General features: G+C 51.1%; 54 protein-coding genes and 1 pseudogene (2 of these 55 cut by a window edge). 25 read left to right on the plus strand and 30 right to left on the minus strand.

Annotated features, from left to right (window positions below):
- The 5 genes from K0J45_RS09285 to K0J45_RS09305 form a co-directional block, all read left to right on the plus strand.
- A protein-coding gene (locus K0J45_RS09285) for a type I restriction endonuclease subunit R (RefSeq protein WP_220045061.1) crosses the window boundary here: on the plus strand, positions 1-1,928 show its 3' portion. The gene continues 2,059 nt to the left of window position 1, outside the view; the window shows 1,928 of its 3,987 coding nt (coding positions 2,060-3,987); the start codon falls outside the window, past its left edge; it ends in the stop codon at positions 1,926-1,928.
- The gene (locus tag K0J45_RS09290; protein ID WP_220045062.1) at positions 1,928-2,608 is read left to right on the plus strand and encodes a M48 family metallopeptidase; all 681 of its coding nucleotides are present in this window, start codon (positions 1,928-1,930) and stop codon (positions 2,606-2,608) included. The genes K0J45_RS09285 and K0J45_RS09290 overlap by 1 nt, the downstream gene beginning before the upstream one ends.
- Positions 2,609-2,629: 21 nt before the next feature.
- Positions 2,630-3,979 (plus strand): phospholipase D-like domain-containing protein, encoded by a 1,350-nt coding sequence (locus K0J45_RS09295; protein WP_220045063.1) that lies wholly within the window; start codon positions 2,630-2,632, stop codon positions 3,977-3,979.
- Between the two features lie 71 nt (positions 3,980-4,050).
- The gene (locus tag K0J45_RS09300; RefSeq protein ID WP_220045064.1) at positions 4,051-4,941 is read left to right on the plus strand and encodes a hypothetical protein; all 891 of its coding nucleotides are present in this window, start codon (positions 4,051-4,053) and stop codon (positions 4,939-4,941) included.
- Positions 4,942-4,999: 58 nt separating this feature from the next.
- Positions 5,000-6,412: a hypothetical protein gene (locus K0J45_RS09305; protein WP_220045065.1), complete on the plus strand. Its 1,413-nt coding sequence runs from the start codon at positions 5,000-5,002 to the stop codon at positions 6,410-6,412.
- A gap of 43 nt (positions 6,413-6,455) precedes the next feature.
- Here K0J45_RS09305 and K0J45_RS19765 read toward each other — a convergent pair whose 3' ends face one another.
- Positions 6,456-6,578: a hypothetical protein gene (locus tag K0J45_RS19765; RefSeq protein WP_258406804.1), complete on the minus strand. Its 123-nt coding sequence runs from the start codon at positions 6,576-6,578 to the stop codon at positions 6,456-6,458.
- Position 6,579: 1 nt separating this feature from the next.
- Positions 6,580-6,735, minus strand: coding sequence for a hypothetical protein (locus K0J45_RS09310; protein ID WP_220045066.1), 156 nt, complete (start codon positions 6,733-6,735; stop codon positions 6,580-6,582).
- Between the two features lie 749 nt (positions 6,736-7,484).
- On the opposite strand from K0J45_RS09310, the gene K0J45_RS09315 reads away from it, so the two are divergent.
- A complete protein-coding gene (locus K0J45_RS09315; protein WP_220045067.1) occupies positions 7,485-7,868 on the plus strand; it encodes a hypothetical protein in 384 nt (127 codons plus the stop codon).
- Between the two features lie 240 nt (positions 7,869-8,108).
- Here the strand turns inward: K0J45_RS09315 and K0J45_RS09320 are convergent, their stop codons facing one another.
- Positions 8,109-8,387 (minus strand): hypothetical protein, encoded by a 279-nt coding sequence (locus K0J45_RS09320; protein WP_220045068.1) that lies wholly within the window; start codon positions 8,385-8,387, stop codon positions 8,109-8,111.
- A gap of 558 nt (positions 8,388-8,945) precedes the next feature.
- Here K0J45_RS09320 and K0J45_RS09325 point away from each other — a divergent pair.
- The 4 genes and pseudogenes from K0J45_RS09325 to rplY all read left to right on the plus strand — a co-directional run bounded on the left by K0J45_RS09325 (position 8,946) and on the right by rplY (position 12,101).
- A pseudogene (locus K0J45_RS09325) lies at positions 8,946-9,511 on the plus strand (prepilin-type N-terminal cleavage/methylation domain-containing protein).
- A 129-nt stretch (positions 9,512-9,640) separates the two neighbouring features.
- On the plus strand, positions 9,641-11,017 hold the full coding sequence (locus K0J45_RS09330; protein WP_220045069.1) for a L,D-transpeptidase family protein: 1,377 nt from the start codon (positions 9,641-9,643) through the stop codon (positions 11,015-11,017).
- A gap of 111 nt (positions 11,018-11,128) precedes the next feature.
- The gene (gene mepK / locus K0J45_RS09335; RefSeq protein ID WP_220045070.1) at positions 11,129-11,677 is read left to right on the plus strand and encodes a peptidoglycan L,D-endopeptidase MepK; all 549 of its coding nucleotides are present in this window, start codon (positions 11,129-11,131) and stop codon (positions 11,675-11,677) included.
- A 136-nt stretch (positions 11,678-11,813) separates the two neighbouring features.
- Positions 11,814-12,101: a 50S ribosomal protein L25 gene (gene rplY / locus K0J45_RS09340; RefSeq protein ID WP_011865628.1), complete on the plus strand. Its 288-nt coding sequence runs from the start codon at positions 11,814-11,816 to the stop codon at positions 12,099-12,101.
- 97 nt (positions 12,102-12,198) lie between these two features.
- Here the strand turns inward: rplY and K0J45_RS09345 are convergent, their stop codons facing one another.
- The 4 genes from K0J45_RS09345 to sodB all read right to left on the minus strand — a co-directional run bounded on the left by K0J45_RS09345 (position 12,199) and on the right by sodB (position 18,030).
- Positions 12,199-13,731, minus strand: a complete 1,533-nt coding sequence (locus tag K0J45_RS09345; protein WP_220045071.1) for a SpoVR family protein — start codon at positions 13,729-13,731, stop codon at positions 12,199-12,201.
- An 8-nt stretch (positions 13,732-13,739) separates the two neighbouring features.
- Entirely contained in the window at positions 13,740-15,008 is a 1,269-nt protein-coding gene (locus tag K0J45_RS09350) for a YeaH/YhbH family protein (RefSeq protein ID WP_144199091.1), read from the minus strand.
- Positions 15,009-15,055: 47 nt separating this feature from the next.
- Positions 15,056-16,990: a PrkA family serine protein kinase gene (locus tag K0J45_RS09355; protein WP_011865631.1), complete on the minus strand. Its 1,935-nt coding sequence runs from the start codon at positions 16,988-16,990 to the stop codon at positions 15,056-15,058.
- A 455-nt stretch (positions 16,991-17,445) separates the two neighbouring features.
- Positions 17,446-18,030, minus strand: a complete 585-nt coding sequence (sodB, locus tag K0J45_RS09360) for a superoxide dismutase [Fe] (protein ID WP_011865632.1) — start codon at positions 18,028-18,030, stop codon at positions 17,446-17,448.
- A 231-nt stretch (positions 18,031-18,261) separates the two neighbouring features.
- Between sodB and K0J45_RS09365 the strand changes: the two genes are divergently transcribed.
- Positions 18,262-18,612: a Grx4 family monothiol glutaredoxin gene (locus K0J45_RS09365; protein WP_011865633.1), complete on the plus strand. Its 351-nt coding sequence runs from the start codon at positions 18,262-18,264 to the stop codon at positions 18,610-18,612.
- A gap of 119 nt (positions 18,613-18,731) precedes the next feature.
- Here K0J45_RS09365 and K0J45_RS09370 read toward each other — a convergent pair whose 3' ends face one another.
- Positions 18,732-19,967, minus strand: a complete 1,236-nt coding sequence (locus K0J45_RS09370) for a uracil-xanthine permease family protein (protein WP_011865634.1) — start codon at positions 19,965-19,967, stop codon at positions 18,732-18,734.
- A gap of 197 nt (positions 19,968-20,164) precedes the next feature.
- Between K0J45_RS09370 and K0J45_RS09375 the strand changes: the two genes are divergently transcribed.
- Both K0J45_RS09375 and hda read left to right on the plus strand, forming a co-directional pair.
- Positions 20,165-21,295 carry a DUF2066 domain-containing protein gene (locus tag K0J45_RS09375; protein WP_220045072.1) on the plus strand — a complete coding sequence of 377 codons (1,131 nt, stop codon included), beginning with the start codon at positions 20,165-20,167 and terminating at the stop codon, positions 21,293-21,295.
- A 90-nt stretch (positions 21,296-21,385) separates the two neighbouring features.
- The gene (hda, locus tag K0J45_RS09380) at positions 21,386-22,096 is read left to right on the plus strand and encodes a DnaA inactivator Hda (RefSeq protein ID WP_220045073.1); all 711 of its coding nucleotides are present in this window, start codon (positions 21,386-21,388) and stop codon (positions 22,094-22,096) included.
- A 142-nt stretch (positions 22,097-22,238) separates the two neighbouring features.
- On the opposite strand, the gene K0J45_RS09385 is transcribed toward hda, so the two are convergent.
- From K0J45_RS09385 to bepA, 3 genes are all read right to left on the minus strand, one after another.
- Positions 22,239-22,610, minus strand: a complete 372-nt coding sequence (locus K0J45_RS09385) for a DUF2069 domain-containing protein (protein WP_220045074.1) — start codon at positions 22,608-22,610, stop codon at positions 22,239-22,241.
- A 14-nt stretch (positions 22,611-22,624) separates the two neighbouring features.
- Positions 22,625-22,972 (minus strand): arsenate reductase (glutaredoxin), encoded by a 348-nt coding sequence (gene arsC, locus K0J45_RS09390; protein ID WP_041406615.1) that lies wholly within the window; start codon positions 22,970-22,972, stop codon positions 22,625-22,627.
- 86 nt (positions 22,973-23,058) lie between these two features.
- Positions 23,059-24,516: a beta-barrel assembly-enhancing protease gene (bepA, locus tag K0J45_RS09395; protein ID WP_491572537.1), complete on the minus strand. Its 1,458-nt coding sequence runs from the start codon at positions 24,514-24,516 to the stop codon at positions 23,059-23,061.
- Between the two features lie 169 nt (positions 24,517-24,685).
- On the opposite strand from bepA, the gene K0J45_RS09400 reads away from it, so the two are divergent.
- Both K0J45_RS09400 and K0J45_RS09405 read left to right on the plus strand, forming a co-directional pair.
- Positions 24,686-24,907 carry a sulfurtransferase TusA family protein gene (locus K0J45_RS09400; RefSeq protein WP_220045075.1) on the plus strand — a complete coding sequence of 74 codons (222 nt, stop codon included), beginning with the start codon at positions 24,686-24,688 and terminating at the stop codon, positions 24,905-24,907.
- 169 nt (positions 24,908-25,076) lie between these two features.
- Positions 25,077-26,150, plus strand: a complete 1,074-nt coding sequence (locus tag K0J45_RS09405) for an AI-2E family transporter (RefSeq protein ID WP_220045076.1) — start codon at positions 25,077-25,079, stop codon at positions 26,148-26,150.
- Between the two features lie 99 nt (positions 26,151-26,249).
- On the opposite strand, the gene K0J45_RS09410 is transcribed toward K0J45_RS09405, so the two are convergent.
- Entirely contained in the window at positions 26,250-27,137 is an 888-nt protein-coding gene (locus tag K0J45_RS09410) for a LysR family transcriptional regulator ArgP (RefSeq protein ID WP_220045077.1), read from the minus strand.
- Positions 27,138-27,274: 137 nt separating this feature from the next.
- On the opposite strand from K0J45_RS09410, the gene K0J45_RS09415 reads away from it, so the two are divergent.
- A complete protein-coding gene (locus tag K0J45_RS09415; RefSeq protein WP_220045078.1) occupies positions 27,275-27,898 on the plus strand; it encodes a LysE/ArgO family amino acid transporter in 624 nt (207 codons plus the stop codon).
- 117 nt (positions 27,899-28,015) lie between these two features.
- Here the strand turns inward: K0J45_RS09415 and bcp are convergent, their stop codons facing one another.
- Both bcp and K0J45_RS09425 read right to left on the minus strand, forming a co-directional pair.
- A complete protein-coding gene (gene bcp, locus K0J45_RS09420; RefSeq protein ID WP_011865644.1) occupies positions 28,016-28,486 on the minus strand; it encodes a thioredoxin-dependent thiol peroxidase in 471 nt (156 codons plus the stop codon).
- Positions 28,483-29,037, minus strand: coding sequence for a glycine cleavage system transcriptional repressor (locus K0J45_RS09425; protein WP_011865645.1), 555 nt, complete (start codon positions 29,035-29,037; stop codon positions 28,483-28,485). The genes bcp and K0J45_RS09425 overlap by 4 nt, the downstream gene beginning before the upstream one ends.
- Positions 29,038-29,280: 243 nt before the next feature.
- Here K0J45_RS09425 and dapA point away from each other — a divergent pair, with 243 nt between their 5' ends.
- From dapA to K0J45_RS09460, 7 genes are all read left to right on the plus strand, one after another.
- A complete protein-coding gene (gene dapA, locus K0J45_RS09430; protein WP_220045079.1) occupies positions 29,281-30,165 on the plus strand; it encodes a 4-hydroxy-tetrahydrodipicolinate synthase in 885 nt (294 codons plus the stop codon).
- A gap of 4 nt (positions 30,166-30,169) precedes the next feature.
- A complete protein-coding gene (gene bamC, locus K0J45_RS09435; protein WP_220045080.1) occupies positions 30,170-31,291 on the plus strand; it encodes an NlpB/DapX family lipoprotein in 1,122 nt (373 codons plus the stop codon).
- Between the two features lie 290 nt (positions 31,292-31,581).
- The gene (locus tag K0J45_RS09440; RefSeq protein ID WP_220045081.1) at positions 31,582-33,954 is read left to right on the plus strand and encodes an EAL domain-containing protein; all 2,373 of its coding nucleotides are present in this window, start codon (positions 31,582-31,584) and stop codon (positions 33,952-33,954) included.
- A 163-nt stretch (positions 33,955-34,117) separates the two neighbouring features.
- Positions 34,118-35,203, plus strand: a complete 1,086-nt coding sequence (locus K0J45_RS09445; RefSeq protein ID WP_220045082.1) for an efflux RND transporter periplasmic adaptor subunit — start codon at positions 34,118-34,120, stop codon at positions 35,201-35,203.
- On the plus strand, positions 35,200-38,328 hold the full coding sequence (locus tag K0J45_RS09450) for an efflux RND transporter permease subunit (protein WP_220045083.1): 3,129 nt from the start codon (positions 35,200-35,202) through the stop codon (positions 38,326-38,328). Before K0J45_RS09445 ends, K0J45_RS09450 begins: the two co-directional genes overlap by 4 nt.
- Positions 38,329-38,576: 248 nt before the next feature.
- The gene (locus K0J45_RS09455; protein ID WP_011865651.1) at positions 38,577-38,894 is read left to right on the plus strand and encodes a hypothetical protein; all 318 of its coding nucleotides are present in this window, start codon (positions 38,577-38,579) and stop codon (positions 38,892-38,894) included.
- Positions 38,895-39,335: 441 nt separating this feature from the next.
- A complete protein-coding gene (locus K0J45_RS09460) occupies positions 39,336-40,706 on the plus strand; it encodes a hypothetical protein (protein WP_220045084.1) in 1,371 nt (456 codons plus the stop codon).
- Between the two features lie 104 nt (positions 40,707-40,810).
- Here the strand turns inward: K0J45_RS09460 and K0J45_RS09465 are convergent, their stop codons facing one another.
- The 14 genes from K0J45_RS09465 to K0J45_RS09530 all read right to left on the minus strand — a co-directional run bounded on the left by K0J45_RS09465 (position 40,811) and on the right by K0J45_RS09530 (position 53,501).
- The gene (locus tag K0J45_RS09465) at positions 40,811-41,062 is read right to left on the minus strand and encodes a DUF2897 family protein (RefSeq protein WP_220045085.1); all 252 of its coding nucleotides are present in this window, start codon (positions 41,060-41,062) and stop codon (positions 40,811-40,813) included.
- 30 nt (positions 41,063-41,092) lie between these two features.
- Entirely contained in the window at positions 41,093-41,830 is a 738-nt protein-coding gene (gene kdsB, locus K0J45_RS09470) for an 8-amino-3,8-dideoxy-manno-octulosonate cytidylyltransferase KdsB (protein WP_220045086.1), read from the minus strand.
- Between the two features lie 84 nt (positions 41,831-41,914).
- Positions 41,915-42,985 carry a 3-deoxy-alpha-D-manno-octulosonate 8-oxidase KdnB gene (kdnB, locus tag K0J45_RS09475; protein ID WP_011865655.1) on the minus strand — a complete coding sequence of 357 codons (1,071 nt, stop codon included), beginning with the start codon at positions 42,983-42,985 and terminating at the stop codon, positions 41,915-41,917.
- Positions 42,986-43,074: 89 nt separating this feature from the next.
- Positions 43,075-44,262: an 8-amino-3,8-dideoxy-alpha-D-manno-octulosonate transaminase KdnA gene (gene kdnA, locus K0J45_RS09480; protein ID WP_220045087.1), complete on the minus strand. Its 1,188-nt coding sequence runs from the start codon at positions 44,260-44,262 to the stop codon at positions 43,075-43,077.
- Between the two features lie 254 nt (positions 44,263-44,516).
- Entirely contained in the window at positions 44,517-45,128 is a 612-nt protein-coding gene (gene can / locus K0J45_RS09485) for a carbonate dehydratase (RefSeq protein ID WP_011865657.1), read from the minus strand.
- 139 nt (positions 45,129-45,267) lie between these two features.
- Entirely contained in the window at positions 45,268-46,101 is an 834-nt protein-coding gene (locus K0J45_RS09490; protein WP_220045088.1) for an alpha/beta fold hydrolase, read from the minus strand.
- A 6-nt stretch (positions 46,102-46,107) separates the two neighbouring features.
- Positions 46,108-46,872, minus strand: a complete 765-nt coding sequence (locus K0J45_RS09495; protein WP_220045089.1) for a M15 family metallopeptidase — start codon at positions 46,870-46,872, stop codon at positions 46,108-46,110.
- Entirely contained in the window at positions 46,866-47,996 is a 1,131-nt protein-coding gene (dapE, locus tag K0J45_RS09500; protein ID WP_220045090.1) for a succinyl-diaminopimelate desuccinylase, read from the minus strand. Before dapE ends, K0J45_RS09495 begins: the two co-directional genes overlap by 7 nt.
- Positions 47,993-48,337 carry an ArsC family reductase gene (locus tag K0J45_RS09505; RefSeq protein WP_220045091.1) on the minus strand — a complete coding sequence of 115 codons (345 nt, stop codon included), beginning with the start codon at positions 48,335-48,337 and terminating at the stop codon, positions 47,993-47,995. The genes dapE and K0J45_RS09505 overlap by 4 nt, the downstream gene beginning before the upstream one ends.
- Before the next feature lie 287 nt (positions 48,338-48,624).
- Positions 48,625-49,134: a PTS glucose transporter subunit IIA gene (gene crr / locus K0J45_RS09510; RefSeq protein WP_011865662.1), complete on the minus strand. Its 510-nt coding sequence runs from the start codon at positions 49,132-49,134 to the stop codon at positions 48,625-48,627.
- 66 nt (positions 49,135-49,200) lie between these two features.
- Positions 49,201-50,907, minus strand: a complete 1,707-nt coding sequence (gene ptsP, locus K0J45_RS09515; protein WP_220045092.1) for a phosphoenolpyruvate--protein phosphotransferase — start codon at positions 50,905-50,907, stop codon at positions 49,201-49,203.
- Positions 50,908-50,918: 11 nt separating this feature from the next.
- A complete protein-coding gene (locus K0J45_RS09520) occupies positions 50,919-51,176 on the minus strand; it encodes an HPr family phosphocarrier protein (RefSeq protein ID WP_011865664.1) in 258 nt (85 codons plus the stop codon).
- Positions 51,177-51,207: 31 nt separating this feature from the next.
- The gene (locus tag K0J45_RS09525) at positions 51,208-51,600 is read right to left on the minus strand and encodes an ACT domain-containing protein (RefSeq protein WP_011865665.1); all 393 of its coding nucleotides are present in this window, start codon (positions 51,598-51,600) and stop codon (positions 51,208-51,210) included.
- Between the two features lie 263 nt (positions 51,601-51,863).
- Entirely contained in the window at positions 51,864-53,501 is a 1,638-nt protein-coding gene (locus K0J45_RS09530; protein WP_220045093.1) for a methyl-accepting chemotaxis protein, read from the minus strand.
- Positions 53,502-53,893: 392 nt separating this feature from the next.
- Here K0J45_RS09530 and K0J45_RS09535 point away from each other — a divergent pair, with 392 nt between their 5' ends.
- Together K0J45_RS09535 and K0J45_RS09540 are read left to right on the plus strand one after the other, a co-directional pair.
- Positions 53,894-54,586, plus strand: a complete 693-nt coding sequence (locus K0J45_RS09535) for a DUF3334 family protein (protein ID WP_011865667.1) — start codon at positions 53,894-53,896, stop codon at positions 54,584-54,586.
- 64 nt (positions 54,587-54,650) lie between these two features.
- Positions 54,651-55,679, plus strand: coding sequence for a LacI family DNA-binding transcriptional regulator (locus K0J45_RS09540; protein WP_011865668.1), 1,029 nt, complete (start codon positions 54,651-54,653; stop codon positions 55,677-55,679).
- Here the strand turns inward: K0J45_RS09540 and K0J45_RS09545 are convergent.
- Both K0J45_RS09545 and fusA read right to left on the minus strand, forming a co-directional pair.
- Positions 55,676-56,290 carry a 3'-5' exonuclease gene (locus tag K0J45_RS09545; protein WP_220045094.1) on the minus strand — a complete coding sequence of 205 codons (615 nt, stop codon included), beginning with the start codon at positions 56,288-56,290 and terminating at the stop codon, positions 55,676-55,678. The genes K0J45_RS09540 and K0J45_RS09545 overlap by 4 nt on opposite strands.
- A gap of 95 nt (positions 56,291-56,385) precedes the next feature.
- Positions 56,386-57,671, minus strand: the 3' portion of a protein-coding gene (gene fusA / locus K0J45_RS09550; RefSeq protein ID WP_011865670.1) for an elongation factor G. Its footprint extends 799 nt past the window's final position; the window shows 1,286 of its 2,085 coding nt (coding positions 800-2,085); its start codon lies off the right edge, out of view; it ends in the stop codon at positions 56,386-56,388.

Raw genomic sequence — 57,671 nt, forward strand, 5'->3', positions numbered from 1 at the left:
AGCTAAAAGCCGTTGAGAGCTTCAAGAAGAAGTTTGATCACAGCAAGCCCAATACTGGCGTTGCTTTCTTGATTGTCTGCGATATGCTGTTAACGGGCTTCGATGCGCCAATTGAACAGGTGATGTACCTCGATAAAAAGCTGCGAGAGCATAACTTGCTGCAAACCATCGCCCGTGTGAACCGCACTGCGAAAGAAAAGCAGCGTGGGTATATCGTCGATTATATTGGTCTGGCTCATCACCTGAGAGATGCGCTGTCCATGTACTCGCAGGATGACCAAGAGGACATTCTGGAAAGCTTGCAAAATATTGATAGCGAAGTGCCAGTTTTGGAAAGTCGGTATCGCCGATTGCTTCAGTTGTTTACCGAACTCAAGGTTCACAACATCGAAGCGTTTGTGAACCAGAAGCTTAGTGTCGATGAGCACTATCAAGTTCAACTTCAAGCGATCGCAGTTCTAGAAGACCCTCGCCAGCGTGACAGTTTTAACGTGTTCTTGAAGAAGTTCCTTCAAAGCATGGACATCATCATGCCCAACTCCTTGGCGGACCCTTATAAAACGCCAATGTACCAGTTTGTGCATATTCAAGCCAAAGCACGCCAGCGTTACCAAGATGACAGCATGAGCTTCCAAGGCGTTGGCGCAAAAATTCGCCACCTTGTGAACGAGCATCTGATCAGTTTGGGCATTAACCCTAAAATTAAACCGATTGATCTGTTCAGTGATGCGTTCATGACGCACATGGGTAAAGAGCCGGATTTACAAGCGCAAGCGAGTGAGATGGAACACGCCATTCGTAAGCACTGCAAAGTCAATGCGGATGATGACCCAGTCTTCCACAAAAAAATGAGTGAGAAGCTGGATGAAATCATCAAAAAGCACTCCGGCAACTGGGAAAAGATGATCTTAGAGCTGAGTGCTTTACGAGATGAAATCGATGCGGGACGCGGCCCGAATGCTCAAATCGCCGATCCATTCTTTGATCTGATTGTCAGCATTGCATTCCCAAATGGCGAGCCTGTTAAGCCTATGGATAAGGTCAAAGCCTGTGTCGACGCCATTATGGACGAGCTGGGTGAGAATATTGGCAGCTTAGACTTCTGGGAACGCGATGATTTGATTTCGGAGCTAGAAGGGAAAGTTGAAATGCGCTTCTTACTAAGTGGCGTCCCTCAATTGAGTGAGCTAAGTGAGCAACTGACAACTGAAGTAGTGGCATTAGCGCGCAGGAGGGAATTGTTAATTCTGTCTGAACAGGCGTTGAATGAGCGTATCGATGAAATTATCGAAAAGCTTCGTGCTATTGACCCTGAAGCGTTACAAAAACAAATCAGCAAGCAACCAGACCTCTCATTGTTGAAATATGACTTGGATGGTGTTGATCTATTCCTGGCCCAAGAGCTGGAGCAATATGAGAGCTTCTACGAACTAGCGTTGATTAAGGTAGCAACCGATATTCACTATGTTGAAGACGCAGAACACCATTCATTGCTGCCGTATGAAGTCAGGAAGCAGTTTTTACTTAATGCTGAAGATGTTCGAGAAGCTCTTGCCGATATAATTCTATCAATTCAATCAGAGCTAACTTTCCCTGATTTTGGACATAAGCCTATAGTAGCCTTAAAAGAGACAGCAAAAGGCAGTTTGTTTATAACTGTTGTCGTGGGGTTAATGACCAATTTTATCTACGATGTCATTAAAACGACTGCCTTGAAGGGACGACAACCGATAAAAGACATAGTTTCAAAAGGTGGTCGAGTTAAAAGTGAGTTACCTGCATTGGTTGAACGAAATCGAGCAGAGCGCGGGCTTAATGAATCAAATTATCGGATTTCTTATACCGAAGAAAGAAACTTAGTTGATGATGCACTAAAACAACTGCGTGACCGCAATTTACCCAACCCAGATAAGAATAAACATCACTAATGCGATACAAAGATATCAAATACAGCTTGAAACAAAGCAAGCGAAAGACCACCAGCATTCTTATCGAACGGGATGGGAATGTCACTGTGCTTGCGCCTGAAAGTTACGATATTGAAAAAGTAGAGAGCATTATTGAGGAAAAACGCAGTTGGATTTATCGTAACCTTGCAGAGTGGGAAGATCTTAACCGCACTAAAGTCGAACGTGAGTTCGTGAGCGGTGAGGGATTCCCCTACCTGGGCTGCAATTATCGCTTAAAGCTGGTGGACGAGCAGAAAGAAGACTTGATCCTGAAAAATGGTTACTTCCTCATGCGCCGTGATAAAGCGGAATACGGTAGCGAGCTATTCAAACACTTCTATCGCACCAAGGGGTTATCTCGTATTAGTAAACGGGTAGAGCATTTCGCCCCAAAGCTAGGGGTGGATTACCGCGCAATCAGAGTCATGGAGCTCCAGCACCACTGGGCCTCCTGCTCACCAAAAGGCGACCTCAACTTTCATTGGCGTTGCCTGATGGCACCGCTCGCAGTTCTGGATTACATCGTGGTGCATGAATTAGCTCATCGTATTGAGCGTAATCATAGTGCTGCTTTTTGGAATCTTGTCGATAAAATTATGCCGGACTACCAGAAGCAGGTTTCTTGGCTGAAGCTTAATGGAGCTGGATTGGATCTCTAGCGAACAGGGATGGTGGTAATCATGAAGTTAATTGCCAATGGTTTAAACAAGAATTTTTTTAGGTCATTACTCCCTCCTTCTGGAGCAGAGCTCGATGGTGTAGTTGCTGCAATTGCCTATGGTGATGACAGGACTGAACTGTTGGAGCATTGTGTGAGTAATAAGTTTCGATTAGACATTTGGATGCGTTACGACCATAAAGTACCGGTTTCTCCAATTTTCTTGTCTAAGCTGTTGAAAAATACGAGAAATAATGTTTTTTGCAAACTGATACCAGATAGGTTGCATAGTAAAGTAATCTGGTGGAAAGGCCATGGGGCCTATATAGGGTCAGCAAATCTCACCGACAGAGCATGGAATAGTAACATTGAAGCTGGAGTGTTTTTTACCGAAGCAGACCTAATTGGAAGCGGAATGTATGAGCAGCTTATAGAGTTTTTCGATAATTTGGAGGCTTTGGATGCTTGTGTTGACTTAACTGAAGAGATTGTAAAAGAGCAGAGTCTTCTCTTCGAAATTAAAACGCGAAAGATGGCTGAAGAGAGAAAACTGGAGAGAAAACGAAAAGTACCTGTTTGGGAGGGGGTTAGCTTTGTTGATGATAAAAGTGTCAAAGACAGGAAAAAAGATAATTTTAAAAAAGAATGGGATTACGCCCTGTCTTCAATTAGAAATATAGCTTCACAAATCAATGATTTTAGACCTGTTTGGATAGAGTCAAGTACCCCTGAATTTTGGCAGGCAGATCAATTTTTGCACGCCTACTATTACAATCAAGTAAGGCAAAGTAATAACACGTACCCTTACGAAGAATACTATCAAAAAAATCATAAAGATCCTCAATCTGCACTCATGTCAATGTTGGCTTGGTGGAAAAGGCTACCGGAACCGCCTTCTGAAGAAGACCACACCCTGCTGGTTCGAGCCCCTCTTATCAAACGATGTTTACAGCGTGATACGATTCGTACACTTAAAAGAGATGATTTACAAGGGCTCGTAAGTTCAACTCATGCGACAATGGACCACTTGATTAAAATGAGTACGGCAACACTTGGTAAACCAGGGCAAAAATCATTATCACGAGATGAGCGACTGCCATTGTTTACGGATTGGTTGTTTAATAGCCGTAATAATAAGGGGCAATCAATTTTTGAACTTTTGGATTTTGTTATATACGGCGGAAGAATAGAGGATATGTGGGAGCGAATATATCTTGCTGGAAAACACGATGATTATAGGTTCGAGCATTATGGAATTAATTCTATTGCGGAAGTTGTTGGTTGGGCTAAACCAGAAATTACCCCACCAAGAAATGGGCGAACAAATAAAGCTTTAAGGGCTTTGGGATACTCAGTTCGTGTAACTATATAGAATAGTGTTTTTATCTAAGAATGAACGTAAATTTATAAGATTTTTTCGTCTGATTCAACAAGGGAACGAGAATGATATTTAGTGAAGTTATAGCGTTTATTCAATTGGCTAAACTGCCATTCGATTGGATAAAAAAGCAGCTTGCAACTGTTCCAGAGACACCCGCCAGTCGCTTTATTGCCTTGTTTAATGCCCACGGCGTAAAACCAAGCCAAATCCCCGATTTCTTTGGCCATGGCCTCAGTATTGGCGATTGCCAATCCGCCGAATCGCTCACTAAGGTACTAACCAGTGGTCATATTGAAAAAGCTACTAAGCTATTTAGCGTCAACAAAGACTGGTTAGACTGTGCGAGTGAGCAGGTATATGAGCCTCAGAGTTTCTATAAGAACCCCCAAGGTTTTGAATCCTATATTGATAGCCTATGTGCAAACAGCAGCATGCCAGTTAGGGCAGAGCTATATCTGCCTACCCGCAGTAAGCCATTCTACCCAGATCATACTGGACTCTTGATGATCTCTGTACCCATTGGCGAGGTAAACCAGCGCACTATTTACCGTTTCGAACTGGTACTTTACGAGGGGGCATTCTACTGGCGAACTCGGGGGTATCTCGCGGTAAATTTAGCCTACATGCTACGAAAATATTCGGTTGTTTTTGGCTGCTACGTGCCGCCAAAATTACTCGAACCAATCGCGCAGGGGCTTCGTCTGCCGGTTTACGAATACGCCTCTCAGCGGGCTTCCGCGATTAGAGTTCAGGGTCGTTGCTCAATTGAAGAACTTGTCAGTTGTCCGGCAGCATTTCTGCAAGATGTTGATCCAGAGCGAGAGAATTTTGGTCATCGTGCCGCTTTGGAGCTATGGCTTAGCATGGCTGATAAGATGGCTATTTGGGATAAGGCTCAACACTCAGGTATTGTAGCTACCTTTGAGGATGAATTGACACGATTTTATCATTAGTTCGAAATAGCCAAGGAAGTTGACATTATAAAAATATCATAGCAACACAGGGAGTTAAATGTCTGTGATTCGGTATACGAACGATACAAAGAAACCATGCCAAACCAAGGCTAAAATTGATGCATCTGCTGATGCTATGATGGAATTCGGCGAGACTAGCTTCGATATTCTTAGCATGCTTGAGGCTCATATTCAGAAACCTCGAGAAAAAACTCAAAAGTTTAGTTTGGGCAAGCCTAAGACTCACAATTTCTTCTTACCATCATTCTACCAATGTAGTGAATGCATAATGGGCATGCCGTTTAACAAACTGATCGAGTTTATGGAAGAACAACAAGGCAGAAAGCTAAGAATAAGCCGTAATAGTCGTTCTGCTATGTTCAATAAAGGGGTTGGTAATCCAACAGCCAAGAAGTTTATCGAATGGCTTAAGCCTGTAATAGCAAAATTTTCTCGAGAGATTGATTTAAGAACAACAGAAATATTCAAGAGAGGTGCAGTTGATACTTCAACATCTGGCGATTGGCTGTGTTTGATGGCAGGTATAAGAACAAGTGAATCATTTCATGACCCATATGTTATTTCTGAGTATTATCCACTTTTTGTATTTTTGGAAGAAAGGTGTGATATCAATATTGAAATGATTAAGGTTATTAAAGGAAGGGTTGATTCTGGAGCAATATGTTCAGAAAGTTCAGCTGAGGTGTTTTCTGCAATGAGAACCTATTGGCAGAATTGTACCGAAATACCAGATTCAGCATTTGAAAATTATCAGCGCTCACTATTTTTGTATGAGGATGGAAGATTTGATGATGAATGCAAACTATCGCTTTTTAAATCGTACTTTCACCTCCACTTCGATTTCTTTTTTAATCTTTTTTCAAGCTATGAGGTTGGCTGTGTTATAACGTACACTCCGAATAGAGATGAACTTAAAACCAAAAATGGCATTTTGTGTCGGTCAATAACGCGTTTTGTTAAAAAATCTAAACTGGAAAAGTACAATCTTACCTGCTTTGGCGAATTACTCGAAGAGATTCGTGATGTGATTTCTAAAATCAATAAAGAGCACCATTGTAAAGAGCTTAGCAAGAGAGAAATGTCAATGAGCCTTCCTATGGCTCTAGATCAAACTAACCCATCAGAAGAGTCTGATGCTGACAGGTACTATAAAAAATTTAAATCTTGGCAAAGTGGAAGAGAATTCCCAACTATGCCTTCAGTGGAGAGATTTTTAGATAATCTTACAAAAGAATTTGGGCAGGCGATTAATACCCAAATAACGCTCTTATGCATGATGGCTATCTGGCTTGATAAGGAAATTAGAAAATGGTGCGAGGCTCTATCAAAATCTAAAGATATAGACACCGTAGAGCCTATAATGGATGGACTCCTTGCCGCCATCGGGCGTTACGAAGTCTACTATCACCATCATTTACAAAAGCACATCAACAGAAAAGCCGGAGTATGATACCCAGGCTATCGTTCTCAATCTACGTCAACCGGGTGAATTTTCATTCGTCTTCCAGGCGCTCCTGCCAATCATCTGGACGTTCATCCTCGCCCCGGCTTTGCCAGTAAGCGTCGTGTTCGGGGTTTAGCTGGCAGCTGCGGTTATCATCATCGTGCTTAGACATGTTACTTACCTCCTTTACTGTTGGAGTTTTTTGCTGCTCCGCTTTGTGCCCTCGCGGCAAAGCTTCCTTTGGGGACAGAACCACTGTTCTGTTTCGCGGTAGAGCTTTGAATGCGAGCAGCGGCTTCAGGGGTCATTGGGGTTTTGGTTTTAGACATCTTCTATCTCCTTTTTTGGATATATTGGCAGGAGGTCCTGCCGATGACGCCTATAGTGCCAAGTAATGATTTGTTTGGGGTGGGGGGGAAGACGCCCAAAATTTAGGAAAGGATTTTTTTGGTGCTGTTCCGGGAGTTCAGCGATCATGCAGGACTGCTTACCCTACGTCGATACCCGATGTCTATTAGTACAAAAAACAATCATTCGAGTGGTCTTTTAAAAAAATTTTTGGTTGAGTGCTAACCGTATATTTTAGGTACTAAAATACAAAGCCGAACATTAATGTCTGTGTATCTATTTGATTTTGCTTAGAATAGTAATCCACAGTAAATTGAGATGCTCATTTTAATTAATTTGATATTTTTATAGCGCTAAGAATAATATGTGCTCAATCAATACCTTGCGTTTAAATAGAAAGGATTTTTCTGGAGGTAAATGTATATTTTGTTTTAGATAAACATACAATAAAATACTATTTTATAGAAATAACATTGTTTTTTTGGGGGGCGTCTACGTACAGCTTATTCTATTGTTACTTGTTCCTTAACCCATACATCACCTCTGAGCTGTTGACACTCTCTTTAATTTGTATATATTTTCAATCGTTCTCAGCTGACAGGCGCAAATAGAAGCAATGTTCTTAAGCTAGGCTGTGATAAAATTACTGTCGACAGACATTCATTTTATATTTGCAAAAGTTGCTGGGAGGTTTTAATCAAATTTATAAAACTTCTGGAGAGGCAAAACCATGAGATTAAGTTCAATTAAAGTAGTGCCAGTATTTTACGAAAAACAGTTAATAGATTTAACAAAGAATGATCCTGTTGTTGGTGAAATGATGAGTCTGATTATGTTGCAAAAGAATAATAGAACAAGACATTCTTCGGTTGATTTAGCAAATGAGATAAATCGACGAGGTTTTGTTATGGTTAATGCTGAGGAGATTGCGAAGAAGTTTAGAATTCTTAGGGTTTATGGCTGCGGTATAGTTGAACATAGAAACAACAGAAAAGATGATGCTTACATGTATTGGATTGGTCAGAGTAGAACAATTGCAAAGATTGCATTTAGAGTTTTAAAGTACAGAGATGTTGAGTTTGAGGTTAGAGGTGGACGTTTACGCAGTCACTAATAAGTAATTGTTCGCATTAAGGTCACGTAATAACTTAAGATGTAATTGTAAGCTTTGGTTTTTACTTATGGGTTACCTCTATTAATAACAATCCTGTTTATTTCACTATTTTCATGGAGTGTTGAAAACTATATTACGCCGTTATTTATAATTTTAAGGCTTGGTTTGTGTATGCAGACTTAATTAAACATCAGCTACAAAAAACGCTGAAACGCGATAGTATCGTGTTTCAGTCAATAATTACGGCCCCGTAATTCTAGCAGTAGATTCGCTCAAGTTCTCAATAGACTCTTGCATAAACGAATTAAACAAGTAGGCGGAATTTAGGGTTTCTTCGGCAAGTTTTGATAGTTTTTTATCGATAAAAAAGCTGTGCACTCTTCCAACGAATCGTGCGAGTAATATACCAACTGCAAAAGTCGCCAAGCCAGCGATGAAACCATTCATAAATCCTAAAACGATCGCCATCACGAATCCGATGGTCAGGGTGATAAAGACGGGTTGTGCCTCTGAAGCCATACTTTTTGCTAGCTAGGCATGGTCAAAAAGGCAAAATCGTCTTGTATTGACGTTAATGTAACCCACGCGCCTGCGATAATCATGATTTGTGCCTTTAAACAATATTAGCTCATGTCCTTCAGGTGCCCAAACTAACTACCGTTGACTTTTCTGGGTTAAAAGCGCAGCTAACGGCAAAAATCTTTCCGAACATGGTTTTTAATATTCTTGAATAACAACAGGTTAACGAGTAAAAAAACTATAGTTCATGTTCGGAAAATTTTTGTAAACCTATGATATATAATAATTATTCGAGGGATTTAAAATCCCTCGCTGGTAACAGCGTGCCGGTTCAAGTCCGGCCTCGGGTACCATCAATTGATGACAAAAAGGCCTCAACGCAAGTTGGGGCCTTTTTGTTTGTTCACTAAAAATCTCTATTTAATTATTAAAAATCATGTGCCTATCGCATTTTGCACTTTTGCCTGCTGGGGTTTTGCTAAAGGCGTAATACAATTAATGGAAGAGTCGTTTTACTGCATTGTTTTAATGCATTGCTTATTAAGGTCTTGAATTCAGATGCGTAGAGTAAGCGGATTTACCCTGATTGAGTTAGTGGTGGTGATTGTCGTGTTGTCGATACTGGCCGTGGTTGCCTTGCCAAGGTTTATCTCTGTGGGTCAGGATGCCCACGACAGCGCGGCGAAGGGAGCGTTTGCCGCCTTTACCTCGGGTGTGTCCCTCTATCACAGCTGCTGGGCGGCGTCAGGGGCGAGTGGTCATGTGGTGGATCTCGCCTGTTTTGGTGACGGTACTATCGATTCGACCACCACAGGCTACCCGCTGGGGCAGACAACCCAGATAAGTGGAAACAATGGTACCCAGTTACAAGGGGAGTTTGTCGTCAACTTTGGGAAGGCTTGTTAGATAATAACGACTACCAGCTGGCGCCACATGATAATGCGTCGTTTGGTGGCAGTAACGATATCATCTACTGGTACTCTGGTGGGGAGATCAGTAGTAGCAACACCTATTGTTACTTTAACTATATTCGCGATAATCGCGCAAAAGGCAGTGAAAACTGGCAATTGAGATACTATCCGGGCACGGGCAAAACCTTAATTACACGTTCGACCCTGAGCTAACTCGCGTCCTAGCCTTCTTTCTTAACATGCCTGGTTTGTTTGGACCGGGCATTAGCTTATAAAAAATCCGTCTTTAGTCGCCTAGGTTGGCCTGTCAACTATGAGCCATAATTATCCAAGGAGGTTTTTATGGCTTTGAGACGCATTTTCATATTGCTTCTGCTGTGTTGGTCATGCTTAGGTGTTGCCGATGAGCGTCTCGCTGCGGCAAATCAGGCGTTGCTCGATCAGGTGGAAGTGATCCACCTTGCCAGTGCCTCCAGCGAGTTTGAGCGCTATCGTGAGCAGCTCAGTGTGGAAAGAGCGCTCTCTCCAGCAAGGCTCTATACCATAGCCCAGGCCGCCGCTCAGTTTTGGCAGCGCCAAGGCATAGCGACCGGCGAGTTTCCTTCAGCGCCTGACGATCCCTATACCAGTGTGATCGCCAGCGAGCCCCAGGTAGCCGATTATCTGATGCTGAGTAATCGCGTGCGCTATCTTCTTTGGTTGGCGCGCCATGAGTCCTGGTTGCCACTAGAGCCCCAAGGCTGGCTAAAGCCCGGCGACAGTCATAGAATCATTCCCGAAATAAGAGTGCGCCTGCAGGCCTTGGGAGATTATCCCCAAGGGGATACCAGTGGCCTCTATTTCGATGAGACGTTAAAAGCGGCCATGATCAAATTCCAGACCCGCCATGGCCTTAAGCCAGATGCCATCATAGGTCCCGCTACCCTTAGTTGGCTTAATCGCACTCCCAGAGAGCGTGCTCAGCTCTTGGCGGTCAACTTTATCCGCCGGGCCGAGTATCTGGCTGACATAGGGGAGCGCTATCTGCTTATTAATATCCCCGCCTATGAGATGTGGCTGGTGGATGATAATCAGGTGGCGCTCAAGTCTAAGGTGATCGTCGGTAAGCCTTATCGCCAGACGCCTATCATCAGCGGCGAGATAAAGAATTTGGTGCTCAATCCCAGCTGGCGGGTGCCGCGCCGCTTGTTGACTCATGATCTCCTGCCCAAGGTGAGAGAGGATGGCAGCTACATCAGCAGTCGCAATTTCGAGGTGTTTGACTATCAGGGAGAGCAGGTCATCAAGAGTGACGATGAATGGCGCGACATCGCCAAGGGTAAGTTTCCCTATCGGCTGGTGCAAAAGCCTGGGGTTGGAAATACCCTGGGGCGCTATAAGTTCTTCTTTCCTAACGAATACAGCGTCTATCTACACGATACCTCAGATAAGGCACTGTTTCAGCGCAGCGACAGGGCGCTCTCATCGGGTTGTATTCGGATCGAGAAGGTTGAACAGTTAGCCAACTGGATGGCTTCCCATCTGGTGCGTGACAAGCAGACCTGGGTACGCATGCAAATCGAGCGTGATAAGACCCAGTGGTTTGCCTTCGATGCGGGCCTGCCTATCCATCTGGTGTATTGGACCTCCTGGCTGGATGGCGACAATGTTGCCCAGTTTAGAGATGACATATACAAAAAGAATCAAAATATTAGTCTGAGTTTGCACGCCGCTAAATAGCCGCTAGCCCAGTGTTTGCCTGGCCTCTGGCAGAAAGTAACACTTGATCTCCCCCTAAATTAAGGTTAATTTGTCCGCTGTTTTGATTAAAAAGTAAACGGTGGTGTTGATGTGACGATAGTTTGTCCTGCGCGTAGGCAGTTGTTATTAGGCCTAGGTGGTGTCGCAATGTTTTCTATGGTGCCGTCTAAAGCGCGAGCGAGTCGCTCGACACAAGGAGTAAGATCCCTAGGGTTTTACAATAGGCATACAGGAGAACGGGGGCAGGGAAGCTATTGGATCGATGGTGATTATCAAACAAATACTTTGAATGATTTTAATCACCTGTTGCGGGATCATCGTCAAAACGAGACGGCGCCCATGGATAAGCGTCTATTCGATCTGCTTTTTTCGCTGAAGCAGACGCTACAGGTTGACGAAGATTTTCATGTGATCTCAGGATATCGCTCGCCTAAGACCAATCAGATGCTAGCCAGTCGCAGCTCTGGGGTGGCGAAGAAGAGTTATCATATGAAGGGGATGGCGATGGATATCGCGCTGCCTGACGTCAATCTTAAAGATCTGCGTGATGCGGCGATCTCCCTAAAACTCGGCGGTGTTGGTTATTACCCAAGCTCAGGCTTTGTGCACGTCGATACCGGCCCTATCCGTACCTGGTAAGCTAAATGCCGGCTTTGACTCACTTAAGGTTTGTTAAAGCCGGATCACTGTGCTAGTATTCGCTCGCTTTAAATGAGGTCATCGTTGGTCGAAAGCGATGGCCACCTATATTACTATTGATTTAAGTGAGTAAATTATGTCTTACACAATTACCGCACAAACCCGCACTGAAATTGGGAAAGGTTCGAGCCGCCGCCTACGTCATGCTGGTAAAGTTCCTGCAGTTATCTATGGTGCGGGCAAAGAAGCCGTTTCTATCGAATTCGAACACCGTTCAATCATCAACATCCAAACTAACGATGATTTCTACAACAGCGACATCACTATCGTTCTAGACGGTAAAGAAGTTAAAGTTCGTGTTCAAGCTATGCAACGTCACGCGTTCAAGCCTATGATCGAGCACGTGGATTTCAAATTCGCTTAATAGCGGAGCTGAAATGAGAAAAGCGCCTTAGTGGCGCTTTTTTTATGCCTCTATTTCCTGTATCCCTATTTACCCATTCCCTTCTTTTCCTATCCCTCTATGGCGCAGTATCAGATTCCGAGAGTTTTTCCGGGCAGCTGGCAATCACTATAGGCTCGCCTTGATCGTTAATCTCTTCCAAGGTGACATTGAAGCCCCAGAGCCTGTGCAGGTGTTTGACCACCTGCTGGCAGCTCTTATCCAATGGAATGCGATTGATGGGGATGTAGCGCAGCGTCAACGAGCGATCGCCTGAGATGGCAACGCTTTGGACTTGAATGTTTGGTTCAAGGTTAGACAGATTGTACTGCTGGGACAGTGTCTGACGGATCTCCTGGTAACCCAGGTCGTCATGGATCGCTGAAATGCTGAGATAGTTTTTCTTGTCATCGTCCAAGATACTGAAAAACTTGAACTGGCGAATGATGTTAGGCGACATATATTGGCTGATAAAGCTCTCGTCTTTAAAGTTTTCCATGGCGAAGTGCAGGGTATCGAGCCAGTTGCTGCCGGCGATATCGGGAAACCAACGTTTATCCTCTTCGGTGGGCGACTCGCAGATGCGGCGAATGTCGACAAACATGTTAAAGCCCAGCGCATAGGGGTTGATGCCTGAGTAGTAGGGGCTGTTATAGCTCGGCTGGGCGATCACATTGGTGTGGTTTTTCAAGAACTCTATCATGAAGCGGTCGGAGACCAGCCCCTCGTCGTAGAGGTGGTTGAGAATAGTGTAGTGCCAAAAGGTGGCCCAGCCTTCGTTCATCACCTGGGTCTGCCTCTGTGGGTAGAAATATTGCCCCATCTTACGCACGATCCGCACGATTTCTCGCTGCCAGGGCTCGAGTAGGGGGGCATTCTTCTCGATGAAGTAGAGAATATTCTCCTGAGGCTCGGCGGGAAAATTGGGGGCGCTCTGTTGCTTTTGGGTGTCCGGCGTCAGGGGGATAGTGCGCCAAAGATCGTTCACCTGGCTCTGCAGGTAGGCCTCACGCTCTTTCTGGCGTACCTTTTCCTCTTTGAGTGAGATCTCGCTGGGGCGCTTGTAGCGATCGACGCCGTAGTTCATCAGGGCGTGGCAAGAGTCTAACACTAACTCTACCTGCTCCTCACCATAGCGCTCTTCACACTCTCTGACATAGTTTTTGGCAAACACCAGATAATCGATTATCGAGCTGGCGTCGGTCCAGGTCTTGAACAGATAGTTGCTCTTAAAAAAGCTGTTGTGGCCGAAACAGGCGTGCGCCATCACCAGCGCCTGCATGGTAATAGTATTCTCCTCCATCAGGTAGGCGATACAAGGATCGGAATTGATCACTATCTCGTAGGCCAGCCCCATCTGGCCACGCTTATAGCCTTGCTCTGTTTCAATAAACTTCTTACCAAAGGACCAATGGGTATAGCCTATGGGCATGCCTATCCCTGCATAGGCATCCATCATCTGCTCGGCGGTGATCACCTCAATCTGATTCTTATAGGTATCCAGACGGTAGTGATCTGCCACCCGCTCTATCTCGGTGAGATAAGATTCCAACAGCTCGAAGGTCCAGTCCGGGCCGTCATCTAATACAGTGCGCTTCTTTTTTGAACTCATAAGGCCCCCTAAACAGCTTGTTTCTTAAACAGTTCTCTAAATACAGGGTAGATGTCCTCGGCCTGTTTAATGTGCTGAACTGCAATATTATCGTGAGTCTTCTGTAGTCCTTCGTATTCACGCCACAGGGTCTGATGGGCGCGGTTGGTGATCTCGATATAGCTAAAGTAACGCACCACAGGTAGCAACTTACGCTCGAGGATCTGGCGGCAGGTGGGGGAGTCATCGGCCCAGTTGTCGCCATCCGATGCTTGGGCTGCATAAATGTTCCACTCGCTCTCTGGATAGCGCTCACGCTGGATCTCATGCATCAGCTTGAGCGCACTAGAGACTATGGTGCCGCCGGTTTCCTGGGAGTAGAAAAACTCGTGCTCATCTACCTCTTTGGCCTGGGTGTGGTGCCGTATGTAGACCACCTCGAGATTCTTATAGGTGCGGGTGAGAAACAGATAGAGCAGGATATAGAAGCGTTTTGCCATATCTTTGGTGGCCTGATCCATAGAACCTGACACATCCATGAGGCAGAACATCACTGCCTGGCTCGAGGGCACCTCACGCTTGGCGAAGTTGTTGTACCTGAGATCGAAGGTATCGATAAAGGGCACCTTGGCAATCTTGGCCTCAAGCTCTGCTATCTGCTCCTTCAGGGCGATGATCTTCTCCGCCTCCGAACCGGGTGTCTGCTCAAGGGCCTCCAGCTCTGCTTTTAGCTCTTTCAGCAGCGCCTTCTTCGAGGAGGACATGGCGATCCGCCGTGCCAAGGATGAGCGCAGCGAGCGAATGATGTTGATATTGGCCGGCACGCCATCATTGGTAAAGCCAGCGCGATAGGTTTGATACTCCACCAGTTTGTTGAGGCGATTGCGCTGCAGGTTAGGGAGTTCGAGATCTTCAAACAACAGTTCCAAATATTCATCTTTGGAGATCTGAAAGACGAAATCGTCCTGGCCCTCGCCTGAGTTAGACGCATCCCCCTGACCGCTGCCTTGTCCACCGCCTTGGGGCGGACGCTCAACCTTATCCCCGCGAGAGAATTGATCATTACCCGGATGCACCCGCTCGCGCATGCCCCCTTGACCCTGATGAAAGGTGGGCTCGCTGATATCCCGGGTCGGGATACTGATCTTTTCGCCTTTATCTATGTCGGTCACGCTGCGCCGGGTCACGGCGTCACTGACGGCCTTCTTGATCTGTTGCTTATAGCGATTGATAAAACGTTGACGATTGACTGTACTCTTTCCCTTAGTATTCAATCTTCTATCGATAAAATTAGCCATGCGCACCTCCCAAGACTAGCGGGGAGCAAGCTCCCCGTGTACGGGTATCAAGATGATTTACGAACCCGTAAATACCACTCAGACAGGAGTCTGACCTGTTTCTTGGTGTAGCCTTTCTCCATCATGCGATTGACGAAATCGTCGTGCTTACGCTGATCGTCTGTCGAGGTCTTGGTATTGAATGAGATAACCGGCAGCAGATCTTCCGTGTTGGAGAACATCTTCTTCTCGATGACGGTACGCAACTTCTCATAGCTGGTCCATAGCGGGTTAGAGCCTTCGTTGTTGGCCCTGGCACGCAGTACGAAGTTGACGATCTCGTTGCGGAAGTCTTTCGGGTTACTGATCCCCGCAGGCTTCTCTATCTTCTCGAGCTCGGCGTTGAGGGCGGCGCGATCGAACAGCTGCCCTGTCTCTGGGTCCCGGTACTCCTGATCCTGGATCCAGAAGTCGGCATAGGTCACATAACGGTCGAAGATGTTCTGGCCATATTCCGAATAGGATTCCAGATAGGCGGTCTGGATCTCTTTACCGATGAACTCGATATATTTAGGGGTGAGGTAGCCTTTTAGAAACTCCATATAGCGCTCTGCCGTCTCTGCGGGGAACTGTTCCTGCTCGATTTGGCGCTCCAGCACATAGAAGAGGTGCACAGGGTTTGCGGCTATCTCGCTGTGATCGAAGTTAAACACCTTAGAGAGGATCTTAAAGGCGAAGCGGGTAGAGAGCCCCTGCATCCCTTCATCCACACCGGCATAGTCGCGATACTCCTGATAAGACTTGGCTTTAGGATCGGTATCTTTGAGGCTCTCGCCATCATAGACACGCATCTTAGAGTAGATGGAAGAGTTTTCCGGCGCCTTGATGCGCGACAGCACGCTAAATTGGGCCAGTGTCTCAAGGGTATAAGGCGCACATGGCGCCTGAGCCAGCTCTGAGTTGGTGAGCAGTTTCTCGTAGATCTGGATCTCTTCTGACACCCTGAGACAATAAGGCACCTTGACTATGTAAACCCTATCTAAGAAGGCCTCGTTGGTCTTGTTGTTTCTAAAGCTGGTCCACTCCGACTCGTTGGAGTGCGCCAGAATGATGCCGTTGAAGGGCAGGGCCGATAGGCCTTCTGTGCCGTTGTAGTTACCCTCCTGGGTGGCGGTCAGCAAGGGGTGCAGCACCTTGATTGGCGCCTTAAACATCTCGACGAACTCCATCAGGCCTTGGTTGGCACGGCACAAGGCGCCCGAGTAGGAGTAGGCATCGGCATCATGCTGGGCGTAGTGCTCCAGCTGACGGATATCCACCTTACCGACGAGCGATGAGATATCCTGATTGTTCTCATCGCCTGGCTCTGTCTTAGCTATCCCAATCTGATCCAGGATGGCGGGGAAGACCTTGACCACCTTGAACTGTGAGATATCGCCGCCAAACTCATGTAGGCGCTTCACCGCCCATGGCGACATTATGGTCTTGAGGTAGCGCTCGGGAATGTTGTATTCGTTTTTAAGTAACTCTCCATCCTCCTCCGGATTGAATAGACAGAAGGGATGGTCATTGACTGGGCTGCGTTGGCCATTGGCGCTCAGCACATAGATGGGCACTCTCTGCATCAATGACTTGAGCTTCTCGGCCAGGGAGGACTTACCGCCCCCCACAGGGCCTAGTAGGTAAAGGATCTGTTTCGATTCTTCCAACCCTTGGGCCGAATGTTTGAGGTAGGCGACGATCTGCTCGATAGAGTCTTCCATGCCGTAAAAATCTTTAAAGGCGGGATAGCGAGAGATTAGCCTGTTGGAGAAGATGCGGCTCAGAATTGGATCCTTAGAGGTGTCTATGACCTCAGGCTTGCCGATAGCCGTAAGCAGTCGCTCGGCCGCCGATGCATAGGCGATCCTGTCTTCTTTACAGATAGCCAAAAACTCTTGCAGTGAATACTCTTCGTCTAATTTTTTTTCATAGCGCTGTTGATAATGCTCGAAAATGCCCATGTTCCACCCCCTGAAAAGCCAACGATATGTCTTAAGGGACAACTGAAAATCAGTGACCTACTACTAATAATAGTCTCTAAACGAGATCTGGGTATCAAAAAAGACAATAAAAACAATGACAAACAGTTGCAAATGCAATTGTTGCAACTGTAGTGGCTTGTCTAGGCTAGTTTGCTTCGGGCGCCTTGGGGTTGCTTAGCTATCGAGGAAAGGAGGGTAAGCAAGGGCATGATCCATCGAATTTGAGAGATTATTTTCAATAGATGTCGAGTGTGTATTTGAGTGAGTTCTTGAGCGGGGGATGTGCGAGCGGAATCGGCTACTTAGCAATGAACTTAACTCATTCAAGTTGCTCGAAACGTGTTGCTAGCCTGAGTTAGCGTAGGGGGATAAGGTTTTTGCCCGGCAATAAAAAAGGAGCCGCGTGGCTCCTTTTCAAATCCGGTTGAATTAGATTAAGCAGCGAAGTTGCTGTTAACGAATTCCCAATTAACCAGGTTCCAGAACGCCGCCATGTAGTCAGGACGTACGTTACGGTAATCGATGTAGTAAGCGTGCTCCCAAACGTCAACAGTCAGAAGTGGTGTAACACCTTCGTCAGTCAGTGGGGTAGCAGCGTTGCTAGTGTTAACGATGGCCAGGCTACCGTCAGCTTTCTTCACTAACCAAGTCCAAGCGCTACCGAAGTTGTTAACGGCTGCGTCGGTGAACTGTGCCTTGAATGCATCGAAAGAACCGAAGGCTGCGTCGATAGCTGCGGCGATGTCGCCAGTTGCCGCGCCGCCAGCGTTAGGTGCTAGACAGTTCCAGTAGAAAGTGTGGTTCCAGATTTGAGCTGCGTTGTTGAAGATGCCGCCAGTAGAAGTCTTAACGATCTCTTCTAGGCTCTTTTCGGCAAGTTCAGTACCTTCAACAAGACCATTTAGTTTCACTACATAGGTGTTGTGATGCTTACCATAGTGATACTCGATGGTTTCCTGGGAAATATGGGGCTCGAGTGCGTTCTTCGCATAAGGCAGTGCTGGTAATTCAAAAGCCATGTTTTTTCTCCATTGACATTCAATTGTCTTTTTAGGTTTGCTCACAGAGGCACATTCTACCTGATAAAGTTGTGATGTGAATCATTGTTTGTTTGATTTTTTAGATTAATTCAATCGATAACCTAACTCAGTGAATAACCCTGAAAAAAGTAGGTTTTCGTTATCTGTGAACCTAGCGTACAATAGGCTAAATTTGTTGACGTAGCTTTGCTGCAAAATTTAGGAAAGAAGATGGACACAAACGAAACTGTAGAAAAAATCAAACAGCAAATCGCTGAAAATCCTATCATCGTTTACATGAAAGGGTCTCCTAAGCTTCCTAGCTGTGGATTTTCTTCGCAAGTGGCGCAGATCATGATTAACTGCGGTGCTCAATTTGCCTATGTTGATATTTTGCAGCATCCCGATATCCGTGCCGAGCTGCCTAAATACGCGAACTGGCCAACCTTCCCACAGCTTTGGGTTGAAGGCGAGCTGATTGGTGGTTGTGACATCCTGACCGAGATGTATCAGAAGGGTGAGCTACAGACTCTGATCGCCGATACCGCTGCCAAATATGCTGATCAAGAGGGTGAGGCTTAATCTTAATTGAGCCAAGCTGAAGGTTAATCCTTCCTATCCGATAAGAAAAAGCCCTTCAAATGAAGGGCTTTTTTGTGTCTAAAATCCATGCATCAAGCATGCTGACTGTCCAGAGTTCCTTAGGCGACTTCCTGCTCCTGACGGGCGTGGGTCTCGGGCAGCAGTAGGTTCATGGTGATGGCCACAATACCGCAAAGGCTGATCCCCGTGAGGCTGAAAGAGCCGATACCAAATGCCATGCCGCCGATACCAAAGACCAGAGTCACGCCAACGATGCAGAGGTTTCTTGGCTCGCTGAGATCCACGTGATTCTTGATCAGTGAGTTCAGGCCGACGGCGGCGATTGAGCCGAACAGCAAACACATGATGCCGCCCATCACAGGTACGGGGATGGTCTGCATAAGCGCGCCGAGCTTGCCGATAAAGGCCAGCAGAATGGCGGTGATGGCGGTCCAGGTCATGATGGCTGGGTTGAAGGCTTTGGTTAGCGTCACAGCACCAGTTACCTCAGAGTAGGTGGTGTTTGGTGGGCCGCCGAGCGCCGATGCTGCTATGGTCGCGATACCGTCACCGCTCAGGGTACGGTGTAGGCCAGGCTTCTTCATATAGTCTTTACCTGTGACGTTTGAGATCGCTAGTATGTCGCCGATATGCTCGACAGCCGGGGCGATGGCCACGGGGATCATGAAGGCGATGGCGTGCCAGTTAAATTCAGGTGCGACAAAGTTTGGCATGGCCAACCAGCTTGCCTGGGCGACCGGGGCAAAGTCGACAACACCGAAGAAGAGGCTGAGACCATAACCCACTATGATGCCAGCCAAGATTGGCATTAGCTTAACGATTCCCTTGGCAAAGATCGCCACCGCTATGGTGGTCAGTAGCGAGGCAAGGGAGATAATCAAGGCGTGCTCCGGGTCGACCAGAACCAGTCCGCCATCGCCGCTCTTACCGAGCGCCATGTTGACGGCAACCGGCGCCAGACCCAGACCGATCACGATAATCACAGGGCCAACAACTACCGGTGGCAGCAGTCTCTTGATGAAGGCGTCACCTCTGAATTTCACTAGGGTGGCCAGCACCAGATACACGCATCCTGCTGCCATCAGGCCGCCCATGGTCGCGGGGATCCCCCAGGTTTGTACACCGTAGAGGATGGGAGCGATGAAGGCGAAGGAGGAGGCGAGGAAGATGGGGACTTGGCGTTTGGTCACCAGCTGAAAGAGCAAGGTGCCAATGCCGGCGGTAAAGAGGGCGACGTTGGTATCGAGCCCGGTTAACAGCGGCATCAATACTAAGGCGCCAAAGGCGACAAACAGCATTTGCGCGCCCTGTAGGGGGATTGCTAAACGTTTCATTGTTATTCTCTTTTTATGGCTAAACCGCACAATGTTAACGTCTTGCTAGCATATTTGCACTTAACTTGATCACATTCTCCGGCTTGCCTCGTTAAAGCCATAGAAAAAAGCGAAGTTGACGGTGTTTGCAGACAGGCATGGTCAAGGCTTATGTGTTACACTGCCGCCATTGTATTCGTGAATAGATATAGATACGGATGTTTAAGAGTCTTTTTTCTGTGGTGCTTGCCGGTACGTTTTGCGCCGCGAGTCTGAATGTTGCCGCCGTCGAGGTGACCGAGCTGGACAGGAGTGCGATTAAGATCGCCGATCGCAGCCAGCAGGTAAAGAATCAGGCGCTAAGCAAGGCGATGCAAGAGGTAGTATTGAAAAATACCGGCGATCGCGCCGCCCTCAGCGCGCCTTTGGTGGCCCAAGCCATTGCCGAACCAACCGCTTATATTCGTCAGTTTGGCTACCAGGAGCAGGGCGGCGAGCAGTTCCTGCAGGCTTCATTCGACCACAGCAAGATCATCAGCCTACTGCGTCAGGCTCAGCTACCGGTTTGGGGCAAGCAGCGCCCACTAACACTCTTGTGGCTAGCTCAGGAGAACGAGGGTAAGCGTGAGCTACTCAACGACTCCTCTGTGCTGGAGAGTCGCAGCCTGATCGCCAAGATGTCGCAGACGCGCGGCGTGCCCATGCTACTGCCTATGATGGATCTCGATGATTCCATGGTCATAAGCGTCACCGACGTGCGCGGCATGTTTGCAGATACCGTGGCTAAGGCAAGTCAGCGCTATGGCAGTGACTACTTTGCCATGGTGTCACTGGATAATCAGCCAGATGGCCAGGTGAGCTATCAGTTGTCCCTCTTCCCGGCAAATAGCGAACAGCCACTGTTTAACCCCTTGACCACTCAATCGGCCCAGGTTGCCGATATGGACGCGGCGGTAACGGCGATCTTTGAGGCGATCAGTCAATACTATGTGGAGCGCTACGCCATTGCCGATAGCGGCGAGGCTAACAGTACTCAGCTGACTTTTGTCGAGATCACCGACCGTCAGCAACTGCTGGATATTGAGAAATACCTGCATCAGCTCAGTGCGGTTAAGTCTGTGTCCCTGACTAAGCTGCAGGGGATCACCGCCGAGTTTTCCTTGCAACTCTTTGGCAGCGAAGAAGATCTATATCGTTTGATTAGCCTGGAGCCAAAGATCCGCAGCCTGGAGCAGTCAAATAGCCCGGATCAGCTCAACCTGCAGTTGGGATTGGGCGTCGATGAGAGGGTGGATCCGTTATCATCGTCACAGACTCCGCGCCACGAGTATATTTGGCAAGGACGTTAAGGTAAGCTGGGCGTCTAATGGTAATATGCTGAGTACTAAATTAGGCCGCCCAGGTAATACAGTCACAAGATAAGATCGAGATCCCTATACGTGTCACCCCATTCACCGGTACAACTTTCTTTACCCGTCTATCTGCCCGATGATGAGACCTTTAACAGTTATTATCCTGCGGCCGGTAACGACGAGCTAATCCAGAGCCTGCAGGCATCTGCCGAAGGGCGGGCCAACAAGGCCGTGTATCTCTGGGGGCCGGTCAAGGCTGGGCGTACCCATCTGATGCACGCCACCTGTGCCAGGGCCAATGAGCTCAATCGTAGCAGCTTCTATCTACCGCTTGGCATACACGCCAGCATCTCTACCGAACTGTTAGAGGGGCTGGAACAGTTAGATCTCGTCTGTATCGATGATATCGATGCCATTGCGGGGCATCCTCTGTGGGAAGAGGCGCTGTTCGATCTCTATAACCGGGTGGCGGAGCATAAACGCTGCGCCCTGGTGGTGAGCGCCAGCGCAACGGCCAGCGACGCGGGATTTGCCCTGCCGGATCTGGTGTCTCGTATGCAGTGGGGGCTGACCTATCAGCTACAACCTATGGCCGATGAGGAGAAGCTGGCGGCGCTACAACGCCGGGCGGCGATGCGCGGTTTACAGCTGCCGGAAGATGTGGGACGCTTCCTGCTCAATCGTCTGGCGCGGGATCTGCGTACCCTGTTCGATGTGCTCGATCGCCTGGACAAGGCATCACTGGTCCATCAGCGTAAGCTCACCATTCCCTTCGTAAAAGAAATGCTGCGCCTGTAGCGTCCGTCTTAATCGCGCAGGTCTCCTAGCACTTTTTACGGTCAGCATTATAGCTATCAGGATATAAAGTCGTTAACGACTCACCACAAAAAAGGCACCTTATCGGTGCCTTTTTACGTTAGATGCCTGTTTATTTAGCCATCTATTTCTTGCGCTTCTTCAGTCCCAGGCCCAATTCTCGACCGCGAATGCGCGCGTAGAAGGGCAAGGTCACCATCAAGAGGCTCAGCAGGGCCACCTCGCAGATGGCGAAGACCTGTGCCGTCTCGGTGACATAGAGCAGGGTCAGGCCATGCAACATATAGAGGCAGATGATGAAACTTGCCCAGGCATAGGTGTAGGGCTGACCGGTTAAGATCCCCTTAAGCGGCGCCAGCAGGGGTAAGATCCACAGCAGGCTGAAGATCAGCGAGTATTGTCCGGTCAATCCCTGGTTGCCAAACCAGGCGGTCATCAACAGCAGCAGCGCCACATAGGCGGCGCGGCTAATTTGAAACAGTGTCTTTGAGCTCATTTCGACTCTCAGCCTTACAGAATGGCCAGTACGTTTTCTGGGGGGCGACCAATTGCAGCCTTACCGTTTGCCAGCACGATAGGACGCTCGATCAGCTTAGGGGTATCTACCATGGCCTGGATAAGTGCCTCATCATCGGTGACGTCGGCTAGGTTCAACGCCTTGTATTCCTCTTCCTTGGTGCGCATCAGCTCACGTGGCGCTAGGCCAAGCTTATCTAAGATGCTGCGGATCTCCACCTTGGTTAGTGGTGTCTTGAGGTATTCGATCACTTGGATATCGCAGGCTTTCTCTTCCAGCAGCGCCAGGGTCTGGCGGCTTTTAGAGCAACGAGGGTTATGAATTATGCTTACTTGCGTCATGGCAGTTCTATCCATATCTAGAAATTTGCCGCCATTCTACTGCAAAAGGTGAGCCGAGTCACAGGGTCCCGGTTCACCTTATGGTGTTAAAGCAGTTCGAGTTGTTTCTTCGACTGTTTGAACTGACGGATCCTGGCCTCTATCTTAGCCAGCTGCAGCGGATTTTTCTCCGACAGACGGTAAGCAAAGTTGAGCTGATCTATGGCGCCATCATAGTCGGCCGCCAGCGCCATGGTTTCCGCCTTGGCAAAATGCTCCATGGCGCGGTTGCCTGTCTGCTTGTAGGCATCGCTCAGCAGCTGTAGTGGCAATTGATTCTGCTTATCGAGGAAGATCATATCTTCCAGCAGGGGAATGGCCTGTTTGGCCTTACCATTTTCGATAAGCGCGTTGGCCAGGTTGATGTTGATCACCTGAGAGGTAGGCTTGAGTTTGCGCTCACGGGTCAGTAGATCGATCGCCTGTTGATGCTCATGGCGCTCCAGCAGGAGATCTGTCTTAGTGTCGATATAGAAGAGGTTATTGGGATCTTTGGCGAGCAGCTTGTCTATGATGACCTCAGACTCCTTGGCCTTCTCGGCGCGCAGTAGGGCAAGCGCTTTACCGTACAGGGCCGCCTCTTCAAATTGGTAGCTGTTCTTTCTTATCTGGTCGTTAAATAGCGCCAGCGCCGCCTCTTCGCTATAGCTAGAGAAGCGCACCTGAATACGCGCCTTGGCTAGCTGAAAATCCAGATTATCGGCCACATACCTGTGGGGATATTGCGCCGCCCGGTTTCTTGCCTCGGCAATTCGCGATTCGGGCAAGGGGTGCGTCAGCAACATCTGCGGCGGCTTAGTGGTAAAACGATAGCGTGTGGCCAGCTTAGAGAAGAAGTCCGCCGCGCCGTTCGGATCGAAGCCGGCGTCGACCAAGATCTGCATGCCGATACGATCCGCCTCTTTCTCGTGCAGGCGGGTGTAGTTGATCTGCGCCTGAGTCGCTAGGGCCTGGGTGGTCGCCATGGCGGCCATGCCCACCTGAGGCACGGCAATGGTGAGCAAGATAGCGCCGAGCAGCCCTGCAATTGTTGCCGGAGAGCTCTTTTGCTGGGCCTCGAGAGAACGCGCCAGATGCCGCTGGGTCACGTGGGTGATCTCGTGGCCTAATACCGAGGCCAGCTGGCTCTCGTTATCGGCGTTGAGGAACAAGCCGGTATGAACCCCCACATGGCCGCCGAAGAAGGCGAAGGCGTTGATCTCATCGTTTCTAAGCAGGAAGAAATAGAAGGGGGTCTTTACCCCAGTCGCGTGGGCCACTAGGCGGTTACCCAGTTCGGTCAGATATTGATTGAGTACGGGATCGTTAAGCATGGGCGCCGATGAGCGGATCACCCGCATATAGGCGTCGCCGTAGCTGTTTTCTTTCTCCAGGCTGAAGGTGTTCACCGCCGCGGTGCCAAGATCCGGCAGATCGTTGTTGGCAAAGCCTATGGGGGCAATAGAGAACAGGGCCATCGATAAGGCGCCGGCAACCAGGGATTTTGCTTTGTTAACTTTACTCAAACTTATCCTTAGCGTTTATAGATAACTGGGTCTGCTTTGTTGGAACCAAATCGGGCCAATTAGTTCAGTTTGTCAGGCCCATGAGGCGAGCGCGTCGCCATCATTGTTCGCTTGTGGTTTCACTGGAGACTTAGGATAATAGCCCGAGTTTGCCTTTAGCAAGATCATTATGACTTTTATTGACTTAACCCACTACCGATGTCCCCTGGCCTTAGTTAAGCTAAAGATTGCGCTCAAGCAGTTGCCCTGTGGTGACGTGCTGCGGGTACAGCTTAAAGACAGTGGTTCGCGCCAGGATGTGCCCAGGTTTCTTGAGAAGGCCAACTGGCAATATGTTGAAATACAAAACGATGCAGAGATCTTGGTGTTGTCGATAACCCGAGGCGACTAAAATTTTGCCCTGGGGGAGTTTTAGATATCGACTCTAACGCGTCTTTAGATAGAAATGAGTCTTTAGCTTCAGAGGCGCCGATTAATTATTTTTCATGATGCTCGATGTTGCAGACCTAAACGCTTAATTTACAGAGCGGCGGGTCTTGGTTTCTAAATAGGAAGAGTAGATGTTTTCAATCATTACCAATTGGTATAAAGAGAGATTTAGTGATCCCCAGGCGGTGACCCTGATGCTGATATTGCTCGGCATTGCCCTGATCATCTATTTCGCCGGCGGGCTCCTGGCGCCCTTGCTGGTCGCCCTGGTGCTGGCATTTTTGCTCGAATGGCCGGTGGCGCAGATGGTCAAGATAGGTATTAACCGCACCACGGGGGCCTCACTGGTGCTTGTGCTGTTTGTTGGCGTGATGCTGCTGATCACCTTCGGTCTGGTGCCCAGCATCTGGCGTCAGGGGGTGGCTCTGGTGACGGATCTGCCTACCATGTTGGATAAAGGTTTCATCACTCTCAAGGGCTTGGTCGAGCAGTATCCGCAGTTTTTAAGTGTCGAACAGCTCGACGCCTCGGTGGGCGAGCTCAAGAAACTGCTGGATACCCAACACATACTGGATCTGGGTAAACAGTTGATCGGCTACTCGGCATCACTTTTGGTGCTCATGGTCTACGCCATCTTAGTGCCGCTGCTGGTGTTCTTCTTCCTCAAGGATAAAGATGAGCTGGTTCGCGGCAGCAAGCGTTTCATCCCCGCCAATCGTGACTTGGCCCGTAAGGTATGGCTGGAGATGAATCAGCAGATCTTTAACTACATTCGGGGCAAGGTGATCGAGATAGTCATCATAGGCGCCGCAAGTTATATCTTCTTCGCCATCATGGATCTGCGTTACGCCGCGCTGCTCGGGGTATTGACCGGCTTCTCCGTGTTGATCCCCTATGTGGGCGCGACCCTGGTGACCCTGCCGATCGCCCTGGTGGCCTTCTTCCAGTGGGGCATAAGCCCGGAATTCGGCTATCTGATGTTAGGCTACGGTATCATTCAGGCATTGGATGGTAACCTGCTGGTGCCAATCCTGTTCTCAGATGCGGTGGATCTTCACCCCGTATTTATTATCGCGGCCGTGTTGGTCTTCGGCGGACTCTGGGGTGTCTGGGGCGTCTTCTTTGCCATTCCGCTCGCTTCCTTGGTGAAGGCGGTGGTGAATGCCTGGCCTAAAGCCGATAAGCCTGAGCAGGAAAAGCCTTAGACTTAAGCCGAGCAGGGCACCGTCTGATCTGTGTTTAAACGTTAAAGGAGCCGCTAGGCTCCTTTTTTGTGGCAAGTATACATAGAAAGTGTTTGTGGCTTATCTCAACGCCTGTTTGGCCGTCGCGGCCAGCGCGCGGTAGACAAGTGTGGTCTGCTTGGCCTTGATGTTCCAGTGTTGCCAATAGAGGGGCACCTTCATGGTGCAATCAGGGGCGATCAGTTGTAACGCGCCGCTTTTCAGCAATGGCTCGGCCTGAAGATGGCCCACAAGGCCGTAACCCATGCCCAGCAATATCGCCTCCAGAAAGCTCTCGGAGGAGGGGATCTGATGCTCCCGCCATTGCTCAGGCTCAATGCCAAAATGCTCGCCTAAAAACTTCTCATGTAGCTTATCTTTGGTTGAGAACACCACGGCCGGCGCCTGACGCAGACGGCTAGGCGTTACACCATCGGCAAAATATTCCTGAATAAAGTCCTGGGTGGCGACGCAAAGGTACTCCATCAGGCCAAGGTACTCGCTGGAGCAGCCCGCCAGCGGCGCCTCTGTGGTGGTCACGCAGCCTACAGCCTCGCCGCTTTTCAGCAGATGGTGAGTGTAAGACTCATCGTCGACAATCAGCTCCAGCAGCCAGCGGTGGCGCTTAAACAGCTCGGCGAGGGCGGGCAGAAACCAGGTGGCCAGGCTGTCGGCATTGACGGCTATCTTCACCACTGTGGGCAGTGAAGGATCGTCGGCGTCGATCTCGGCGCTGAGTTCGCTCTCCAGTAGGCTTACCTGGGCGTAGTGCCTGAGCAGACGCTTGCCCATGGGGGTCGCCTGTACCGGATTACTGCGGATTACCAGGGTCTGGCCGACTCTCTCCTCTAACGTCTTGATGCGCTGGGACACGGCTGATTGGGTGATAAACAGTGCCTTGGCTGCACGCTCGAAGCCGCCTTCGGCGATCACCATGCTCAAGGCTTTCAGGTGGGCGTAATCCAGCATCCTATTCTCCAGGCTCCTACTTTTTATGGTTATAAGCTCAGCTAATGATACATTAAATATATTAGTTGGGTTTATTTTTAGAAGCTCGCTATGCTTGCGACCTCTCTTTCTAGTCGTGGTTATTTTGGAGTTTTCTCGTGCAAGCATTCATTCAGGGGATAGGTGTTGGTGGCAGCCTGATCATCGCCGTTGGGGCGCAAAACGCCTTCGTATTAAAGCAAGGCTTAAAGCGCGCCCATTCCTTACCTATCGCTGCCCTGTGTTCTTTTATCGATGCCGTGATGATCACCGCAGGTGTCGCGGGCCTCGGCCATCTGATTTTGGCATTCCCGCTAATCAAGGATATCGCCAGCCTTGGGGGGGCAGCCTTCTTGCTTGTCTACGGTGCTCAGGCACTACGCGCCTCATTTAACGCCCAAGGGCTGGATACTGAGTCAACCCAGGGGGCGGACACCCTGCGAGCGGCGCTGCTCACCACCCTGGGGATTAGCCTGCTTAACCCCCATCTGTATCTGGATACCGTTGTCTTGCTCGGTAGCATCAGCACTCAGTTCGAGCAGCAAGACAGGCATATGTTTGGCGCCGGCGCCGTGCTCGCATCATTCGTGTGGTTCTTCGCCTTGAGCCTGGGCGCCAGGTACTTAAGTCCGCTGTTTAAAAAACCAAAGGCCTGGTGCTACTTAGACAGATTCATCTTCGTGACTATGTGGAGTATCGCGGCGGCGCTGCTTTGGCCCTATGTTAAGGCCATGATGGGCTAATTGGCTGTTAAGCTGATTGGTTGGTGGATTAATTGGTTGTTGAGCTAGTAGTTGACGAATCTTTAGATAATAAAAAAGCCGGTTTTGCCGGCTTTTTTTGTCAAATGGGAACTAGTGTTAGCTGTTTTCCTGAATATATTTCAAGACAACTTCATGGTGATCTTTGGTTTTGAACTTGTTGAAGATATGTTCGATGTTGCCGCTTTCATCAATGAGGAAAGAGGTGCGTACTACGCCCATGTTTTCACGGCCCATGAATTTCTTGAGTTGCCAAACACCATAAGCTTCGCAAACCGCATGCTCTTCGTCCGCGAGCAAGGTGAAGTTCAACTCCTGTTTGTTTGTGAAGTTTGTAAGCTTCTTCGGTGTATCAGGGCTAATTCCAATAATCACAACGTTCAGTTCATCAAGCTCTGATTTAGTGTCCCTTAGCCCACATGCTTGGACAGTACAACCTGGTGTAGAGGCTCTTGGGTAAAAGTAAACGAGAACTTTCTTGCCTTTAAAATCGGCCAGGGAAACTGATTCATCATTTTGGTTTTGTAGGGTAAAGTCGGGGGCCTTATCGCCCTGGGTTAAGGTTTTCATAGATCATCCTTAGGTTGTGTTTCGATACCCTGCATACGTTCGATATGGCAGCTTAGGTTCATCTCTTCGGCGAGTGCGGCGATATTTTGTTCGAGTTTTTCGATATCGACCTTCTCAGGCACGTTGATGGTAAGGAAGACATTCTGCACCGGCTCGCCGTCTGGGGTTTCCTCGGCGTGGGAGCGTACAGCGGCGAGATCCAGTGAACGATCGGCCAGGAACTGGGTGATTCGCTTCATGGTGCCGCGTTGGTCTTTGCCGTTGAAGGTTACTTCTAGGCGTGACACATAGTTTGGCGGCGTGTGCTGGGAGCAGCGTTTCATTACCGTTAGCAGGCCAAGCTCGACACTCAGAGCAGGGAGGCTGGCTTCCATCTTAGTGATCGATGCCCAGGCGCCTGAAATCATCATGATCAAGGTAAACTCACCACCAAAGAGCGCCATACGGCTATCGACGATATCGCAATCGCATTCGCTTGCGAGTCTGGCAAATTTACTGACGATACCAGGACGATCAGAACCCAGTGCGGTAACGACCAGATGATTGGACATGAAATTCCCCCATTGATTGGTAACTCGTTGTACAAATAAGCGTCGATTGAATAATGTCGGCGTTTTTTAGGTGGCTTATGCTATCACAAGTTATCAGTTTTGAGATCCCTGTCGTGATAAAGAGTCAAACATTTGACCTAGGGGGAGCGGTGTTATCATTCTCTGTGATCTAGGGATACTTATGCTTGTTTTTACCTGTGAGCATCAGTACCATAGCCAGTCCTGAATCCTTGGGGAAATCACATGATAAACGGAAGCATCGTAGCCTTAATCACACCCATGAATCGTGATGGCTCAGTCGATTATGCAAGTCTCGAGAAGTTGGTTGAGTACCATATTGAACAGGGTACTGACGCCATCGTTGCCGTCGGCACGACTGGCGAGTCAGCCACTTTACCTCTTTCAGAACATATTGAAGTGGTTGCCCACACGGTAAAATTTGCCGCCGGACGCGTCCCAGTGATAGGTGGAAATGGTGCAAACGCCACCGCCGAAGCGATCGAGCTGACCAAGGCGCAGGCCAACCTAGGTGTGGCCGCCATGTTAGGTGTGACGCCTTACTACAACAAACCGACACCTAAGGGCTTGGTTGCCCATTACAGCGCCGTCGCGGCCGCAACCGATATCCCACAAATTCTCTACAACGTGCCCGGCCGTACTTCGGTGGACATGTTGCCCGAAACCGTTGCCCAGTTGGTCGACGTGCCAAACATCATAGGCGTGAAGGAAGCGACTGGCGATCTTAGCCGCGTGGCTAAGCTGCGCGAGCTGTGTGGCGATGACTTCATGCTATACAGCGGTGATGACGCCACGGCTCGTGAGTTCCTGACTCTCGGTGGCAATGGCGTGATCTCTGTGGCCAACAACATAGTGCCTAAGCAGTTCAAGCTGATGTGCGATACGGCCCTTAAGGGCGATCTCGAGGGTGCCCTGAAGGCCGAGGCGCCAATGAAAGATCTGTTCAGCGCGCTATTTTGCGAGGCCAATCCGATTCCTGTGAAATGGGCGGCGCATCGTATGGGGCTGATCAGCCAAAGACATATTCGCTTGCCATTAACGGAACTTTCCGAGCAATATCATGGTCTGTTGCTAGAAGCGATGAAGAATGCCGGAATAGAGGTTCAATAATTAGATGCTAAAGCAAGTCACCCCAATCCTACTGGTTGCCGCCGTTACGGCCTGCAGCACGCCTATCGACAGACGCCAGGCTAACGGCGATGACGAATACGCCAATGTGACGTCTCAGCCCAAACTGGTGATCCCAGCTGGATTGAATCAGCCGAAATACAATACCGAATTCGATATTCCTGAGGTCGGCAATAAGGTCGATAAGACCTTGGTTGGCAAGAAACTCGACATTCGTCCACCGCTTCAGGTACTGCCGATGGCAGAAGGTACCCATGTGGAGGAGTCAAGCGACAGCATCAAGATCGTGGTCGAGTCTATCGATAACGATATCGATCTGCGCAGCGAACTGTTCAGCATCTTGGATGAATATTTTAGTCAGCACGAGATCAAGATCCTCAAAGAGGATAGAGATACAGGTGTGATCGAAACTGATTGGATTGAAAATCAGGAAGTTATCGATTCATCTCTGTGGGGTTCCGATGAAGTATATTCGGTGCGTCAACGCTATCGTTTCAGCGTCAACGTGCGTCCTCACGGCCGTAGCGGTAACCTTGCTATCGAATTGATTGATCACGAAGAGAGCTTCGATGGTAAGGCCCAGGATATCCTGCTTACCGGTGAAGACAAGCGGCGCTATACGGTGGATATGCTCAACAACACCATCGCTTACATGAGCGTCAAGCGTGCCAAGGCGATTAAGGCCAAGCGCCTGCGTGAGAGCCTGGGTATCGATGTGGATCTGGTTAAGGCGCCTGCAGTTGCCGAAAACGAGACGCCAGAGCAGAGCTTCTGGTTGGCGGACGCCAGCTACAGCCGCACCTGGGACCGTCTGCGTATCGTACTGCCTGAGCTGGGCTTTGAGATCGTCGATATGGATAGCAACAAGGGACTCTACTATATCAATGTGAGCGACGATTCTGGCTTCTGGAGTTCATTGTGGAGCGATAAGAAGCTGCCGATGGAAGAGGGCTCGTATCGCCTGCAGATTGAGCAAGACAAGGGTGACACGTCTAAGACTCGCATCTACCTAAAAGATAAGGAAGATAGCCCTGTGACCAATGAAGTGGTCGAGGCCGTCTACGATGGCATGGCCGAGCTGATGAGCGAAGACCGCAAGGTTAGATAAGCTCAACGCAGTCAGAGAAATGCTTAGATGAAGAAAGAGGCCACAAGGCCTCTTTTTTTTGTGTACTTATAGCTTCATCAGGCCTGAGTATGGATTCCCGTCAGGCCGCACCTCTTCCTCGCTTCTCTATCCTTTAACCACTTGTTTAAAGCAAAGGTGCCAGCCTCAGATTTTCCTTGTTTAGTGTGGCAACTTTAGTGTGGCAGTAGATGGCGAGTGGGCCTTCTATGCCATATAGTTAGTGAGATTGTCGGTCATTAGTTTGATGGAGTATATCTGCCGAGGTTGAGATGCCAGCTAAGGTGCCACTGCAGGATGTAGACGCAAAATATCTTAAGATCATCAGTGAGTTTGCCATCGACATGCTCTCTCTGAGCGGCGTGGATGAGATCCTCTGGCATCTGGCGCAGAATGTGGTCTCCCAGCTGGGGTTCGACGATGTGGTCGTCTATCTGCTGGATCCCGCCCGGGGCGTCTTGATGCAGAAGGCCAGCTTCGGCGACAAGAATCCTAGCGGCCATGAGATCCTCGCGCCCATAGAGCTCAAGCTGGGGGAAGGGGTGGTCGGTACCGTGGCCAAGACCAAACTGCCCCTGAACGTTACCGACACCCGGCTGTTCCCCAACTATATCGTCGATGATGCCCCAAGGCTCTCCGAGCTCGCCGTGCCCATGTTGATGGAGGGGGAGGTGATCGGAGTGATAGATACCGAACATCCAAAGAAGAATTTCTACACGCCCCAGCATGAGCGAATTTTGTTTGCGCTGGCCTCTATCGCGGCGTTGAAGATCCACAGGGCCAATAATCTGGTGACGCTGCAAAAGCGTGTGGCCGAGCTGGAATATGCCAGCAAGATCCAAGATACCCTGTTTGCTATCGCCGAGATCATCTTCGAGACCGACTCCATCAAGGCCTTTTACCAGAAGCTGCACACCTGTATCGCCCGCCTGCTCAAGGCTGACAACTTCTATGTGGCGCTGCTCAGCGATGATGGCCAAACCCTGCACTTTCCCTACCACGTAGATCAGTACGATCAGCTTGCAGAAGACGCCGAGTTGCCCCTGTTACCGACCCGTCTTGGGATCACAGGTTATGCGCTGCTTAAGAATCGGCCTCTGTTGGCCCATGAAGAGCAGATTAAGGCGCTGGTAAACCGGGGGGAGATAGTCATCAATGGCGCCATGCCGACGGCCTGGCTCGGGGTGCCCTTTGGCGAGGAGGCGTTTCGCGGCATCGTCGTGGTGCAGAGTTATCATGGTGACTATCGTTATAGCGAAGCCGATCAGCAGCTGCTGGTGTTTACTGCCAAGCATATACGTAACGCCATCAGCCGCATGAAGCTCAAGGCCAATCTCACCGAGATGGCCCTCTATGATGGCTTAACTGGGCTGCCTAATCGCACCCTGTTCATCGACCGCCTCAATCAGGCCATCGCCAAACTGAACGACACTTGTGGCGACGCTGCATCTACTGCTGGCGTTGGGCTGGTGCTGCTGGATATCGACCATTTTAAGGCGGTTAACGATATCTATGGCCACCATCTGGGGGATGAGCTGCTCAAGGTGTTTGCCGATCGCATCCATGCCGCGATAGCGAGCCAGGATACCTTCTGCCGACTCGGGGGGGATCAATTTGGTCTGCTGTTGGTGGATATCAACTCAGAGGCGCAGTGCCTGGAGCGGGTAGAGGCGCTGCGAGAGCAGATGCAAGCCGTGCTGGATCTCGGCGGTATCTCGCTTACCTTGTCGGTAAGCATGGGGCTGGTGACCTGTTTCTCACCCGGGATGTCGGCGACGGATCTGCTGCGTCGGGGGGATCAGACTCTACTTAGGGCCAAGCTGATGGGACGGCACAGGCTTTGTGTGTTTACAAGTGGCGAGCAGGCGGAGCTTCAGGAGACGCAGATATGTCAGGCGTTTCAGCAGGCCGCAGATCAAGGTGAGCTCTATTTCAGTTTTCAACCCCAATACCGGCTAAAGGATGGCAAACTCCTTGGGGCTGAGGCGCTGCTACGTTGGCAGCATCCAAGACTAGGAACCATCTCACCACGGCGACTGCTGGCGCCGCTGCGCCGACAAGGCGCCCTCGAGCTGGTAGATGCCGTGGTCGCTAAGCTTATCCTGGCCCATCTCAAGCGTTATCACGGCGCCTACCCCGAGGGATTTCGCCTCAGCGTGAACATCGCCAGTGACGGCAGTGCGCTGTTTGATGCGCTAGAGAGAATGGCTGGGGAGGGCATTGAGCTGGCATCTTATCTGGGCATAGAGATCCCTGAATCCAGCCTAGGCGCCTCGTTTGAGGCGGTCGTTAGCTGTATCGCACGGGCAAAATCCCTCGGCGTGCTGGTGAGCCTGGATGATGTAGGTGCCAGCCATGCCAGTTTTAAATATCTGCAGGAGTTCAGGTTCAATCGCCTCAAGATAGCCCAAGGGCTCATTAGTCCCATGGAGATGGCCTATGACAACCAGGTTATTTTGGAAACCATCATCAATCTCGCCAGTACGCTGAATATAGAGACCCTGGCGCAGGGGATTGAAACCCGCGAGCAGTATCAGACGATGCAGGCCCTGGGATGCGACTATGGTCAGGGGGAGTTTATGAATCCCTCCGTCAGCGAGGAAAAGCTACTGCTTATGCTGACAGAGTCCCATCTCTATAGATGATCTCGCGTATCATTTAGTGATTGATACCATACTCTTTTGTCGCTCACGCCGGGCGCAAATGTAAATGGTGTGTTAAGTTTGTAAGCAAAGGTAAAACGCCTTGAAGCACTTATATTCCTAGGTAAACTACCGATAACATTACGCGCATTCTTTCGGAAGATTGATGAAAAAAACGATAATAATCTCAATGCTTTTAGCGGTGGGCGCCGCCACCTACTATTTCACTCAGCAAACCGAAACGCCTAAGGGGCCACGCGGGCGGCCTACGCCTAATGTGGTAGTGGCAAAGGCCGAAATGCAGCCGATTCGTGACGAGGTCGAGGCCCTGGGAACCGGTAAGGCCAACGAATCGATCACTGTGACCCCAAAGGTCACCGACATGGTGACCGAGATTAATTTCAACGACGGCCAGATGGTCGACAAGGGTCAGCTTCTGGTGCGTTTGCAAGACAGAGAGCAGATCGCCCGCGTGACTGTGGCCCGAGTGAAGATGAAAGACCATGAACGTGAACTGGCGCGTATTAGCTCCCTGGTCACCAGTCAGACGGTGGCGGCACTGGAGCGCGACAGGCTGCAGACCCTTATAGATACCGCCAAGGCTGAATTAGATCAGGCGGAATCTTCACTCAAGGACAGACGCATACTGGCACCATTCTCTGGCCGCCTGGGCCTGCGTCAGGTGAGTCAGGGCAGCCTGGTAACCCCAGGTACTGTGATCACCACCTTAGATGATATCTCCACCATCAAACTGGATTTCTCCGTGCCAGAGCGCTTCCTACAGTCTCTGGCGATAGGTAAGTCGGTCGAGGCCAGCGCCGTAGCCTTCGAAGGCGAGCTCTTCACCGGTAAGGTGGTCTCTGTCGATAGCCGCATCAATCCGACCACCCGCGCGGTGACCGTGCGAGCCGAGATCCCCAACAAGGGGATGCGCCTGCTACCCGGCATGTTGATGAAGGTGAAGCTTATCAAGCAGAGCCGCGAAGCACTCATCATCCCAGAGGCAGCCATTATCCCAATTCAGAAAGATCACTTCGTCTATCTGGTGAATGATGAGAACGTGGTCGAGCGTCGTCAGGTGCAACTAGGCCTGCGTAAACGCGGCTGGGTGGAGATTGTCGGAGGTGTCGATGTTGGCGAGCAGGTGATGGTACGTGGCATTCTCAAGGTGCGCCCAGGCGATACCGTCAAGGTTCAATACAGCGAACATTTCAGTTTCAACCAACAAGCTAAGGTGGAGCCGCTAGCATGATCTTGACGGATTTGTCGGTAAAACGACCGGTTTTTGCGTCCGTCATCAGCATGTTATTAATCGCCTTCGGTCTGGTCTCCTTCGATAAACTCCCCCTGAGGGAGTACCCCAATATCGATCCGCCGATCGTCTCGGTGCAAACCAACTATCGCGGCGCCAGTGCCGCCGTGGTGGAGAGTCGCATTACCCAGCTGGTGGAAGACAGGATCAGCGGCGTCGAAGGGATCCGCAACATCAACTCCTCCAGCAGCGATGGTCGCTCATCCGTAACCTTAGAATTCGACGTCGGCCGTGATATCGAGGCGGCGGCCAACGATGTCCGTGATCGTATCTCGGGCCTGCTCAACAACCTGCCGGAAGAGGCCGATCCCCCAGAGGTGCAGAAGGCCAATGGCGGTGATGAGGTGATCATGTGGCTCAACCTGGTCTCGGATCAGATGAACACCTTGCAGCTCACCGACTATGCCCGTCGTTACCTGGTAGATCGCTTCTCTGTGATCGATGGTGTGGCAAATATTCGTATCGGTGGCGGTAAGGTGTATGCCATGCGGGTGTGGATCGACAGGCAGGCTCTGGCGGCCCGTAACCTGACGGTATCGGATATCGAATCTGTGCTGCGCTCAGAAAACGTCGAGCTGCCGGCCGGCTCGGTGGAATCTCAGGACAGACACTTCACCGTGCGTCTAGAGCGTACCTTCAAGACGGCGGAAGATTTTAACAATCTGGTGCTGGCCGAAGGGGAAGATGGTTACCTCATCAAGCTAGGTGACGTGGCCAGGGTAGAGATTGGCTCGGAAGAGGAGCGTATTACCTTCCGCGGTAACCGCGAGGCCATGATTGGCCTTGGGATCTCCAAGCAGTCGACCTCCAACACCCTGGAAGTGGCCCGCGCCGCCAACGCCCTGGTGGATAAGATCAATCCGACACTGCCTGCCGGCATGGAGATCAAACGCTCCTACGACAGCTCGGTGTTTATCGAGGCCTCTATCAAGGAGGTGTATCAGACCCTGTTTATCGCCATGTTCCTGGTGATTGTGGTGATCTATCTCTTCCTTGGCAGCGTGCGCGCCATGTTGATCCCGGCGTTGACTGTACCAGTCTCCCTGATGGCGACCTTTATCGTGCTCTACGCCTTGGGTTACACCATTAACCTGCTGACCCTGCTGGCGATGATTCTGGCTATCGGTATGGTGGTGGATGATGCCATCGTGGTGCTGGAAAACATCCACAGACGCATTGAGGAGGGCGACTCGCCCCTCAAGGCGGCCTACTTAGGTTCTCGCGAGGTGGCCTTTGCCGTGGTGGCGACCACCCTGGTATTGGTGGCCGTGTTTATGCCGATCACCTTCTTAGAGGGAGATCTGGGTAAACTCTTTAAGGAGTTTGCGGTGGCCATGAGCGCCGCGGTGATCTTCTCTAGTCTGGTGGCCCTGACCCTAAGCCCCATGATGTGCTCTAAGCTGCTTAAGCCTGCCGGGCAAGATCCTTGGCTGGTGCGCAAGATAGATGCGGGCATGAACTGGCTGTCGACCGGTTACCGTGCGACGCTTAAGCGCGCCATGGTCCACCCCTTTATCGTCAGCTCGCTGGTGGTTATCGCCTTAGGGCTTAGCGGCTATCTGATGACTAAGGTGCCGCAGGAGTTTGCACCGCAGGAGGATCGGGGATCTATGTTCCTGATCGTCAACGGTCCTCAGGGAGCAAGCTTCGAGTATATCAGCCCCTACATGGATGAAATTGAAAATCGCCTGATGCCCCTGGTGGACAGTGGTGACATCAAGCGTCTGCTTATTCGTGCGCCGCGCGGCTTTGGTCGCAGCGCCAACTTTTCTAACGGCATGGCGATCATCGTGCTGGAAGACTGGGCGGACCGTCGCAGTGCCTTTGAGATCATTGGTGACATTCGTGCCCGTCTGTCGGATCTCGCCGGTGTGCGCGCCTTCCCCGTAATGCGTCAGGCTTTCGGCCGCGGGGTGGGTAAGCCGGTGCAGTTTGTGCTTGGAGGCCCAAGCTATGAAGAACTCGCCAAGTGGCGTGACATCTTGTTGGAGAAGGCCAAGGAGAATCCTAACCTGGTCGGCCTGGATCACGACTATCAGGAGACTAAGCCTCAACTGAGGGTGGTGATCGACAAAGACAGGGCGGCGGACCTTGGGGTCTCTATCTCGCACATTGGCCGCACGCTCGAGTCTATGCTGGGCTCGCGTTTGGTGACCACCTTTATGCGTGACGGCGAAGAGTATGACGTGATCATCGAGGGTAACCGGGATAATCAGAATACTGCCAGCGATCTGAGTAACATCTATGTGCGCTCGGACCGCAGCCGTGAGCTGATCCCGCTGGCTAACCTGGTCTCGGTAGAGGAGTTTGCCGATGCCAGCCAGTTAAACCGCTACAACCGTATGCGCGCCATTACCATAGAGGCCAACCTGGCCGATGGTTATAGCTTGGGTGAGGCGCTAGATTACCTTAACAATCTGGCCTACACCTATCTGCCGGCCGAGGCGGTAATCAGCTACAAGGGGCAGTCTCTGGACTATCAGGAGTCTGGCAGCTCGATGTATTTCGTCTTCCTACTGGCGCTGGGTATCGTCTTCTTGGTACTCGCGGCCCAGTTCGAGAGCTATATTCACCCTATGGTGATCATGCTGACCGTACCTCTTGCCACCTTGGGCGCCCTAATCGGACTCTGGGTGACAGGCCAGAGCCTGAACATCTATAGCCAGATAGGCATCATCATGCTAGTGGGGCTGGCGGCCAAGAATGGTATCTTGATCGTCGAATTTGCCAACCAGCTGCGGGATAAAGGGATCGAATTCGACACTGCGATCATCCAGGCGGCAAGCCAGCGTCTTCGTCCTATCCTGATGACGGGGATCACCACGGCGGCGGGGGCCATTCCGCTGGTGTTGGCCCAAGGTGCAGGCGCCGAGACACGCTTCGTGATTGGTGTGGTGGTCTTGTCGGGTATCATACTGGCGACCTTCTTTACGCTGCTGGTGATCCCTGTGGCCTATGGCCTGATCGCCAGAAATACCGGTTCGCCGGAGGAGATCAGTCAGCGACTGGAGGCCGAACTAGCACAAGATCAACATCACGAGTCAGGCCTGAGAAATGCCGACTAGATAAATGAGAAGGCCAATCACAAGATTGGCCTTTTTTGTCTCCGTAAGACGGCTATCTGTGTTTTGATTCAGCGGCTGCAATGGTTTTTGGAACTGTATGGTCAGCTTGACAGCTTCTTAAAAACTAAAGCAAAAAACTTCATTCAAAATCGCTAAATAATAGGATTTGACCACTAACGTCTCATTAACAAGTGACGGCGAATATAGTAGAGTGACAACAGAACTTGGTTGCAACAGGGAGAATGCAGATGACATTATCAATCGAGACTAAGCAGCATCAACCCAAGTCGGCGCCTGCAACACTGCAGAAAAACGCCATTCGAGTCGATGGACGCCTCAGCATGAGTCGAGAGGCGCTCGACTTCAAATCTTTTAGCTCAAATTGCCTCTATGGCCCATACCACCTGCCACTCAAAGAGATAGTCAAGGTCGAGACCTGTTGGGGTAAGGGCGCTGGGATCTTACCGATCACGCCAGATGGGATCCAGGTGAGCCTCAGCAACGGTGACCGCTATCAGTTTATCGTGGCCGATCCCGAGGCCTGGGTGAAGAGTCTCTCTTCATAATCAGGTGCAATAGATATCCGTAGTTTGCCAGCTCATTTATAACTCTAATTGTAACGCCTGAATTTAAGGCGTCATTCTTAAAGTAAGTGCATAAGGCAATAGAGATTCATCCGAGGTGCTGAAATCTGGACCTTGTTCATTTCATTAGCACTAACTAAAAGGCGAGTCCTGTCTGGGCTGGCCTTTTTTGTTTCACCACTTCCTTGATGTTTTCACTGTATCTCTAGCAGTTTCTTTGCATTGCGAGTTCTTTACTTCCAGGCTTAGTTACAATTCAGATAGGCAAGCCCAGAGCGTTAGCCGACATGGCGCTAGACATAGCTAAAGCCAAGCATGCACAGCGCATTCACTCCTTTTCAGTCTATTACCCAGGTTGACGTTTCTTGACGCAAAAAGTTTGTCATAGGTAAGGCCTTTGTAATTAATCTGTTAAGGAAATTTATGTTAATTAAACAACGCAATTGGAAATTGGCTCTGCTGGCTGGGGTGGCTGTGATGATGGCTGCCTGTGACTCGGATGAGACCAGCAGTGATGCCGCGGCCTACATTCAGTTCTATAACGCCTCGCCCAACAGTGTAGCGACCCACTTGGTGCTGGATGAGCATGCCTATACCGCGGTGGAGTTCAGTGATGCCTTGCCTCGCTATCAGTATGCGCTAGGAGAGGCCGAGGCCAGTATTCGCGGCTATGATGCAGGTGGTGATACGGTCGAGTTGCATGAATTCTCGTTGGATCTCAAAGATGGCGACAATCACCTGTTTGTTCTTATCGGCGACTATGAGAGTAGCGAATACTTAGACATACGTTATGAGCGCAGCGAGATGGATGAGATCAACGATGACGCCGACAGCGACGAGAGCAAGATGCAGATCTTGGCGGTGCACGGGGCCATGGACGAGGGGGCCTATGATCTGTACCTGGCCAAGGCCGGTTCGAGCTTCAGTGAGGCTGAGTTACTGGGCAGCCTCAGCTACAAAGAGAACACAGAGGCTGTGATGCTGGATACCGGGGAGTATGTGCTCTATCTGACTGAGCCGGGTGAGAGTCAGCCGGTATTTCACACCAGTACCATGGTGTTAACCAGCGAGACGGTCAATAAGCTGGTGCTGCATAACAGCTTCGGTCCGGGAGAGCCTAAGTTAGTTGTGGATAATGTCGACTCGACCGGCACGCCTGTGGGGTATGTCAATCAGGATGCCGACGCCGAGTTTAGGGTCTACAACGCCATGAACCAGGCGCGATCGCTCGATCTTCAGCTGAGCAGCGATGCCCAGAATATTAACCTGACGGCGCTTACGCCTAATACCCTGAGTGATTTCAGCGCGATAGATTATAACGACTATGGCGTTAGCGTGTTCGATACAGGTTCTGCTGATCTGCTGGCCAATAACCTGCTGGTAACCTTCAACCAGGATGAGAGTAAGACCTTAGTTATCTATGATAATCAGGCTGGGGAAACCCTGGGTATGACCATCGCCCACGATCACAGGCCGAACGCCTTCGAGCATACCCTGACGGTAGCCAATCTCATCGACACCTACGACAGCCTGGATCTCTACTTAGTACGCGATGGTGAGACCATAGATACGGCGGCCTATAAGCTGACTTACCTGAGCTTCACCGAGCTAGCGCAGATCAACCTGCCGACAGGCGATTATGATATCAGCCTGGTACACAAGGAGGATAACGGCACCCTGACCTTAGTGTATCAGTCGGATGCGCAGGCTATTGATCAGACGGGCAATTACACCTTAGTGCTGAGCCGGGACGAAACCCAGCCATTGGGGCACAGGGCTATGCTGTTCCAATAGGAAAGTGAAATGTTTGAGCTGAGAAAATAAGGCTCAGAAATTATGCGCAATAAAAAAGGCTTACCTGGGTAAGCCTTTTCTGTAGTGATGCGAAATCGTCGAGTCTAGCGACTATTTTCATCTGCGCTAGCTTTATCTGCGCTAGCTTTCTCTGCGTTAACCTTGTCTAGGCTATCTTTGCCTGCGCTATCTTTGCTATGTTTGTCATTAGCGCCTTGGTTTTTTACCTGAGGCTTATGATGGGGCTTGCCAAATTGCGTCATCTTAAACTTGTTGCTGTATTTGAGCACCGCCAGGTTACTTGCGATCACCCCAAGCACTAAGATGATGATGAGCCAGACTTCGAGACTCGACATGGCTATTTCCCTCTCCTGATCCAGTAACGGCTAGTCTACCGCAAGGCGTGCTTCGCAGATGCGAATATCTTCTGGGGTATCGACCTCGGGCGAGTCGAAGGCGCTGATGGCAACCTTGATCCTGTGGCCATGTTCCAGTGCGCGCAGCTGCTCCAGCTTCTCGAGATCTTCTAAACGGCCAAGTGGCAGCTTATTGAAGGTTCTGACAAACTCGCGGGTGTAGGCATACACGCCTAGGTGTTTGTAGACCGGGTAGTCATCTGTGTCACGGCCGAAGGGGATGCGGGCGCGAGAGAAATAGAGGGCGTTAAATTGGTTATCGAACACCATCTTGACGTGCTTGGGATCGTCAAGCTCATGCTCTTCGGTGATCTCATAGCCTAGGGTCGCCATGCCGAACTCCCCTGGATGACGCTCAAACAGTGTGATGATCTGCTCGATGGAGATAGGATCGATCAGCGGCTGATCGCCCTGGAGGTTGATCACCAGGTCATCGTCCGCCAAGCCAAGCTGGGTGATTGCATCCTCGATTCTGTCGGTGCCGGAGGCAGCATTGGCATCTGTCATGACTACCTTACCGCCAAAGGCTTCAACGGCCTCCTTGATGCGCAGATCGTCGGTGGCCACATAGATGGCAGTTAAGCCTTTTGCCAGCGCCGCACGCTCGTAAACGTGCTGGATCATCGGCTTACCGTTAATCGGCGCCAATGGCTTACCCGGAAAACGGCTTGAGCCATAGCGAGCAGGGATTAACAGAGTCACATTCATTTGGATATACCTATCAGTTACAGTGTGCCGCAGTGCATAAGAGAAGGGGCTCACTAGGAGCCCCTTACACCTTGAGCTTACAGGTTAGATTCGACGGAACAGTTTAGTCAACATTTCGTCTGTGACTTTCTCTTCCCAACCTTCGCCATAGACGTTGGCCCATAGTGGCCCCATGCTCTTGGTGACGGCAACCATCTTAGCGATGGTTTCATCTGGCAGATCTTTACAGATGTTCTTAGGCAGTGTGATGTTGTGCTTGTCCATCATCTGACGGAACTCGGCCACACCCTCTGGGTAGAACTCTTCCAGCACATCGAACGCCAGGCAGTTACCGATACCATGGTGGTAACCCAGTACATAGCCAAGGCCGTAAGAAACGGCGTGACAGGCACCAACCTGGCTGTAAGCGATGCTCATGCCGCCCATGTATGAGGCCATCATCAGCTTGTCATCTTTCTCTGGGTGATCGTCCAAGAAGACTTCACGGCAAAGATCCATAGACTTCTCGGCGAAGGCCTTGGCAAATTCGTTCAAGAAGGTGCCTTGTAGCGACTCGACGCAGTGGATGTAGCAATCCATACCTGTGTAGAACCACTGATCTGTCGGCACGCCGTCGATCAGCTCTGAGTCCATGATGATCTGGTCAAATACCGTGTAGTCTGAGTTCAGACCTAGCTTACGAACTGGGCCACACAGTACCGCGGTGCGAGAAGCTTCTGCGCCGGTACCAGAAACCGTTGGGATACCGATATGGTGCACCGCTGGGTTCTTGATCAGGTCCCAACCCTGATACATGGCGCTGCCACCTGGGTTAGTCAGCATGAGTGATACTGCCTTGGCCAGATCCATGGTGGAACCGCCGCCCAGACCGATAACGCTGACAGGTAGCTTGCTGTTGAAGGCTTGTACCTGCTCGGTGAGGTTGTCTACCTGCTCTGTGGTTGGCTCGTCGTCTACGTTAACGTAGATCACAAGATCCTGAGGCTTAGCGGGTACGCGCTGGGCGAGGGGCTTGTCCTGATGCACATCATCGATCAGGAAGACCACGAAATCGTCGCCTTGCTTACGCTCTTCTTCGAGCACTGTATCCAGTTGCGCGAAAGAACCACGACCAAAGATCATTTTCGGTACGCATTTGAAATTTTTAAAACTCATTACAGCATTCTCCATTGAGACATCTAGTGTAAAAAGTAACGTCGCAGGGCCGAGTTGGCCACTGCGACAGGGAATTTGAGAGACGCTAATTAAGCGGCGAAGGCACGCTTGATGTTCTCGATGCGCTGGGCGATCTCTTCTTCAGTCCAAGAGAGCTTGATCAGCATCGAAATGGTGCGGCTCATGATGGCATCAGACTTAGGCACAGACACCTGAGTATAGTCAGGTTTGTCGGCAATTAATGTGATCGGCAGAGCGGCTGGTGATTTAAGCTCTTGAATGTGTTTCCAGTTTGACAGGTAGTGCCAGTTGTTCACATACCAGTAGAAGCAGCCGTCAACGCCGTTTTCGGCCAGTTTCTTGCTGATCTCTTGGGTGCGGGCCTCGGTTGGTAGCATGAAGCTTAGGAAACCGGCAGAGTCGCCTTCTGGATCCGGGATCTCGCGGAAGCTCACCTCTGGCAGTTCGGCCATGGCATCTTTAAGCAGCTTCTTGTTCTTGCGTTGGATGTCGATGATGGTGTCTAGCTTACGCAGCTGCGCCAGACCCAGCGCCGAGTTCATCTCAGAGATACGGAAGTTCAGACCCATGATAGGGTGACTCTCTGCGCCGCGATCGTTACCAACATGGTCATGGCCATGGTCAGAGAACATATGGGCGTGGCCGTAGATGGTTTCATCATTAGTGATCACTGCGCCGCCTTCACCACAGGTGATGGTCTTAACAGAGTCAAATGAGTAGCAGCCAACATGGCCGATAGTGCCCAGTGCCTGACCCTTGTAGCTACCGCCGATCGCCTGACAGGCATCTTCCAGTAGCACCAGGTTGTGCTTCTCACAGATAGCCTTGATCTCATCCATCTTGGCCATAGAGCCACACATGTGTACCAGGTTAACCGCCTTGGTACGAGGTGTGATAGCGGCTTCGATCCCTTCTGGTGACAGACACAGGGTCTCATCGATCTCGGCAAATACGGGTACGGCACCGGCCATAAATACGGCTTCGACAGAGGCCACGAAGGTAAATGGAGGAACGATCACTTCATCGCCTGCGCCGATGCCTGCAGCGGCCAGTGCCGTCTGCAGGGCAGCGGTACCGCTCGAGAGCAGGTGGGCGTGTTTGACATTCATCTTCTCGCAGAGCAGTTGCTCCATCTCACGCGTCTTCCAGCGGTCGTTACGCATGTGATCAAAGTTGTAACGGAAGGTAAAACCGTTCTCCATTACGTCAGCAACTTCCTGCTTCTCTTCAGGACCAAATAATTCAAAACCAGGCATGGAATAGTTCCTTAGCATTCGCTGCGCCCGCGGCGCGAAAAATAAATCAAAGCGAATTATAAACGCGATGGGTGTAAAACTGCGATGTTTATTAAGGAATATTTACTGAAATAAGCGGCTTTTTTTGGCTTTTAGTCGAGGGGACTTAGCGATAGCGCATGATTTGACCATCATGCGCTGAGATTGCCGCTTCTGAATGGGATGCAGGCCTGTACGAAAGAGCAAGATGGCCCGTATCTGATGGAGAATTTAGCCTAACGGCGGGCAAAGGTTTCGTTGTCTACCGTGACGTCGAGATCCGACAGCAGGCCGTTTTCGACGCTGTAGATCCAGCCGTGTACCGCTACCTTCTGACCGCGCTCCCAGGCGTCTTGCACTATGGTGGTGCTGGCGACATTGCCGACCTGCTCGATGACGTTGAGCTCACACAGGCGATCGAAGCGGGTCTTCTCATCAAGCTCCGCCAGCTCCTTGGCGTGCAGGCGATGGATATCGCGGATATGGCCCAGCCAGTTGTCAATGAGTCCGAGGCGATCATTGCCCATGGAGGCCTTGATGCCGCCGCAGCCGTAGTGGCCGACCACCATGATATGTTTAACCTGGAGCACCTCCACCGCATATTGCAGCACCGAGAGGCAGTTGAGATCCGTGTGGATCACCATGTTGGCGATGTTTCTGTGAACGAACACCTCGCCCGGCATGAGGTCGATGATCTGGTTCGACGGTACCCGACTGTCCGAGCAGCCAATCCACAGATATTCGGGATTTTGCTGTTGGGCCAGTTGTTCAAAGAACTTAGGATTCTCTTCCAGGATGCGGTTGGCCCAGCGGCGGTTGTTGTCGAACAAAGGTTTAAGTAGTTTCATTTAGTTAAAATCATGTCTATGAAGAAGATTTTGCAGGGCAGCATTCTAACATCAAATAGTTACCCTGCTGGTCTACTCAGTCTAGATGCTATCCCTTAACTAGGGCTAATCCGGATAGCCGTCGACCTGAATGTTCGCCTTATCCTAAGTGCTTTCCGAAAAAGTCACTCAGGTGCTGATTGATCCACTCACTCTGTTCCAGTGTCGAGATATGCCCCGCCTCGGGGATATGCAAAAACTCGCTGCCGTCGATGGCATCGTGCATCAGATAGGCCTCCAGCACGGGTCTGGGCTTATCCTGGGTGCCCGTCATGATAAGGGTCGGCAGGGTCAGCTGCTCGATATCTTCCATGATGTCGCGGCGACCGAAGATGATGCGGCCAAGGCGTGATATGCTGTCGAGTCGCTCGGGCGCAATGCTCGCGAGCGACGCCTTAAAGGAGGCGATAAGCTCAGGCTGTTTCTGCTCGACATTGTCACTAAAGAATAGCGGCGCTATCTGCTCAATCAGCGGCTCAGGTAACCGACCTGCGGCAGTCATGGCATCGAGCATGGCGTAATACTTGGCGCGGCTGACTTCGGGTTCGAAGCCGAGGAAACAGCCCATCATCACCAAGGTCTTTACCCGGCGCGGCGCCATCAGGGTCAACTCGGCGCCCCACATGCCGCCAACTGACAGGCCAAGAATGGAAAACTCATCGATCTCCAGGCTGTCCATCAGCGCCAGATAGTGCTCGGCCAGATGTTTGAGCGAGCGGCAACCGCTTGGTAGAACATCTGAATGACCATGCGCCCAGAGATCGGGCACGATACAGCGGTAGTGCTGGCTCAGGTGGGCAAGCTGCGGCGCCCACATGGCGCTGTCCCAAAGGTAGCTGTGGCCCAGCAGGAGTACAGGTCCCTGGCCGATATCCAGATAGCTCATCTGCTGGCCGTTTAGATTGAAACTATGACGAAAACTGTCGAGGTTCATGGGAAATCACTTCTTGATAATGGGGTTAACCGGCCCGTTTGGTGAGGGCGCGACAAAATAGACGTAGCGAGAAACCAGCGCCTCCAGACGGGTGAGAATAGGGGCCTTAAACTCAATATCCGCCTGCTCGAGCCGCGCCTTAAGCTTATCTGTATCGAAGGCGGCCAGATATGTATCGGCGAGGGGATAATAGCTCAGGTGCCAGGGCTCTGGGCTGACGCCACTTAGACCCAATTGATAAGGAAAATAGAAGCCGAAATCGGCCGCATTCGCCGTTAACCACAGATGCAGCTGATGACAGGGGCCGCCCGGGTGATATTCGCTGTCGATGAGTTGTAACGATTCACGGCTGATGTTTTTGGCATCAAACAGGTCGAGATCTGTGCCCCAGTGATGGCGCGACATGCCCGGCATTGCCGACCAGAGCAGGATGGCATCTAGCAGCTGATTATCGTCTAAGCGCTGGATATCTATGGGGCGAGAGGCCTTGTCTAGAACAGGCCGTTTGCCACTCGCCTTGGCATTCCAGATCCCTAACTGGCGGTCAAAATCACGGTAGCTAGAGCAGATGGCTATCTCTATGCCGTCATTGGCGGCGGCTGTCTGCATCTTAATGAACTGGGCAGCGCACTCGGGGGCTAATCTGTGCCCCTGACATTCCATCAGGGGCAAGTTACCATCGCCGTAGAGATCGAGGCCGCTTAGGTTTTGCTCGCTAGCGCTAGCAGGGGCTTCGGCGGCCTTACGGCTATTGGCGTCAGGGGTTAGCAAAGCAGTTTTTCCAGGATACGTTCATACACCTTGGCCAGCTGCTCGATATCCTCGACCTTGACGCACTCGTTCACCTTGTGAATGGTGGCGTTAACCGGGCCAAGCTCGATCACCTGTGCACCAGTGGGGGCGATGAAGCGGCCATCCGAGGTGCCGCCCGAGGTCTGGGGATCGGTTTCGGTGCCCGTGATCTCATAGATGGCTTCGCGGGTGGCGTCCAGCAATGGCCCCGCGTCGGTGAGAAACGGCAGGCCGTTGAAGATCCAGCTAATCTCATAGTCCAGCCCATGGGCATCTAAGATGTTGAGCACACGCTGGATCAAGATCTCAGCAGTCACTTCGGTGGAGTAGCGGAAGTTAAACATCACCTCCAGGCTACCCGGGATCACGTTAGAGGCGCCGGTGCCACCATTGATGTTGGCTATCTGGAAGCTGGTGGGCGGGAAAAACTCATTGCCGTTGTCCCACTTCATGCGCGCCAATTCATCCAGGGCGGGAGCCGCCTTGTGGATGGGGTTGTCGGCCAGATGGGGATAGGCGACATGCCCCTGAATGCCCTTGACCGTCAGGTTACCCGTGAGGCTGCCGCGACGGCCATTCTTGACGATATCCCCCAGCTTATGGGTAGAGGAGGGCTCGCCAACCAGAGACCAGGTGATCTTCTCGTTGCGGGCCTCCAGGGTGTCGATCACCCTCGTAGTGCCATTGATAAAGGGACCTTCCTCGTCGCTGGTGATCAGAAAGGCGATGGAGCCATTGTGATCCGGGTGTTTGTCGACGAAACGCTCGGTAGCGACCACCATGGCGGCCAGCGAGCCCTTCATGTCGGCGGCGCCGCGTCCGTGAAGGTAGCCGTCGATCACCACGGGCTCGAAGGGGGGCGTGTGCCAGCGATTAAGATCGCCCACAGGCACCACATCCGTATGGCCGGCAAAGCAAAATAGCGGGCCCTTATCGCCGCGGCGCGCCCACATATTGGTGGTGTCTTCGAACACCATAGGCTCGATATTAAATCCCTTGGCCGCGAGGCGTTTGGCCATCAGCGGCTGACAACCTTCGTCTAGCGGGGTGACCGAGGCTCTGGCAATCAGATCCTGTGCCAGCGTGAGGACATCCTGGCTCATCGGTTGAAGATCTCCTCATACTGGGCCGGCTTGAAACCGACGCTGAGCTCTCCCTGATGTTCCAGCACCGGACGCTTGATCAGGGTCGGATAGGTGAGCATGAGGGCAACGGCTTTGGCTTGGTCTATGTCGGCCTTCTCGGCGTCGCTCAGGTTACGGAAACTGGTGCTGCGTTTGTTGAACAGGCTCTCCCAGCCAATCTGTTCGACCCAGGTGTTAAGCTGCGCTTCTGTGAGACCGTCGACGCGAAAGTCGTGAAAGGTGACGGTTTGTTGGTTGGCATCGAGCCATTTGAGGGCTTTCTTAACAGTGTCGCAATTCTTAATACCGTATAGGGTCAAAATCTGATTCTCCGTATGGGGTAACGTCCGACCAGAAACGTTGAGATGTCTTATTCGTGTCAGTCACTTCGGTCAGCTTTGCTGGCAAGTGCAGTGACTTGCTGGTCTTTTTTTGGTTATTGTGGCACCGAGTCGTCTCTGCCTCAAGGGGTAAGCTGGGCGCAAGTGTCTGTTTGAAAAAAAATCACCCAGGTTAAGGCGAGAAGCCGCTGCCCGGTGCTTACGCACCGGGGGAAAACGAGAGTTATATCAGTCAGAAAGAGATTTGCTAATTACCGGGATAGGGATTAAAGCTGAACCGAGAAGATCACATCTTTACCGGCTTCGATACTGCCGTGACGCTTGTCGAGTCCCTGAATATCTTCCATGTTCGCCAGCACCACAGGGGTGAGCAGGCTCTCGACATGGGCCTTGAGGTAGTCGAGATCGAACTCGAGTATGGGATCGCCAGCCTTAACCTGCTGACCCTCTTCGGCCAGACGGGTAAAGCCGTTGCCCCTGAGTTCTACCGTGCCGACACCGAAATGCACGAACAGCTCGAGCCCCTGGGGTGACTCAATACTGAAGGCGTGGTTGGTTTCGAAAATCTTACCTATGGTGCCATCTACCGGCGCCACTATCTGCTTGCCCTTAGGTGCGATGGCGATGCCGTCGCCGACTATCTTCTCGGCAAACACCACATCTGGCACTTTTTCGATAGCCACTATCTCGCCCGACACTGGCGCGTACACGTCGATGCCGCCCGTGATGGGTGGCTGACCAGAAATTAAACGTCTTATGCGGCTCAAAAATCCCATTAAATTGCCCCTGTGTTAGCACGCTGTAGTGTCGTGATAAATTATGCCTAGCATACTCAAAAATTATCAAGAGTGACAGTGTGTTAATAATTGATTTAACGCATCGATGCGCGAAATTTGCAAGGCCTTGTGCGCAAGTTCGACACAATCTGGGTAAGACCAACGACTGAGGGCCTGTTTTACCTCGAGCAGTGAGGCCAGGTTGACGCTAAACTCCTCTAGCCCAAGGCCGATCAGGAGCGCCGTGGCGCTGGGGTTACTGGCCAGCTCGCCACACATGGAGACTCGCACCTTGGCGGCCTTGGCTTGTTCGATAATTTGGGCGATCAGGCGGATGATCACTGGCGAGAGCACCGGATATTGGTCGATCAGCAGCGGATTGGCGCGGTCGGCGGCCATAGTATATTGGGTGAGATCGTTGGTGCCTATGCTGACAAAATCCAGCAGCGGGAGCATGGAGGCGAGGTTAAACACCGCCGCCGGGGTTTCCACCACTATACCAAGCTCGAGTTCACCAAAGCCTTTTTCGGCCTCCACAAGCTCCTGTTTGCACTGCTCCAGCAGGGCAAGTACCGCTTCGAGCTCCTCCACCTGATTGACCATAGGAAACATAAGGCGGATAGGGCCGTGGTTGGCGGCCCTGAGGATCGCCCTGAGCTGAGCGCTAAACAGCTTGGGATGGGCGAGTGTGTACCTGATGCCTCTGAGGCCCAGTGCCGGATTCTCCTCGCTGTCCATGGCGAGGGCGGGCACCTCCTTGTCGGCGCCCAGATCCATGCTGCGAATGGTCAGCGGTTTGCCGTCGAGCAGCTGCAGGGCGTCGCAGTAGAGCTGATACTGGCGGTTCTCGTCCGGCAGCTCGTGGTTGTTCATAAACAGAAATTCGGTGCGAAACAGGCCAACCCCCTCGGCGCCCACATCGGCCAGGTGATTGATCTCGCTGATACAGCCGACATTTGCCAGCAGGGGAATGGAGCGGCCATCTTTTGTCTGAGTGACGGTGCCTTTTAAGGCCAGTAGCGCCGACTTGCGCTCTTCTGCCTGCTGTTTCTGGGCGTTGAGATCGCTTATCTGCGTCTCGTCGGGCTCTACATAGAGCTCGCCATTGATGGCATCCACCGCCAACGTCATGCCATCTGTCACCTCTAATGTCTGCCAGGGGCAGCTCATCAGAGTGGGAATGCCCGCGCTGCGGGCCAGGATCGCGGTATGGCTGGTGACGCCGCCGGTCTGTAGTACCAAGGCGCTGACGCGCTCAAGTGGCAGGGTGGCGAACTCGGCCGGGGTAATATCTTTGGCCAGGACGATGGCATTTTCCGGCAGGCGGCTGAGGTTGTCGCAGTGTCCGGTAAGCAGGGTGCGGATCAGGCGCTGTCCCAGACTCAGCACATCTTCGGCGCGCCTTGCGAGATAGGGGGAATCGGCCTCTTGCATCGCCTGGGCCTGTTTGGCGAAGCTGTGCTCCACCGCAAGGGCCGCGGAAAACTGGCGCTTGCCTATGGTGTCGCTAAGTTCGGCCAGCAACTCCTCATCCTCTAACAGCAGGAGATCGGCTTCGATCAGCTGGTAGTTGTCCGATTCTGGATCTAGCTTGGCGGCGCAGGCCTGGCTTTGTTTGATGAGGGTCTTGAGGGCGCGATTGAGTCTTTGCTGCTCGCGGGCGAGCTGGGAGGGAGGCAATAGATGATAGTCGAGTTTGCTTTCATAGGTACGTAGCACCTTGGCCTGCCCGAAGGCGATGCCCGCCGATACCGCTATGCCTCTCATCGTCATCCTGACTCCTGTTAACTTAAGGTGATGAGCAGTTCGGCAACGGTATCAACCGCCGGCTTTGCCTGCTCGCCATCGGCGCTGACCTTGACCTCGACGCCCTTGTAAAGGCCCAGGGTCTGCAGCTTAAACAGGCTCTTGGCGCTGGCCTGTTTACCCTGACATTCCACTATGATGTCACAATCATAGGCCTTAGCAGCCTTAACGAGCAGGGCGGCTGGCCGGGTATGAATGCCGTGCTCGGCCATGATGGTGACTGTTTTTTGGTACATAAACTCGCTCTTTGGAAATGACGCGCGGCGCTTAGGCCTGGTAATGAATGATTTGATAGTTGGTCTTCTTCAGCGCCTGTATCGCCTGTTGCAACTTGTCCTTCTTTACCAGAATGTAATCGGTATCGAAGGTGGAGATGGCAAAGATGCTGATCTTGGCTTCTGCCAAGGTGCCTGAGACGCTGGCGAGGATCCCCGTCATGGAGAACCCCAGCGGACCGACTACCTCGAGGCAGCGCCAGTCGCTCTCCTCTTCGAGGCTGTCGAGTTGCAGCTCGGCGGGAACCACCACTGAGAGTTCATCTTTGGTCTTGCCGATGAAAAACATGGGCTGACGAAACACCTCGGGCACTAACTCACTGTCTGGGCTGAAGCTGTGAATACTGTATAGCTGAGGATGTACCGCTAACGTCATTCGAGCCATGGTTATGTGATCCCATCGATGCTGAAAAATGTGATGTCGTTAAGCTTATCACAGATTTAACGCCCGCTGTCGAGCTTTGAGCCGGGATTTTTAGTGCCTGTGTTCAAGGGCGGACGATAAACTACTTTTCGCCTTTGCGGCAAAATAAAAGGGAGCCATCAGGCTCCCTTCTTTATCTCTAGTCTGGCTCCCTTCTTTATCTCTAGTCTGGCTCCCTTCTTTATCTCTAGTCTGGCTCATGCTGTCCAATTAAGAGATTAGTTTTATACCTTGAACTGACCCAAGATCTTGGCGCTGGTCTGGCTTATTTGACGCAGAGACTCTGCCGCCATGCGATTGCTCTCGTTGGCTTTGACCGATACCTCAGACAGCTCTGTGATGCTGCAGATGTTGCGGTTGATCTCTTCGGTCACCAGGGATTGCTCCTCGGTGGCGCTGGCCAGCTGGGTGTTCATGTCGCTGATATGGGCGATCAGCTCTAGGATGGTGTTAAGTGAGTCACCCACGGCCTGGGCTTGCTGCTGCAGCTCGACCGATTGAGTCTGCGTATCGCTGTTGCTGTGCATCACGTTGGCGACGCCATTTTGAATGTCTGTGATGATCTTCTGGATCTCGTTGGTGGAGTCCTGGGTGCGATTGGCCAGGGCGCGCACCTCGTCGGCCACCACGGCAAAACCGCGGCCATGGGCGCCGGCGCGGGCGGCCTCGATGGCGGCGTTAAGCGCCAGCAGGTTGGTCTGATCGGCGATGCCGCGGATCACATCCAAGATGCTACCGATCTGCTCGGAAGACACCCCAAGGTGCTGGGTGATGCTCTCGGCATTCTTCAGCTCCTGAACCAGCTTATGGGTATTCTCGACCGTGCCGTCCATCTGCTGCTTACTGTCCTGAGCCTGCTGCTTGACGCTATTGGCGGCATCGGCTGCCTGCTGGGTGCTGCTGGCCATCTCATGGGTGGTGGAGAGCATCTGATTGATGGCGGTGGCAACGCTACTGGTCTCTTGATGCAGGTGATCGACACTGGCGTTTGATTCGGCAACGGCATTAAATAAACGGTCGGCGTCCTGGTTGAGGTCTTGCCCCACCGGCTGGAGATCGGCGACCATCTTGTTGATCTTACCGACGAAGTTGTTGAAGGCGATGGCGAGGGCCACCACTTCATCTTTGCCTTGTGTTGGCAGGCGTTTGGTCAGATCGCCTTCACCTTCGGCAATATCTTTCATCGCATCGATCGCCTGATTCAAAGGCGAGCTGATGGAGTGATTGAGGATCAGGAAGAAGGCAAAGATAGGCACAGAGATCAGCAACATGATCCCCAGGTAGTTGTACATCACGCTGATGGTGGTGTCGTTGACATCACTCATGTAAGAGGTAGTCACCAGTGTCCACTGCCAGGCGGGGAAGGTGCGGGCTTCCATCAAGGCTTCTTCCTGCTCGCCTGTGATGGGGTTTCTCATCTCCATGCTGGCCTTGGCGATGCCGGAGGCCATGGCCTTGTCCAGCATTTTATCTAAGGCGTTGCCGCCCATCTGGCTGCTGAGCTTAGATGCCTTGATGCCGAGCTGGTCGGGCGATGCGCCATTGGCCAGCAGGGTATGATTTGCATCGAACAGCAGGAAATAACCACTCTCGCCATATTGGATCTGATTGACCAGATTCGCCGCCTCGCGCTGGGCCTCTTCTGGCGTCAGGATATTTTGCTGGCTCTGGCGATAGTGGGTGTCGATCATACTCAAGAGAGTGGATAGCTGCGCATCATTTTGCAGCCATTTCTGCTTAATCAGGTTGTTGCGCTGCTCGTTGATCGAAAAGCTGGCGAAGACAAAGGTGCCTATGGCGGCAAGCACCAGCATTAAGATGAGGCGCTGTAGAATGGTGAACCTTCTGAGGATCGCAAGCATGTTATGTCCTATCAATAGCCCGGTTAAATGTTGCTAATATACAGGCTAACGAAAGGGTTGAGAATGCGGTGACAACGAATAGTCAATCGATTGACTGTTTATTGTTAATTAATTGAACTGGCTCACGTTGACTCTGGATCTTTTTGGCATTTTTACGCAATCGAACAATGTGTGTTACCTCCTTTGTGAGGCAGTTAACGGTGTTTTTTAACGGCACTTGATAGGGAAATGGTAGGGAGGCACCGGCCAAGATGTCACTATTTTACCAACTGTGAAACTGGTCGTTATTTCGCCGCTGAATGAGAATTAACTAATCCCCTGTTTTGATTTTGATTTTTATCGTAATAGCGCGCAGAATGGAGTATGACTCTTTTTTGACATGTGATGAGACTATGACCTCGCAAGTGATCAGCTCCGACGATATTTTGCTAAAACTCTGCCATTCGGTGTGCCGCGTGCTAACCAGTACCACGGGCAGTCAGGTGAGCCATGCCGCCATGGTGCAGAGCATCACCAAGACCTGCCTCAAGCCGGATCTCGGCTGCTTCTCCATCTTCGACGGTGGATTCTCAGGCCTTGTGGTGATCAACTTTTCGGCCCCGGCGGCGGTGGAGATCTATCAAGCCTACATGAAGCAGATGGGGATGCCTGAGTCTGAGCTGGCCTTCTCCCATACCTCGGATGAGGTGGGGGATGTGATGGGCGAGTTGATGAACCAGATCCTGGGCGATTTTATCGTCAAGGTAAACAAGGAGCTGCAGACCTCGATCAATCAGAGTCAGCCTAAGATGCTGACCATTAACAAAGAACTGACCATCTCCATCGACACCAACTTGGATGAGGCGGTGGCGCGCCGCGTCGCCTTCAAGACCGCCAGAAACCATATCTTCTATCTGGAATACGCCATGGATAAGACTGAATTCATCAAGCTGGCTGATTTCGAGCATGAGGAAGACGATCCCGACGCCTTGCTGGCCCAGCACGGTCAAGGAAGCCAGGCGGCAGACCCTTCCTGGTCGGCGGCAGTTAATAGTGCCGTTGTGGTCGACGATTCAGATGATCTGATGAAGGAGCTTGGGATATAATCGAGCTTCTTAAGGGGCGGGCGATTGCTCGCCCTGTTTGTGTATAACAAGGTCGCCCATAATTATGACAACGAAAGCTACCTCTATCGATATCGCTTACCGCGCCGGGGTGTCACAATCCACGGTATCGCGGGCATTGCGAAACAGTCCGCTCGTCAATGAAGAGACGCGCTTGAGAGTACAGGCCATTGCCAAGGAACTTAATTACAAGGTCGACAAGAACGCCAGCAACCTGCGCACCCAAAGCAGTCTGACCCTGGCGCTGTTATTGTGTGAAGATCCCACCAACGACGATTCGCTGATCAATCCATTTTTCCTCTCCATGTTAGGCTCTATCACCCGGGCAACGGCGCAGCAGGGCTATGATCTCCTGGTCTCCTTTCAGCAGCTTAGCAGCGATTGGCACGCCGACTACGAAGACAGCAATAAGGCCGATGGCATTATTCTGCTGGGTTACGGCGATTACATGGATTACGAGGAGAAGCTCAATAAGCTGGCGGCGCAGAATACTCACCTAGTAATTTGGGGACCGGCGCAGCATAAGTCCTCCGTGCTCTCCATTGGCTGTGATAACCGTCAAGGGGGCGTGTTGGCCACCGAGCATCTGCTGGCCAAGGGGCGGCGCAATATCGCCTTCATCGGCGATGCCTCAAGCCATAGCCCTGAGTTTCAGGCGCGCTACTTGGGTCATCAACAGGCGCTCAAGGCGGCAGGTGTGCCGCTACAGAAAAACCTGCAGGTGGATGCCATCAGCACGGAGAGTTCAGGCTTCGAGGCGGCCAATCAACTACTGGCGCAGAAACGTTCCTTCGACGCCATCTTCGCCGCCAGCGATCTCATCGCCATCGGCGCCATGCGGGCGTTGAAAGAGCAGGGGCTAAGGGTGCCTGAGGATGTGTCTGTCGTGGGTTATGATGACATTCCTGTGGCAAGCTTCGCCAATCCGCCGCTGACCACCATCAAGCAAAATACTAAGCTCGCTGGCGAGATCTTGGTAGAGAGTCTGCTGAAACAGATCAAGGGCCAGGAGGTGAGCAATCAGTTGATCCCCACCAGCCTGATTGAGCGCGAGTCCTGCGGCGAAAAGCGTTAGCCTAAATAGCTCCGCATAAATTTCTCTAGCAGATGCTTAGGTTGACGCTGCAGCTTAAGCATCAATTCAAAACTGGGTGCAGGGCAGGCCCATCTCTGTGATACCGCATCGCTCAGCGCCAGCCACAAGGCGCCGGTGACCTCGGCGTCGTTCAGCGCGCGGTGAAACACGCCATCGTTGGCGATACCTAAATAATTCACTAAGGTGCCTAGCTGATGGTTAGGCGCCGCCTGAAACAGGCGTCTTGCCAGCAGCAGCGAACAGGCGAAGGGCTGGGATTGAGCCAGGCCGATGCGCGAAAATTCTGCCGCTAAAAACTTCTGATCGAAACTGGCGTTATGAGCCACCAGATGACAGCCCTGGATGAAGTCTGCAAAGTCAGCCATGACGGTCTCGCAACTTGGTGCATCACTGAGCATCGCATTGGTGATCCCTGTGTAATCGGCGATGAAACTACTGACGGCAAAGCCGGGATTCATCAATTGCTGAAATCTATCGACCACTACACCTTGCTGCAATTTAACCGCCCCTATCTCGATGGCGCGATCGCCCTGTAAGGGGGAGAGGCCTGTGGTTTCAAAATCCAATACCACTATGGCATCTTGGGACATAAGGGCTCCTGTAAGGGAAAAGACACAAAAGAAAAAACCCTAACAACATACATTGTTAGGGTTTTTAGTAAAGAAACTTCAGTTAAGGAGTAAGATTACTTCTTAGCTTCTCTTTCTTTAACTTCAGCGATAACTTTTTCAGATACGCTGTTAGGACATGGTGAGTAGTGTGAGAACTCCATAGAGAACTGACCACGACCAGAGGTCATTGTACGTAGAGAACCGATGTAACCGAACATTTCTGAAAGCGGTACGTCAGCCTTGATACGAACACCAGTCACACCAGCTTGCTGATCTTTGATCATGCCGCGACGACGGTTAAGGTCACCAATTACGTCACCTACGTTGTCTTCTGGGCTGAATACGTCAACTTTCATGATAGGCTCAAGTAGTTGCGCGCCAGCTTTTGGCATAGATTGACGGAATGCGCCTTTAGCAGCGATTTCGAACGCGATAGCTGATGAGTCAACTGCGTGGAAAGCACCGTCAGTCAGTTCTAGTTCAACGTCTAGTACTGGGAAGCCAGCAACGGTACCAGTCTGCATCATGCTCTCGAAACCTTTCTCAACAGCAGGCCAGTATTCTTTAGGTACGTTACCACCAACAACAGAAGACTTGAATGTGAAGCCAGTGTTTGCTTCACCTGGACGGATAACATAGTCGATCTTACCGAACTGACCAGAACCACCAGATTGCTTCTTGTGAGTGTAGCTATCAGCAACTTCTTGAGTGATAGTTTCACGGTATGCCACTTGTGGCTCACCTACGATCAGCTCAACGCCGTAAGTACGCTTCAGGATGTCTACCTTAATGTCTAGGTGAAGTTCACCCATACCCTTAAGGATGGTTTCGCCTGAATCTTCGTCAGTTTCAACGCGGAATGATGGATCTTCTGCGATCATCTTACCGATAGCGATACCCATCTTCTCGCTGCCGCCCTTGTCTTTAGGGGCTACTGCGATAGAGATTACTGGCTCTGGGAACACCATGGCTTCCAGAGTACATGGGTGCTTAACATCACACAGAGTGTGACCAGTCTGAACGTTCTTCATACCCACGATAGCGATGATGTCACCAGCTTGTGCGGTTTCAAGTTCGTTACGCTCGTCAGCCTGCATTTCACACATACGACCGATACGCTCAGTCTTACCTGTTGCAGAGTTCAGGATGGTGTCACCCTTGTTGATACGACCTGAGTAGATACGTACGAAGGTCAGGGCACCGAAACGGTCATCCATGATCTTGAACGCAAGAGCTTTCAGAGGTGCATCAGCGTCAACGATAGCGTGTTCGCCAGTCTCGTTACCTTCTTCGTCAGTCAGAGGCTGTGGATCAACTTCTTGTGGCGCAGGTAGGTAATCAACTACCGCGTCTAGTAGAA

Source organism: Shewanella alkalitolerans, from assembly GCF_019457575.1.
GTDB lineage: Bacteria > Pseudomonadota > Gammaproteobacteria > Enterobacterales > Shewanellaceae > Shewanella > Shewanella loihica.

Excerpts from the sequence above, each read along its gene's own strand:
- kdnA (WP_220045087.1), bottom strand. The coding sequence starts at position 44,262 with ATGCCTGGTTTTGAATTATTTGGTCCTGAAGAGAAGCAGGAAGTTGCT.
- K0J45_RS09540 (WP_011865668.1), top strand. The coding sequence starts at position 54,651 with ATGACAACGAAAGCTACCTCTATCGATATCGCTTACCGCGCCGGGGTG.
- K0J45_RS09375 (WP_220045072.1), top strand. The coding sequence starts at position 20,165 with ATGTTTAAGAGTCTTTTTTCTGTGGTGCTTGCCGGTACGTTTTGCGCC.
- can (WP_011865657.1), bottom strand. The coding sequence starts at position 45,128 with ATGAAACTACTTAAACCTTTGTTCGACAACAACCGCCGCTGGGCCAAC.
- K0J45_RS09440 (WP_220045081.1), top strand. The coding sequence starts at position 31,582 with ATGCCAGCTAAGGTGCCACTGCAGGATGTAGACGCAAAATATCTTAAG.
- K0J45_RS09305 (WP_220045065.1), top strand. The coding sequence starts at position 5,000 with ATGTCTGTGATTCGGTATACGAACGATACAAAGAAACCATGCCAAACC.
- K0J45_RS09405 (WP_220045076.1), top strand. The coding sequence starts at position 25,077 with ATGTTTTCAATCATTACCAATTGGTATAAAGAGAGATTTAGTGATCCC.
- sodB (WP_011865632.1), bottom strand. The coding sequence starts at position 18,030 with ATGGCTTTTGAATTACCAGCACTGCCTTATGCGAAGAACGCACTCGAG.
- K0J45_RS09330 (WP_220045069.1), top strand. The coding sequence starts at position 9,641 with ATGGCTTTGAGACGCATTTTCATATTGCTTCTGCTGTGTTGGTCATGC.
- K0J45_RS09465 (WP_220045085.1), bottom strand. The coding sequence starts at position 41,062 with ATGTCGAGTCTCGAAGTCTGGCTCATCATCATCTTAGTGCTTGGGGTG.
- bcp (WP_011865644.1), bottom strand. The coding sequence starts at position 28,486 with ATGAAAACCTTAACCCAGGGCGATAAGGCCCCCGACTTTACCCTACAA.
- K0J45_RS09425 (WP_011865645.1), bottom strand. The coding sequence starts at position 29,037 with ATGTCCAATCATCTGGTCGTTACCGCACTGGGTTCTGATCGTCCTGGT.
- K0J45_RS09315 (WP_220045067.1), top strand. The coding sequence starts at position 7,485 with ATGAGATTAAGTTCAATTAAAGTAGTGCCAGTATTTTACGAAAAACAG.
- K0J45_RS19765 (WP_258406804.1), bottom strand. The coding sequence starts at position 6,578 with ATGTCTAAGCACGATGATGATAACCGCAGCTGCCAGCTAAACCCCGAA.
- dapE (WP_220045090.1), bottom strand. The coding sequence starts at position 47,996 with ATGAGCCAGGATGTCCTCACGCTGGCACAGGATCTGATTGCCAGAGCC.
- K0J45_RS09345 (WP_220045071.1), bottom strand. The coding sequence starts at position 13,731 with ATGAGTTCAAAAAAGAAGCGCACTGTATTAGATGACGGCCCGGACTGG.
- K0J45_RS09295 (WP_220045063.1), top strand. The coding sequence starts at position 2,630 with ATGAAGTTAATTGCCAATGGTTTAAACAAGAATTTTTTTAGGTCATTA.
- K0J45_RS09545 (WP_220045094.1), bottom strand. The coding sequence starts at position 56,290 with ATGTCCCAAGATGCCATAGTGGTATTGGATTTTGAAACCACAGGCCTC.
- K0J45_RS09290 (WP_220045062.1), top strand. The coding sequence starts at position 1,928 with ATGCGATACAAAGATATCAAATACAGCTTGAAACAAAGCAAGCGAAAG.
- K0J45_RS09445 (WP_220045082.1), top strand. The coding sequence starts at position 34,118 with ATGAAAAAAACGATAATAATCTCAATGCTTTTAGCGGTGGGCGCCGCC.
- bamC (WP_220045080.1), top strand. The coding sequence starts at position 30,170 with ATGCTAAAGCAAGTCACCCCAATCCTACTGGTTGCCGCCGTTACGGCC.
- crr (WP_011865662.1), bottom strand. The coding sequence starts at position 49,134 with ATGGGATTTTTGAGCCGCATAAGACGTTTAATTTCTGGTCAGCCACCC.
- dapA (WP_220045079.1), top strand. The coding sequence starts at position 29,281 with ATGATAAACGGAAGCATCGTAGCCTTAATCACACCCATGAATCGTGAT.
- K0J45_RS09370 (WP_011865634.1), bottom strand. The coding sequence starts at position 19,967 with ATGAAACGTTTAGCAATCCCCCTACAGGGCGCGCAAATGCTGTTTGTC.
- K0J45_RS09455 (WP_011865651.1), top strand. The coding sequence starts at position 38,577 with ATGACATTATCAATCGAGACTAAGCAGCATCAACCCAAGTCGGCGCCT.
- ptsP (WP_220045092.1), bottom strand. The coding sequence starts at position 50,907 with ATGACGATGAGAGGCATAGCGGTATCGGCGGGCATCGCCTTCGGGCAG.
- K0J45_RS09350 (WP_144199091.1), bottom strand. The coding sequence starts at position 15,008 with ATGGCTAATTTTATCGATAGAAGATTGAATACTAAGGGAAAGAGTACA.
- K0J45_RS09460 (WP_220045084.1), top strand. The coding sequence starts at position 39,336 with ATGTTAATTAAACAACGCAATTGGAAATTGGCTCTGCTGGCTGGGGTG.
- K0J45_RS09525 (WP_011865665.1), bottom strand. The coding sequence starts at position 51,600 with ATGGCTCGAATGACGTTAGCGGTACATCCTCAGCTATACAGTATTCAC.
- K0J45_RS09400 (WP_220045075.1), top strand. The coding sequence starts at position 24,686 with ATGACTTTTATTGACTTAACCCACTACCGATGTCCCCTGGCCTTAGTT.
- K0J45_RS09530 (WP_220045093.1), bottom strand. The coding sequence starts at position 53,501 with ATGCTTGCGATCCTCAGAAGGTTCACCATTCTACAGCGCCTCATCTTA.
- rplY (WP_011865628.1), top strand. The coding sequence starts at position 11,814 with ATGTCTTACACAATTACCGCACAAACCCGCACTGAAATTGGGAAAGGT.
- K0J45_RS09410 (WP_220045077.1), bottom strand. The coding sequence starts at position 27,137 with ATGCTGGATTACGCCCACCTGAAAGCCTTGAGCATGGTGATCGCCGAA.
- K0J45_RS09385 (WP_220045074.1), bottom strand. The coding sequence starts at position 22,610 with ATGAGCTCAAAGACACTGTTTCAAATTAGCCGCGCCGCCTATGTGGCG.
- K0J45_RS09450 (WP_220045083.1), top strand. The coding sequence starts at position 35,200 with ATGATCTTGACGGATTTGTCGGTAAAACGACCGGTTTTTGCGTCCGTC.
- K0J45_RS09320 (WP_220045068.1), bottom strand. The coding sequence starts at position 8,387 with ATGGCTTCAGAGGCACAACCCGTCTTTATCACCCTGACCATCGGATTC.
- kdsB (WP_220045086.1), bottom strand. The coding sequence starts at position 41,830 with ATGAATGTGACTCTGTTAATCCCTGCTCGCTATGGCTCAAGCCGTTTT.
- K0J45_RS09310 (WP_220045066.1), bottom strand. The coding sequence starts at position 6,735 with ATGTCTAAAACCAAAACCCCAATGACCCCTGAAGCCGCTGCTCGCATT.
- K0J45_RS09355 (WP_011865631.1), bottom strand. The coding sequence starts at position 16,990 with ATGGGCATTTTCGAGCATTATCAACAGCGCTATGAAAAAAAATTAGAC.
- kdnB (WP_011865655.1), bottom strand. The coding sequence starts at position 42,985 with ATGAGTTTTAAAAATTTCAAATGCGTACCGAAAATGATCTTTGGTCGT.
- K0J45_RS09520 (WP_011865664.1), bottom strand. The coding sequence starts at position 51,176 with ATGTACCAAAAAACAGTCACCATCATGGCCGAGCACGGCATTCATACC.
- K0J45_RS09300 (WP_220045064.1), top strand. The coding sequence starts at position 4,051 with ATGATATTTAGTGAAGTTATAGCGTTTATTCAATTGGCTAAACTGCCA.
- K0J45_RS09490 (WP_220045088.1), bottom strand. The coding sequence starts at position 46,101 with ATGAACCTCGACAGTTTTCGTCATAGTTTCAATCTAAACGGCCAGCAG.
- K0J45_RS09365 (WP_011865633.1), top strand. The coding sequence starts at position 18,262 with ATGGACACAAACGAAACTGTAGAAAAAATCAAACAGCAAATCGCTGAA.
- K0J45_RS09535 (WP_011865667.1), top strand. The coding sequence starts at position 53,894 with ATGACCTCGCAAGTGATCAGCTCCGACGATATTTTGCTAAAACTCTGC.
- arsC (WP_041406615.1), bottom strand. The coding sequence starts at position 22,972 with ATGACGCAAGTAAGCATAATTCATAACCCTCGTTGCTCTAAAAGCCGC.